The sequence below is a fragment of the Hydrogenophaga sp. RAC07 genome, from assembly GCF_001713375.1.
Classification (GTDB): Bacteria; Pseudomonadota; Gammaproteobacteria; order Burkholderiales; family Burkholderiaceae_C; genus Hydrogenophaga.
The window spans coordinates 4,111,730-4,167,012 of the sequence record NZ_CP016449.1 but is presented as its reverse complement, the minus strand read 5'-3'; the positions used below and the strand labels follow the sequence as shown (position 1 = coordinate 4,167,012).

Here is a 55,283-nt window from a genome sequence, read left to right as displayed (position 1 = left end):
TGCCGGTGTGAGCACCAGCACGTGCAAGGCGCCCTGCACCTGCGCCAGCGGCTCGGCCTCGATGCGCGAGAAGGACGACTCGGCCTGGCGCGCCACCAGGGTCACCCGGGCCACGGGCAGGCCGGGCGGGTACACGCCGTCCACGCCGCTGGTGGTGAGCAGGTCGCCTTCGGCGATGTCGGCGCTGGCCAGCGTGTAGCGCAGCTCCATGCCGTCGCCCTTGGTCGAGGGCTGGCCGTAGGCCACGCTGCGCACGCCGGTCCGCACATTGAGCACCGGGATCGCCATGTCGCGGTCGATCAGCAGGCTCACCTCGGACACCAGCGGGTACACGCGCGTGACCTGACCGAGCACCCCGCTCTCGTCGATCACGGGCGATCCTGCCTGCACACCCTGTGTCTGGCCGCGGTCGATCACGATCTTGCGCGAGTACGGGTCGGCCGCGTCGTACAGCACCTGCGCGCCCATGGCCTGCGTTCCGGTGCGCTCGCGCATGGCCAGCAGGTCGCGCAGGCGCCGGTTTTCCAGTTGCATCTGTTCGAGTTGCAGGGTGCGGTCGGCCTGCGTGGCCAGGCGCTTGAGCGCTTCGCCTTCGCTTTGCTGCGCGCTGTGCAACGAGGCGAAATACCCGCCCACACCCGCCATGGCCTGCACCGGCTGCAATACCAGCCACTGCGCCGGGTAGAGCGCCGCGGCGATGGACGCACGCACCGGGCGCGCCACTTCAAAGCGCAGGTCGGCCACCATGAGGAACAGCGCAAGCGCGCTGAACACCACCAGTTTGGACAGGGCCGACGGGCCCTGCTTGAAGAAGGGGGGCGGGGTGCGGTCCAGGGTGCCCAGTGGCATGACGCTCGGGGTGGCTCTGGTGGTGCGTGTGCGGGTGCGCCGGGGTGCGGCGCGCGCTTATTCGCTGGTGAAGATGGTGCCCAGGCGCTCCATGCGCTCCAGGGCCATGCCGCAACCGCGCACCACGCAGGTCAGCGGCTCTTCGGCCACGAGCACCGGCAGGCCGGTTTCTTCGGCCAGCAGGCGGTCGAGGTCGCGCAGCAGTGCGCCGCCGCCGGTGAGCATCATGCCGCGCTCGGCGATGTCGGCGCCCAGCTCGGGCGGCGTGTGCTCCAGCGCCATCTTCACCGCGGTCACGATGTTGTTGAGCGGGTCGGTCAGGGCTTCGAGGATCTCGTTGCTGGAGATGGTGAAGCTGCGCGGCACGCCCTCGGACAGGTTGCGGCCCTTGACTTCCATCTCCTTGACTTCCGAGCCGGGGAAGGCCGAGCCGATCTGCTTCTTGATCGCCTCTGCGGTGGGCTCGCCGATCAACATGCCGTAGTTGCGGCGGATGTACGCAATGATGGCTTCGTCAAAGCGGTCACCGCCCACGCGCACGCTACCCTTGTAGACCATGCCGCCCAGCGAGATCACGCCCACCTCGGTGGTGCCGCCGCCGATGTCGACCACCATGGAGCCCGACGCGTCGGACACCGGCAGGCCGGCGCCGATGGCCGCGGCCATGGGTTCTTCGATCAGGTAGACCTCGGAGGCGCCGGCGCCCAGGGCCGATTCGCGGATGGCACGGCGCTCGACCTGGGTGGAGCCGCAGGGCACGCAGATGATGATGCGCGGGCTCGGCTTGAACATCGAGCGTGGGTGCACCATCTTGATGAACTGCTTGAGCATCTGCTCGGTCACGGTGAAGTCGGCGATCACGCCGTCCTTCATGGGGCGGATGGCTTCGATGTTGCCGGGCACCTTGCCCAGCATGGCCTTGGCTTCGTGGCCCACCGCCTGGATGGTCTTCTTGCCCTGCGGCCCACCTTCGTGGCGGATCGAAACCACGGAGGGCTCGTCCAGCACGATGCCCTTGTTGCGGACGTAAATGAGGGTGTTGGCGGTGCCGAGGTCGATGGCCAGGTCGGTCGAGAATTGCCGACGGAAAGCTTCAAACATGGTGGATGGATCCTGTGGGGCCGGGGCGTGGCATGGCGCGCTCCAAGCCGGAAGTGAGGCCGAATGCGGGACCTGGGATGGAGCCAGAAGGTAGGCCGGACATCGGTTCTAAGTGTTTGATTCCAAGGCAAAAACCGTGGCGGCACGGGGTCTGCCGTTAAACCTTGGATAATACCGTATCCCCTGTGCACAACTGCACGCAAGCTGGCCCCATTTCTGCGATTTACACGGCGTTTCAGCGCCTTCGACCGCTCTTGGGGGCACCGCAGATCCCAACTTCCGGAACCACCTCGACATGTCCCTGACCCTGTCCGACATCGGCCGCATTGCCAACCTGGCGCGGCTGGAGCTCACCGAGCCGCAAAGCGAACGCATGCTGACCCAGCTCAACGGCTTCTTCGACACCGTGGAGCAGATGAACGCGGTCGAGACCACCGGCGTGGAGCCGCTGGCCCACCCCACGGCCGTGATCGACCATGTGTCGCTGCGCCTGCGCCCCGACGTGGCGAGTGAGCCCAACAACCGCGAAGCCAACCAGAAAAGCGCGCCCGCCGTCGAACGTGGCCTGTTCCTCGTGCCCAAGGTGATCGAATGAAGGCCATCCACGACATGGGCGTGCTGGAGCTCGCCACCGCCATTGCAGAGAAGCAGACCAGCAGCGTTGAAGCTTCGCAGCATTTGCTGGCCCGCGCAAAGCAGTTTGCATCCCTGGGTGCTTACCTCGCCTTCAACGAAGACGCCACGCTGGCCCAGGCCCGGGCGGCCGACGCGCGCGTCGCGGCTGGCGAACGAACGCCACTGCTGGGCGTGCCGCTGGCGCACAAGGACATCTTCGTCACAAAAGACTTCCCCACCACCGCTGGCTCCAAGATGCTTGCTGGCTACCAGAGCCCGTTCGACGCCACCGTCGTGCAACGCCTGGGCGCGCAGGGCGCCGTGTCGCTGGGCAAGCTCAACTGCGACGAATTCGCCATGGGCTCGGGCAACGACAACTCGGCCTTCGGGCCGGTGCACAACCCCTGGGATGCCACGCGCGTGCCTGGCGGTTCTTCGGGCGGTTCGGCCACGGCCGTGGCCGCGCGCCTGATCCCGGCCGCCACCGGCACCGACACCGGCGGCTCCATCCGCCAGCCCGCCAGCTTCACCGGCATCACCGGCATCAAGCCCACCTACGGGCGCTGCTCGCGTTACGGCATGGTGGCGTTTGCCTCCAGCCTCGACCAGGCCGGCCCCATGGCGCGCAGCGCGGCCGACTGCGCGGCTCTGCTGACCGCTATGGCCGGCCCCGACATCGACCGCGACTCCACCAGCCTGGACCACCCGGCCGAGGACTACAGCGCGGCCATCACGCGCCCGCGTGAAGGTGCCACGGCCGCCCAACCACTCAAGGGCCTGCGCATCGGTCTGCCCGCCGAGTTTTTTGGTGCAGGATGTGCGCCCGACGTGCTGGCCGCCGTGCGCGCCGCACTGGCCGAATATGAAAAGCTGGGCGCCACGCTGGTCGACATCTCGCTGCCCCGCACCGAACTTTCCATCCCCGTTTACTACATCATTGCGCCCGCCGAAGCGTCGAGCAACCTGAGCCGTTTCGACGGCGTGAAGTTCGGTCACCGCGCCGCGAAATACGACGACCTGCTCGACATGTACAAAAAGTCGCGCAGCGAGGCTTTTGGCCCCGAGGTGCAGCGCCGCATCATGATCGGTACCTACGTGCTGAGCCACGGCTACTACGACGCCTACTACCTCAAGGCCCAGCAGATCCGCCGCCTGATCGCGCAGGACTTTCAATCCGCCTTCGAGCGCTGCGACCTGATTGCCGGCCCCGTGGCGCCCACCGTCGCCTGGAAGATCGGCGAGAAGAGCGACGACCCGATGGCCAACTACCTGGCCGACATCTACACCCTCTCCACCAGCCTGGCCGGTTTGCCCGGCATGAGCGTGCCGGCGGGTTTTGGCGCCGGTGGCATGCCGGTGGGCCTGCAGCTCGTGGGCAACTATTTCAAGGAGGGCGAGTTGCTGCACGCCGCGCACGCTTTCCAGCAGGCCACCGACTGGCATGCGCGTTCGCCCTCGGGATTCTGATCATGAGCAACACAACAAAATCCCTGCTGGTTCAAGGCTACGAGGTCGTCATCGGCTTCGAGACCCACGCCCAGCTCGCCACACAGTCCAAGATTTTCAGCCGCGCACCCACGGCGTTCGGTGCCGAGCCCAACACGCAGGCTTGCGCGGTGGACCTGGCCTTGCCGGGCACGCTGCCGGTGATGAACCAGGGCGCGGTGGAACTCGCCATCCGCCTGGGGCTGGCGCTGGGTTCACACATCGCCGAACAGAGCGTGTTTGCGCGCAAGAACTACTTCTACCCCGACCTGCCCAAGGGCTACCAGATCAGCCAGTTCGAGATTCCGGTGGTGCAGGGTGGCGAGGTGTCGTTCTTCCTCGGCGATGAAAAGAAGACCGTGCGTCTGGTGCGCGCGCACCTCGAAGAAGACGCTGGCAAGTCGCTGCACGAGGACTTCATCGGCCAGAGCGGCATCGACCTCAACCGCGCCGGCACGCCGCTGCTGGAGATCGTGACCGAGCCCGACATGCGTTCCAGCGCCGAGGCTGTGGCCTACGCGAAAGAGCTGCACAAGATCGTCACCTGGATCGGCATCTGCGACGGCAACATGCAGGAAGGCTCGTTCCGCTGCGACGCCAACGTGTCGGTGCGCAAGCCCGGCGAACTCCTGGGCACGCGCCGCGAGATCAAGAACCTGAACTCGTTCAAGTTCATGCAGCAGGCGATCGACTATGAAGTGCGCTGGCAGATCGAGGAGATCGAGGATGGCCGCACGATCCAGCAGGCCACGGTGCTGTTCGACCCCGACACGGGTGAGACGCGCGCCATGCGCACCAAGGAAGACGCGGCCGACTACCGTTACTTCCCCGACCCGGACCTGCCGCCGCTGGTGGTTGCGCGCGACTGGGTGGAGCAGGTGCGCGCCGCCATGCCCGAGCTGCCGCGCCAGATGGCCGAGCGCTTGGTGCGCGACTACGGCCTGCCCGAGTACGACGCCACCACGCTCACGCAGAGCCCGGCCATGGCGGCCTACTTCGAGATGGCCGCGAAAGCCAGTGGGCAGGCGAAGCTGGTGAGCAACTGGATCATGGGCGAGGTCTCGCGCCGGCTCAACGCCGACGAGGGGGACATGGCTGCGGTGCCCGTGACCGCCGCGCAACTGGCCGCGCTCATCGGGCGCATCGCCGACGGAACCATCAGCAACAACGCCGCCAAGCAGGTGTTCGACGCCCTGTGGACCGGTGATGGCAGCGACGTGGACGCCGTCATCGAAGCCAAAGGCCTCAAGCAGATGAACGACACCGGCGCGCTGGAAAAGATCATCGACGAGGTGATGGCCGCCAACGCCGAGAACGTGGCCCAGTTCCGCGCCGGCAAGGAAAAGGCCTTCAACGCGCTGGTGGGTCAGGTCATGAAGGCCAGCAAGGGCAAGGCCAACCCGCAGCAGGTCAACGACGTGCTGCGCCAGAAACTTCAGTGAGGGAGTCGCCGCGGGAGGCGGCGGGGTTCAACGCTTGAGCGTGGCTGCGTTGTTCGCCGCCGTCGAGGGCGACCACAGCTGCCGCAGCTTGCCCAGCTCTTCGTCAAAGCGCTGGTTGATGCGCAGCTTTTCCTGGGCCTGTTCTTCCAGAAAACGCTTCTGCACCACCATCTGCTTCTCGCTGTCTTCGAGCTTGCGGCGCAGCCAGAACGGCGCCTTGCTCGGGTCTGACTGGTAGAACTCCATCTCCGCGTCGACCTCTTTGCGCTGCTGCACCAGCGCCGTTTCACGCTTGTTCACGGCCGCGATCACATCGTCGATCTGCGCCAGGGCTTCGGCGCGCTCCTTGTCGTGCACCGCCTGGTTGGGGTAGCGGATCAGCAGGGCTCGCTCGCGGCGTTTCTCTTCGGCGGCGCGGGCCTTGATCTCGTTTTCGGCGCGTTGTTTGTTTTCCAGCTTGGCGCGCTCGTCGGCGGTGTAGCTGGGTGGCACCACCTGGCGCACGATGCCGGTGTTGCCCAGTTTGTGCTGCTCGCGGTCCAGGCATTCCACGATCGGGCGGTCGGAGGTGATGCGCCGGCCTTTGCTGTCGACACAGGTGTAGATGCCCTGGGTCTGTGCACCGGCTGTTGCCCCCCAGAGCGCGCTGGCCGCCAGCGCGCAAACGCCCAGCCGCTGGGCGCTCGGCAGAAAAGAGGTCAAGGAGCGGGCAGGGTTCATGGTGTGGGTGTCAGTTCACACCGTAGCGCAGGCGGTAGGCCTGCACCCGCTGGCGGTGCGCATCGAGCTCCCCCCCGGTGTGAACGTTCAGATACTGCAGCAAATCCGCCAAGGTGGCAATTGCACAAACTTGCAGACCGAGCTGTTGCTGCACATATTGCACCGCACTGTGATCCACGTCTCGAACCGAGCCGTCCGGGCCGGTCTCGGTGGCCTTCTCCTGGCGATCGAGTGCGATCGCCACCGCGTGTGGCGTGGCGCCGGCAGCGCGGATCAGGGCGATGGACTCGCGCGCGGCGGTGCCGGCGGACATCACGTCGTCCACGATCAGCACCCGGCCCTGCAAGGGCGCACCCACCAGCGTGCCGCCCTCGCCGTGGTCCTTGGCCTCCTTGCGGTTGTAGGCAAAGGGCACGTTCAGGCCCAGGCGCGAGAGCTCGATGGCGAGCGCGGCGCCCAGCGGGATGCCTTTGTAGGCCGGGCCGAAGATCATGTCGAACTCGACGCCGCTGGCGATCAGGGCCTTTGCATAGAATTGCGCGAGCCGCGCGAGCTTGGCGCCATCGTCGAACAGGCCGGCGTTGAAAAAGTAGGGCGATAGTCGCCCCGCCTTGGTCTTGAATTCGCCGAAGCGCAGCACGCCGGCATCCACACAAAATTGCACGAATTCCTGCGCCAGCGCAGCGTCCGGGGCGCCCGCATGGGCCGCGCCTGTATCCAACACCATCGGGGTTTCCTTGTTCAAACTGACCAGCCTCAACCTCAACGGCATCCGCTCCGCCACCACCAAAGGCCTGGAGACTTGGCTCACCGCGCACCAGCCGGATTGTATTTGTGTGCAGGAGGTCAAGGCGCAGGAGCTGGACGTGGCCGGCCGTTTCGAGCACCTCGCCGGTCTGCGCGGCCACTTCCACTTTGCGCAGAAAAAGGGCTACTCGGGCGTGGGCGTGTACACCCGGCACGAGCCCAGCGACGTGGTCACCGGCTTCCGTTGCGAGGAGTTCGACGCCGAAGGTCGTTACACCGAACTGCGCTTCGACACACCGAGCCGCAAGCTCTCGCTGATCAGCGCCTACTTTCCCAGCGGTTCATCCGGCCCCGAACGCCAGGAGGCCAAATACCGCTTTCTGGCGGCCTTCCACCCGCACCTGATGGCGCTCAAGGGCGAGCGCGAATTCATCCTGTGCGGCGACGTGAACATCGCCCACCAGCAGGCCGACCTGAAGAACTGGCGCAGCAACCAGAAGAACAGCGGCTTCCTGCCCGAAGAGCGCGCCTGGATGACCTCGCTGCTCACCGACGGCGGCCTGGTCGACGTGTACCGCCGTCTGCAGCCCGACACCACCGATGCCTGCTACACGTGGTGGAGCAACCGCGGCCAGGCCTATGCAAACAACGTGGGCTGGCGGCTGGATTACCACCTGGCCACGCCGGCGCTGGCGGCGCTGGCGCGCACGGAACACATCTACAAGGACGTGAAGTTCAGCGACCACGCGCCGATCACGATCGGGTACGACCTGAGCCTGTGACCCTCAGACTGCGCAGACCGGTGCCGTGAACGCTTCGCGCCCCGGCTGATCGACCCGGGCCTTGCCCGCCGCCACGGGCACCACGGTGGCCGCGCCCACGCCGTTCTTTGCCGCCACCACCTCCGCCATGATCGAGAGCGCGATCTCGGCCGGGGTCTTGCTGCCGATGTAGAGGCCGGCCGGTCCGTGCAGCGCATTCAGCGTGTCGTGCGACAAGTCGAAGTGTTCGTGCAGCCGCGTCTTGCGCAGTTCGCTGTGGCGCCGCGAGCCGATGGCGCCCACGTAGAAGGCGTCGGACTGCAGTGCGTCGATCAGCGCCAGGTCGTCGAGCTTGGGGTCGTGCGTCACGGCCACCACGGCGGTGCGTGCATCGGGCTTCAGGCGCAGGATCAGGTCGTCCGGCATTTCGTGGCTGAGCACCACGCCGTCGAGCTGCCAGCTGGCGCGGCTCTCTTCGCGCGGGTCGCACACGATGACCTCGAAGCCCAGGCCCAGCGCCATCTGGCACAGAAAACGCGAGAGGTCGCCCGCGCCGATGACGATCAGCCGCGCCTGCGGCCCGAGGTGGGTGGTGAGGTGCTGCTCGTCGAGACGCGGCAGGCCGTCGCGACTGCCTTCGCTCAACGTCACCTCGCCCGTGGTCAGGTTCAGCACGCGCTCGGTGCTGCGTCGCGCCAGGCAGGCTTTCAGCAATTCGTCCAGGCGGCTGCGCGCCGACACGGGCTCCAGCACCAGCTCCACCGTGCCGCCACACGGCAGGCCGAAGCGGTGTGCCTCGTCCGCCGAGATGCCGAAGCGCAGCACAGCCGGCGTGTCGGTGGCGCAGGCCGCCTGCACACCGCCTTCGCGGATGCGGTGGATCAGGTCGTCTTCGATGCAGCCGCCCGAGACCGAGCCCACCGTCTCACCCCGGCCGTTGATGGCCATGAGCGAGCCCGGCGGTCGGGGCGACGAGCCCCAGGTGCGCGCCACCGTCACCAGCACCACCGGCAGGCCGGCGGTGTGCCAGCCCACCGCAGTGCGCAGCACGCGGGTGTCGAGGTCTTCCACGGCGCGGCCTCAGGCCAGCTTGAACGGCAGCTCGCGCATCGGCTTGCCGGTGAGCTGCGCGATGGCGTTGGCAAACGCGGGCGCCAGCGGTGGCAGACCGGGTTCACCGATGCCGGTGGGCGGATCGGCGCTGGGCACGACGTGCACGTTGATTTCGGGCATGTCGGTGATGCGCGCCACGGTGAAGTCGCCGAAGTTGCTCTGCTCGACCACGCCGTCTTTGAGCGTGATGGCCGAGCCGGGCAGGCACATCGACAGGCCCATGACGGCCGCGCCCTGCACCTGCGTTTCCACGCTCTTCGGGTTCACGGCCAGGTTGCAGTGCACGCCGGCGGTGGCGCGGTGCAGCACCGGGCTGCCGTCTTTCACCGAGGCCTCGACCACGTAGGCCACGACCGAGCTGAACGACTCGTGCACCGCCACGCCCCAGGCGCGCCCGGCGGGCAGCTGTTTCTTGCCGTAGCCGCTCTGGTCCACGGCGAGCTGCAGCGCGGCGCGGTGGCGCGGGTGCTTGTCGCCAAACAGGCGCATGCGGTAGGCCACCGGGTCCTGTTTCGTGGCGCGCGCGATGTCGTCGAGCAGCGTCTCCATGACGAAGGCGGTGTGGGTGGAGCCCACGCTGCGCCACCACAGCACCGGCACGTTGACCTTGGGGTGGTGCACGGTGAGGCGCATGGGCAGGCCGTAGGGTTCGCGCATGCCTTCCACCGCGGTGGCGTCGATGCCGTTCTTCACCATGCCGCCTTCAAAGAAGGTGCCCGAGACGATGGACTGGCCGACCAGCACGTGGTCCCAGGCCAGCACGTTGCCACGCTCGTCGAAGCCGATGCGTGCGGTGTGCAGGTGCATGGGACGGTAGTAGCCGCCCTTGATGTCGTCCTCGCGGCTCCAGACCATGCGCACTGGGGCGTTGATGCCGGCCGCGCGCGCGGCCTTGGCGATCTCGCAGGCTTCCACCACATAGTCGCTGCTGGGCAGGCCGCGCCGGCCGAAGCCGCCACCGGCCATCTGCACATTCATCTTGACCTGCTCGGGCTTGAGCCCCAGCACGCGAGCCGCCGCCGCCGAATCCACGCCCGGGAACTGGGTGCCCACCCACAGCTCGGCGCGGCCCTCAGACAGCTGCACCGTGCAGTTCAATGGCTCCATGGGAGCGTGCGCCAGGTAGGGGAAGACGAACTCGGCCTCGATCGTGCGCGGCGCGTTGGCCAGCGGCGCCATGTCGGCGTCGAACGCGCGCGGGCCGGATTGTTTGGCCAGCTCGCGGTACTGCACCCGCTGCCGCGCGCTGTCGACCTTCTCCACCGCCGAGTCGTCCCAGGTCAGCTGGAGCGCGTCGCGCCCTTGTTTGGCGGGCCAGTAGCCGTCGGCGATCACCACCACGCCCTCGGCGCCGCGGTCCAGCGGCACACGCAGCACCGCCTTCACGCCCTTGACGGCGCGCGCCGCGCTGTCGTCCAGGGTCTTCACTTTCGAGCCAAACACCGGCGGGTGCGCCACCAGCGCGGTGAGCTGGCCGGGGCGGCGCACGTCGATGCCGAAGTCCTGCTGCCCGCTGCTCTTGGCGCGCGCGTCCAAGCGCGAGGTGGGCTTGCCGATGATGCGGAAATCTTTCGGGTCCTTGAGCACGACCTTCTCGGGCACGGGCAACGCCATGGCGGCCTGGGCGAGTTCGCCGTAGCCGGCCTTGCGCCCGCCGGGGCCGATCACGGTGCCGGCTTGCGTGCGCAGAGTGGACACGTCCACGTTCCAGCGCGCGGCCGCCGCCGACAGCAGCATGGCGCGGGCGCGTGCGCCGAGTTCGCGGTACTGCGTGTAGCTGTGCTTGATGGCGGTGGAGCCGCCGGTGAGGTGGATGCCGTACAGCGGGTCCAGGTAGGCCGCGTCGGCGTTGCCGTGCTGGCTGCGCACCTTGGACCAGTCGGCGTCCAGCTCCTCGGCCAGGATCATGGGCAGGCCGGTCTGCACGCCCTGGCCGAACTCGAGCCGGTTGATGGTGACCGTGACCCAGCCGTCGGGCGCGATCTGCACGAAGGCCAGCGGTTGTTCCGTGGGCTTGAGGCCGGCGGCCGCCGGGGCGGTTTGTGCGGACGCCAGGTGCGGGAAGGTGCCGAGCGCAAAGCCGCCGGCGCCCACCACTTTCAGGAAGCTGCGGCGTGGCAGGGTGGCGGGTTCGCGGGCCTGCTCGCGGTCGAGCATGTGTTGCAGGGCGCGCGGCAGTTCGGCGGGATCGATGTGGTTCAGCATGGTGGGTTCCTTCAGGCGATGGCTTTGGCGGCGTCGGTCACGGCGGCGCGGATGCGGGCGTAGGTGCCGCAGCGGCACACGTTGCCGGCCATGGCCGAGTCGATCTCGGCAGGGGTGGGTTGTTTGCCCTTGGGCAGGGATTTGAGGAAGGCCGTGGCGCTCATGATCTGACCGCTCTGGCAGTAGCCGCACTGCGCCACGTCGTGCAGCACCCAGGCCTTGTGCACGGCCGCGCCCACGCGGTCGCTGCCGTTGGTGGCCGCTTCGATGGTGGTGATCTTCTTGCCTTCGGCCGCTGCAATCGGTGTGATGCAGGAGCGGATGGCCTGGCCGTCCAGATGCACGGTGCAGGCGCCACACAGTGCCGCACCACAGCCGAACTTGGTGCCCGTCATGCCCAGCGTGTCGCGCAGGGCCCAGAGGATGGGGGTGCCGGGGTCGACGTCGACCGTGTGGTTTTTGCCGTTGACGTTGAGGGTGTTCATGGGATCGGTTCTCCGTGGGGTGGGCGGGGATCTGCAAGGGATCGGTGACGGGAAGTGTCGGGGCCAGGCGTCGAAAGCGTTTGCCGTTTTTGACGCTTGTTTTGCCTTTTCCGATGTTTTTCCGAATTGAGGGGTTGAGCCCGAATTCACCGGCTTTACAGTCGGGCATGTCCATTGAACGCCTCGCCCACGACATCGGCCGGATTGCCCGAATCGATGGCGACCACAGCACCGCCATCCCGCAGCTCTCGCTGCACCGGCGCAGCGGCAAGACCGATCCCATGCCCTGCATCTACGGCCTGGGCCTGGCCGTGGTGGCGCAGGGCGGCAAACAGGTCACCGTGGGCGAACAGGTGCTGGACTACGGCATGGGCCAGTCGTTGTTGATCACCGCCGACCTGCCCGTGGTGGCGCACGTCACGCGGGCCGACGCGGCACGGCCGTTCATGTGCCTGTTCCTCGCGCTGGACGCGCGCGCCCTGATGCAGCAGGCGGCGGAGATGGAGCTGCCGCCCGTGCCGCGCGAAGAAGCGCCGCGCGCCATATCGCTGACCACACTGGACGCGTCTTTGCTCGACGCCGCCATCCGCCTCGTGCGGCTGCTGGACGAGCCCGCGCTGGTGGCGAGCCTGGCGCCGCTGATCCAGCAGGAGATCATGGTGCGGCTGCTGTCCGGTCCGCACGGGCCCTACCTGCGCCAGCTGGTGTCGGCGGGTTCGCCCAGCCACCAGATCGCCCAGGCCATGGCCTGGCTCACGCAGAACTACGTGCACGACGTGCTGATGGACGAACTCGCCGCGCGTGTGCACATGAGCCCGTCCACCTTCCGGTTGCACTTTCGCCACTTCACCGGCATGAGTCCGCTGCAATACCAGAAACATCTGCGGCTGCAGCAGGCGCGCCACCTCATGCTCCACCAGGCGCTGGACGCGGGCAGCACGGCGGCGCGCGTGGGTTACGAGAGCGCATCGCAGTTCAGCCGCGACTACAGCCGCCTGTTCGGCGCGCCGCCGCAGCGCGACATCAAGCGCATGCGGCACCCGCCCACCGAGAGCGCCGGCACCGCCGCGCACTGAAGGCGCCCGTCGGGGGCGGCCTGGCGGTCATCGACCGGTTCCCCGCAAAGGTCTAACAATCTATTGACAGATAGATTGTTATTCAATAGACTGTGCGGCATTGACGAACTGGAGAAACCCCGCGATGAAAAACGCAACCCTCGACCTTGAAGACATGCAGGCCGCTGCGGCCGATGCCTGTCGGCTCATGAAAGTCCTGTCCAACCCGGACCGCCTGCTCATCCTGTGCCAGCTCTCGCAGGGCGAACACCGCGTGGGCGAGCTGGAGGAGCTGCTCGGCATCGTGCAGCCCACGCTGTCGCAACAGCTGACCGTGCTGCGCGAAGAAGCGCTGGTGAGCACGCGCCGCGACGGCAAGAACATCTATTACCTGCTCGACAGCCCGCGCGCGCTGGCCGTGATGCAGGTTCTGTACGCCCAGTTTTGCGGCACACCAAGGAAAAAATCATGACCATCGACTGGACCCACTTCACCCCCTGGGCTTCGTTGTCCGGCGGCATTCTGCTGGGCGTGGCCTCGGCGTTCTTCATCCTGGTCAACGGCCGGGTGCTGGGCATCAGCGGCATCCTGGGCGGCCTGCTCGCGCCGAAGTCGGGCGACGCCGGTTGGCGCATCGCCTTCCTGCTGGGCATGCTGGCCGCGCCGCTAGTTTATGGCCTGCTCGCACCGGCCGGCTTCGTCAAGGCGCCCACCATCGACGCGGGCTTTGCCACCATCGTGGCCGCCGGTTTGCTGGTCGGGCTGGGCACGCGCTACGGCTCTGGCTGCACCAGTGGCCACGGCGTGTGTGGCCTCTCGCGCCTGTCGCCGCGCTCCCTGGTGGCCACGTTGGCCTTCATGGGCGCGGGCTTTGCCATGGTCTTCGTGGTTCGCCACGTTCTTTGAGGAGCATCCACATGCACCGCATCACCGAATTTTTCGTCGGCCTGCTCTTTGGCCTGGGCCTGTTGCTCTCCGGCATGACCGACCCGGCCAAGGTGCTGGGCTTCCTGGACCTGTTCGGCACCTGGGACCCGTCGCTGGCCTTCGTCATGGGCGGCGCCATCGCCGTGGGCTTCTTCGCCTTTGCCCTGGCCCGCAAGCGCACCACCAACTTCCTGGGGGGCGCCTTGCACTTGCCCAAATCCACCCAGATCGACAAGCGCCTGGTGCTCGGCGGCCTGACCTTTGGCGCCGGCTGGGGCCTGGCGGGTTTCTGCCCGGGCCCGGGCATCGTGTCCATGGCCTCGGGTGAGGTGAAGGCCGCGGTGTTCGTGGCGGCCATGGTCGTGGGCATGGCGCTGTACGAGCTGGCCGAGCGCAGCTTGCACCGCCCGCAAGCCACGCATTGACAACACCCCCATGACTGCCCTCTTGCGTCAATGGCTGCCCTTGCTGCCCGTGCTGCAGTGGGGCCGCCAGTACAACCGCGACACGCTGCTCGGCGACGGCGTGGCCGCACTCATCGTCACCGTCATGCTGATTCCGCAGAGCCTGGCCTACGCCATGCTCGCTGGCCTGCCGCCCGAGGTGGGCCTGTACGCCAGCGTGGCGCCGCTGCTGCTCTACGCCGTGTTCGGCACCAGCCGCGTGCTCGCCGTGGGGCCGGTGGCGGTGGTCTCGCTCATGACGGCCGCCGCGATCGGGCAGCACGCTGTGGCCGGTACGCCCGAATACTGGGCGGTGGCGATCACGCTGGCCTTTCTCTCGGGCGCCTTGTTGCTGCTCATGGGTGTGTTGCGGCTGGGTTTTCTCGCCAACTTCTTGAGCCACCCGGTCATCTCGGGATTCATCTCGGCCTCGGGGTTGCTGATTGCCGCGAGCCAGCTCAAGACCCTGATGGGCGTGAAGGCAGAAGGCCACAACCTGCTCGAACTCGGTCAGTCGCTGATGGCTCAGCTGGGCCGCACCCACCTGCTCACACTGGGCATCGGTGTGGCCACCGTGGCGTTTCTGTTCTGGGTGCGCAGCGGCCTCAAGCCCCTGCTCGTGCGGCTTGGGCTTCAAGCCCGCGCGGCCGACGTGATCGCCAAGACCGGGCCGGTGGCGGCCATCGTGGTGACGGCGGGGCTCACCTGGGCCCTGCAGTGGCAGGGCCAGGGCGTGAAGATCGTGGGCACGGTGCCGCAAGGCCTGCCGCCATTGACCTTGCCCCTGTTCGACCTGGGCTTGTGGCAAGCGCTGCTGGTGCCCGCGCTGCTCATCAGCGTGGTGGGGTTTGTGGAGTCGGTCTCGGTCGGGCAGACGCTCGCGGCCAAGCGCCGCCAGCGCATCGAGCCCGACCAGGAACTGGTGGCGTTGGGCGCCAGCAACCTGGGCGCGGCCTTCACCGGCGGTTTCCCGGTCACCGGGGGGTTTGCACGTTCGGTGGTCAATTTCGACGCCGGCGCCCAGACGCCCGCGGCCGGTGTGTTCACCGCGATCGGCATCACGCTGGCCTCGCTGTTCCTCACGCCCGCGCTGTACTACCTGCCGCAGGCCACGCTGGCCGCCACCATCGTGGTCGCCGTGCTCTCGCTGGTGGACTTCGGCATCTTCCGCAAGACCTGGGCCTATTCCAAGGCCGACTTCGTGGCGGTGCTGGCCACCCTGCTGGTCACGCTGCTGCAGGGCGTGGAGCTCGGTCTGGTGGTGGGGGTGGCGGTGTCGCTGGCGCTGTACCTGCACCGCACCAGCCGACCGCACATCGCCGAAGTCGGGCGGGTGCCGGGCACCGAACACTTCCGCAACGTGCTGCGCCACGCGGTGGCGGTGAGCCCGCAGGTGCTGGGTCTGCGCGTGGACGAGAGCCTGTACTTCGCCAACTCGCGCGCGCTCGAAGACCGCATCAACGACGCCGTGGCCTCGCGCCCCGCGCTCCAACATGTGGTGCTGCAGTGCTCGGCCATCAACGACATCGACGCCAGCGCGCTGGAGAGCCTCGAGACCATCAATCACCGCCTCCGCGATGCCGGTGTGCGCCTGCACCTGAGTGAGGTCAAGGGCCCGGTGATGGACCGCCTGAAGGACACCCACTTCCTGCACGACCTCGGCGGCGAGGTGTTCCTGACGCACCACCAGGCGATGCGTCAGCTCGCGCCAGAGATGGCCTGACAGCGGCTAACCTTGGGCGCTGTTGCCACCCGCCCGAGACCCGTTTCCATGCTGCGCTACCTCACCGTTCCCGTCACCGCCTTTGCCCAGAACTGTTCCATCGTCTGGTGCGATGAAACGAAAGACGCCGCCGTCATCGATCCGGGTGGTGACCTCGATCGCCTGTTGACCGAGGTGCAACGCCTGGGCGTGCAGCTCAAGGCGATCTGGCTCACCCACGCGCACATCGACCACGCGGGCGGCACGGCCGACCTGGCCGAGCAGCTCGGCCTGCCCATCATCGGCCCGCACCCGGGCGACCAGTTCTGGATCACCGGGCTGCCGCAACAGGGCGCCATGTTCGGTTTTCCGCCCGCGCGCGCGTTCACGCCCACGCGCTGGCTGGCCGATGGCGACACGGTGCAGATCGGCAACAGCGTGCTGCAGGTGCGCCACTGCCCGGGCCACACCCCCGGGCACGTGGTGTTTCACTCGGCCGAGGCGAAGCGTGCGTTTGTGGGGGACGTGCTGTTTGCCGGCAGCATCGGCCGCACCGATTTCCCGCAGGGCAACCACGCGCAATTGATCGGCAGCATCAAGGAACGCCTGTGGCCCATGGGCGATGACACGGTGTTCATTCCAGGGCACGGGCCCGAGAGCAGTTTCGGCGCCGAGCGTCGGCACAACCCGCACGTGCGGGACGCCTGAGGTTCAGGCCTGACCCAGGCGCTGGAACAAGCCGCCGGGCAGGCGACCCACCGAGCCGTCCAGCTCCAGTTCGAGCAGGCGGGCCTGCAGGTGGGCGGTGTCCAGGCCGGTGCGGGCTTGCAAGGCATCCAGGCTGACGGGCTCGAAGCCCATGGCTTTCAGCAGCTGGTCTGCCTCTTCGCCTTCAAAGACCGCTTCTCCAGGGGTGTCGGGTGTGCGGGGCTCGACGATGCGCAGGTCTTCCAGAATGTCTTGCGCGGACTCGACCAGCTTGGCGCCCTGGCGGATCAGCGCATGGCAGCCGCGCGACTGCGGTGCGTGGATCGAACCTGGAATCGCGAACACTTCGCGTCCCTGTTCGGCCGCCATCCGCGCCGTGATGAGCGAGCCCGACTGCAGCGTGGCTTCGACCACCAGCGTGCCTTGCGACAGGCCGGCGATCAGGCGGTTGCGTTGCGGAAAATTGGCCGGCAGCGGCGGCGTGCCGAGCGGGTATTCGCTGACGATGGCGCCGTGCGCGACGATGCGGTGCGCCAGCGAGAGGTGGCGCCGGGGGTAGACGCGGTCCAGTCCGGTGCCCACCACCGCGATGGTGGGCGCGCCGCCTTCCAGTGCGCCGGTGTGGGCCGCACCATCGACACCCAGCGCCAGACCCGACACGACACACACGCCCGCTTGGCCGAGCGCTCGGGCGAACTGATGTGCGTTGGCTTCGCCTTGAGGTGTGGGGTTGCGGCTGCCCACCATGGCCAGGCGGCGCGGGTGAGAGAGCACCTCCAGATCGCCCATGACGTACAGCAGCACCGGCGGATCGGCCATCTGCAGCAGGTCGGGCGGAAAGCGCGGGTCGGCCAGGGTCAGCACATGCCGTTGGGTGCCCTCGGCCAACCAGCTGAACACCTGCTCAACCCGGACGTCCAGATCGTCGGGAACCTCTTGCAGGGCCAATGCCGTTGCCTGCCCCACCACGGTTTGCAGGGCGGCCAGTGGCTGCGCAAAGATGGCTTCAGGCAGGCCGAAGGCGGCCAGCAACTTGCGGGCGGTTTCCTTGCCCACGCCCGGCGTGAGCAGCAGCCGCACCCAGGCGGCCAGCTCCTGCCGCTGCATCGCCGTTATGGATTGACGAAGCGGTCGCCGACCTTGACGCCGTCGGTGATCTGCAGCACCAGGGCGTAAGACACCTTGTCGAAGGTGCGGAAGACCATCATGAGACCGTTGCGCTCACCCGGCAGGCGCAGCTGGGGCCGCGCGGTGTCGGTGCTGTCGGTCACCAGGTTGCTCTCGCGCTGCAGTGCCAGCACATGACCACGCTCGATGCCGTGTTCGGTGCCGCGGTTGATCGTGACCACCTGGTTCTGACCGGCGAAGTTCACCGCGTTGCCGTACACCGAGACGATCTGGCCGGTGTGGATGCCTTGCGGCGCACGCGGCACGAAGTTGGTGAGCTCGCGCGGCGGCTCGGGCAGCAGCCGGTCGCCGATGCGCATTTCCTCTTTCGCCGCCACGATGTCGATCGATGCGGGCACCAGCTCGGTCACGGTCTGGCCGTTGGGGCCGACCGCGTTGCGGGTGGATTCGCTCGTGACCACGCTCGCCTTGCCCACGTACTGGGCTTCGTATCCCAGGATCTGGTTGGTGGTGGGGTCGCGCAGGGGTGTGGCGTTGCGGAAGACGCGGTATTGCGTGGACTTGCCGTCGATCACCGAGAGCGGTTCACCTTGTGGCCCGTCGATGTATTGGGCGCGGGCATAGGCGCGGTCGCCGCGGCTGAGCAACACGCGGTTTTCCTGCGTGGCCACGATGCGGGGTGCGCGCGAGAAGGTGGCTTCGTCGACGATCAGCGGCTCGGTCAGGAACGATTCGATCGCTTGCAGGTTGACCGGCGGAATCGCCGTGTCGCCCAGGCTTTCGTAGCGGGTGCGCGGCGAGACACGCACGGTCTCGGTGTCGCCGCTGCCCGGTGCACGTGTGGTCAGGCGGCCGCGGCCGTTGGATTTGTCGAGGTACAGCACCTGCCCCGGGTAGATGCGGTGCGGGTTCTTGATGTCGTCCAGGTTCATGCCCCAGAGCTCGGGCCAGCGCCACGGCGTCTTGAGGAAGATGCCGGAGATCGCCCACAAGGTGTCTCCGCTCTTGATGGTGTAGCTGTCGGGCGCATTGGGCGCCAGCTCGGAGAGCGGCACACCCGTCTGCGCCACCTGGTTGGCGGTGGCGCGCTGGCCGGAGGTGATGGGGAAGTTTTGTGCCGAGACGGTGCCCGCAAAGGCGGCAGCGATCAGGGCGACCGCGCAAACCACCGGCCGAAGCGGGCTCGTGGGGCGCGTGAACTGGACATCGGCAAGCAAGCGTTTTTTCAATGGCATGTGGTGGCCCCTGGGGCGGCGATGGCCGGTTGTCAGCGGGCATTTCCTGGAACATTTCTGGAACGTTTCCGGGAAACGACAGCTGCCCCCCGGGTGGCGCTCGTGTCTTGACAAATCGCATTTGATTTTGCGCCCAAGCCTTTGATTAGGCAATGTTTATGGCAGGGGCCTTTCACGCGCCGTGGCAAAAGTGGCGAAAATGGCGACAGCACATTCCGCTCGTCCCCGGCTTGCCGCCAGCCGTCGCCCGGGTACATTGGACAGTTCTTTCCCAGGCCCCCGATCGCCCGCTTTTTCCATGAATCCGCCGTCACTGCTGACCATCCTTTGTTATCCCGATCCCCGTTTGCACACCGTGGCCCGTCCGGTGAAAGCGGTGGACGAGCGCATCCGCGCGCTGAGCCAGCAGATGCTGGACACCATGTACGACGCACACGGCATCGGTCTGGCCGCCACCCAGGTGGATGTGCACGAGCGCCTGATCGTGATCGACGTGAGCGAGACGCGGGACCAGCCCATGGTGCTGGTCAACCCGGTGATCGAATGGGCCAGCCCCGAGACACGCAAGGGCGAAGAGGGCTGCCTCTCGGTGCCCGGCATTTACGACGGTGTGGAGCGTTCACTGGCGGTGCGCGTGCGCGCACAGGACCTGACCGGCGTCGAGCGCACGATCGAGGCCGAGGGCATGCTGGCCGTGTGCATCCAGCACGAGATGGACCACCTGATGGGCAAGGTGTTCGTGGAATACCTCTCGCCGCTCAAGCGCACGCGCATCAAGTCCAAGATGGTCAAGGCCCAGCGGGAGGCCATGAAGGCTTGAGGCCTTTGTTCGGTCTCGACCTTCGCCCATGAAACTCATCTTTGCCGGCACGCCGGAATTCGCCAGCGTGGCGCTGGCCCGTTTGCTGGCCGCCGGTTTCCAGGTGCCGCTGGTGCTCACCCAGCCCGACCGCCCGGCCGGCCGCGGCATGAAGCTGCAGGCCTCGCCGGTGAAGCAGCTCGCGCTGCAGCACCACATCACCGTGGCGCAACCGCGCAGCCTGCGTCTGGACGGCAAGTACCCCGACGAGGCGGCGGCTGCGCGCGACGCCATTGAAGCGGCGCAGGCCGATGTGATGGTGGTGGCCGCTTACGGGCTGATCCTGCCGCAGTGGGTGTTGGACGTGCCCCGTCTCGGCTGTTTGAACATTCATGCTTCATTGCTCCCGCGCTGGCGCGGCGCCGCGCCCATTCACCGCGCCATCGAAGCGGGTGACACCCAGACTGGTGTCACCATCATGCAGATGGACGCGGGGCTGGACACCGGCGACATGTTGCTCACCGAACGCCTGCCGATCCGTGCAGAGGACACCACCGGCAGCCTGCACGACCGCCTGGCCGTGCTCGGAGGCCGCCTCATCGTCGAAGCGCTGGAGATCGCTGCTTGCGGCGGCCTGACCGCGCAGAAGCAGCCCGACGAGGGCGTGACCTACGCGCACAAGATCGACAAGGCCGAGGCGGCGCTGGACTGGACCGCACCCGCCGGGCTGCTGGCACGGCGGGTGCGCGCATTCAACCCGTTTCCGGGTGCGGCCACCGCGCTGGCGGGCGAGGCCATCAAGGTCTGGGCGGCCCACGCCGAAGACGCCGCGGGCGGTACGCCCGGTGAGGTGTTGGCGGTGGGCGTCGACGGCATCCGCGTGGCCACGGGCGAGGGCGTGCTGGTGCTCACCGAACTGCAACGCGCGGGCGGCAAGCGCCTGCCGGTGGCGGATTTCCTGCGCGGCTTCCCCCTGGTGCCTGGGCAGGTGCTGGAGCCCTCGTCCAAGGCGGGTGCCTGATGTTTTACCGTCGCAAGTACCGGGAGCGCCCCGAATACTGGGAAGGCGTGCGCGACCAGGTGTCGGTGGCCATGGGCATCGGGGCCTGGGGCCTCATGACCGGTGTGGCCATGGTGCAGTCGGGCCTGTCGCCGCTGGAGGCTGTGCTCATGACGCTCATCGTCTATGCCGGCAGCGCCCAGTTGGCCGCCGTGCCCATGATCGCCGCCGGCGCGCCACTGTGGGTGATCCTGGCGGCGGCGTTTTGCGTGAACCTGCGTTTTGTCGTGTTCTCCGCGCACCTGCGGCCCTACCTCGTGCACCTGCCGCGCCACGAGCGGTTGATCAAGGGTTACATCACCGGCGATCTGAGCTATGTGTTTTTCGCGCGTCGCTATCCACACCCCGGTGCCAACCCCGAAGAACTGGCGCAGCAGCAGGCCTACCTCATGGGCAACTGCGCGGTGAACTACGTGGCGTGGATGGGTGCGAGCCTGGCCGGCATTGCCTTGACCAACGTGATTCCCGTGGCCTGGGGCCTGGGCTTTGCCGGCATCCTCGCGCTGCTGGGCGTGTTGTGTTCGCTCGCTTCGTCGAAGCTGCGCATGGTCTCGGCCGGTGTGGCGGGTGCGGCGGCGGTGGCGGCCTGGGCGCTGCCGCTCAAGCTCAACATCCTGGTGGCGATTGCCAGTGCCGTGGCCATCTGCCTGGTGCTGGAAAAACTCAGGCCCGATGTGCCGGGCCAGGGAGCACAACGTGTTTGATGTGGATCCCTGGACGTTGCTGACCATCGTGCTGCTGGGCTGCATCACCGTGATCACGCGCGGCTTCTTCTTCATCTCCAGCAAGCCCTGGAGCCTGCCCCACTGGGCGCAGCGCGGCCTGCAATACGCGCCCATCGCGGCACTGGCTGCGGTGGTGGTGCCCGAGATCGTGATGAGCCAGGGCGCGCTCATCACCACCTTGAAAGACGCACGCCTGTACGCCGCTGCCGCCGGCATGGCCTGGTTCTTCTGGAAGCGCGGCGTGCTGGGCACCATCGTGTGCGGCATGGCGGTGTACTTGCCGCTGCGCCTTGGCCTGGGCTGGTGAAACATTTGCCCCCACGCTCCGCCGTTGCGCGGGTCGCTGCCCCCCGAGGGGGCTGATCCGCCTTGGGGCGGCCCGGCGGCGGATCGTATCCGCCGCATACCAGCCGACCAACGACACACCGCCGCAGATCAGAAGGGTCCACAGCGTGTGGCTCGGAAAATGTGCCCCGCGCACGGTCTGCACCGCACCCGCCAGCAAGCCGATGAACAGCGCGGCGGCCAGCCAGCGCAGGCCGACCACCCGGCGGCGTGCTGCAGCAGGTGGCAGCAGCCACGGCAGGCTCAGCGCCATGAACGCGAAGCCGCTGGACGCATGGCCGCCCGGAAAACACCGCCCGGGGCCGCCGTCGACCAGGCCCCGGGCCCAGTGCGACACGTGTTCGGCGCTGCCGCCGAACGTCCGCAGGTCCCACGGGCAGCTGGTCAGGCTGGCGTTCTTGATCAGGTTGACCGCCAGCAGCGACAGGCCCGCCAGCGCCACCACCAGCCAGCGCTCGCGTCTGGGCAGGCGCAGCCCGGGCCACAGGGACCAGACGATCAACAACAGCCAGGCGACGGTCATCGCGTGGCGCAGGCCGTCGTGCAGCACGGCCGAGAGCAGCCAGGCATCGCGCAGCGCAAAACCCTGGGGCGATCCGATCGCCTGCATCACGGCCGTGTCCAGGCCCGATGCGTCCCAGAGCAGGGTGAAGGCCAGCAGGCCGAGCAGCCAGGCGGTGGGGCGGGAGCGGCGCATGAGGCCACTGTGAGCGGCTCCCGTTAAGTGCGACTTAAGCGGCATCCCCAATAATGAAAGCCTCCCTCCAACAGCGGACCCGGTGTCCGTTCCAACAATGCGCGCACTCGTGGTGGAAGACGACCCCGGCATCGCCAGCGGCCTGCAGGCTTCACTCAAGCAGGCCGGCTACGCGGTGGACGTGTGCGGCACGCTGGAAGCGGCGTGGCATGTGTTGTCGGTGGAGCCGGTGGACGTGTTGATCCTCGACCTCGGACTGCCCGATGGCGACGGGCTCGATCTGCTGGCGCGCCTGCGCCGCCAGGCCCCGCCGGTGGCCGGCCGCACCGCCTTGCCGCACAACGATCTGCCCGTGCTGATCATGACCGCGCGCGACGGCGTGAGCGACCGCGTGAGCGGCCTGGACAGCGGCGCCGACGATTACATCGTCAAACCCTTCGATGCCAACGAACTGCTGGCGCGCCTGCGCGCCATGCTGCGCCGTGCCAGCGGACGCAGCAGCCCGGTGATTGCACACGGCGACCTGGTGGTGGACCCCGCGTCTCACACTGTGCTGCGAGCCGGTGAACTGGTGCCGTTGGGCGGCAAGGAATTTGCCCTGCTGATGGCCCTGCTGCAGGCGCGGCCGCAGGTGCTGTCCAAGTCGCGTCTGGAATCGTCGCTCTACGGTTTCGGCGAAGCGCTGGAGAGCAACGCGATCGAAGTGCACATCCACCACCTGCGGCGCAAGCTGGGTGAGTCGCTCATCAAGACCGTGCGCGGCGTGGGCTACTTCGTGCCGCAACACAACCCTCCCGCATGACGGCATCGGCACCGCACGCGCGCCTGCCCAGCCTGTGGCGCTACCTGTGGAGCTGGGTGGTCGGCGCCTTGCTGGTGGTGTGGACCACCCTGCTGTTGGTGGCCTGGTACACCGGCCACCACGAGGCCGAAGAAATCACCGACGGGCAGCTGGAGTCGGTGGCGCGTCTGTGGCTCTCGGTCGAGCCCGACAAGACCCTGTCCATTCCCGAACCCATCGCATCCAACCGGGCGCGGGCCTACGTGCAGGACGTGGCCGTGCTGCACTGGGTCGATGGCCAGCTGTTCACCGACACGCACAAGCTCGCCGGCAGCCTTGGCATCACCGAGCCGCCCGAGCGCGGTTTCTCCAACCGGGTGCAGACAACCGGCAGTGGCGAGGTGCGCTGGCGCATGTATGCCGCCCCGGGGCAAGACGAACACGCGGCCGACTTTGTGGCCGTGTTGATGGACATGGACCACCGGGTGGACCTGGGCCGAGACATGGCGCTCAAGCTCGCGCGGCCGGCCCTGCTGGTGCTGCCGCTGGTGGCGCTGCTGCTGTGGTGGGCGCTGCGGCACGGCCTGAGTCCGCTGGTGCGGCTCTCGCACGACGTGGCCACGCTCGACGGCCTGGCCGGCCAACGGCTGGACACGGCACACCGCTTCCACGAGTTCTCCAGCACCGTGCACGCCATCAACACCCTGGTGGACTCGCTGCAGACGCAGGCGCGGCGCGAGCGCGAATTTGCGTCGGACGTGGCGCACGAGTTGCGCACGCCGTTGGCCGCGCTCTCCTTGCAGGCCAGCGCCGCGCAGCACGAACCCACGCCAGAGCGCCTGGCCCAGCTGGAGGCCTCCGCGCTGCGGGCCGGCCACATCCTGTCGCAATTGCTGGAGCTCGCGCGCGCGCAGCGCGACGGCTCGGGCCGCGAGGCCTGGAGGGATGTGTCGTTGGGCGATGTGGCCGCAGAACTGATCGCCTCCCATGCGCAAGAGGGCTACGAGCGCAGCCACAAACTCTCGCTGGAGCAGCCCGAGGCGCCGGTGGTCCTGCACCTGCAGCCCATGCTGCTGGAGCTGGCCTTGCGCAACCTGATCGAAAACGCCCTGCGCCACACGCCGGCGGGCACGCAGGTGTTGGTGTCGGTCTGGCAGACCGGCCGCGAGTCCGGCGTGTCGGTCAGCGACGATGGCCAGCGTGCCGATGCGCCTGCGCCCGAGCCGGCGCACGGCCCATCGGGCCTGGGGCTGGGCCTGCGCCTGGTTCAGCGCATTGCCGAGCAGCTGGGCGCCACGCTGCAACGCGACACCGGCGAAGCGCCCATGACGACACGCTTCACGCTGCGCTGGCCGCGTCCGGCGCCATAAGGATCACTTAACGCGCGAGCGTGAAGCTGGGTGGGTCGGCATGTGCCGGCTCCTGAAGCTTTGCCCATGTCTTCGCATCTTTCCCTGGCACCGCCGTTTGCCAATCAGCCTGGACGCCCGACCTGGCGGCCCGCTCACGCCGTGTGGCTGCTGTCGTTGTGGTTGGCCGTGGCTGGCAACCTGCCGTTGTGGCAACGCGTGAACGGGCTGGCCAACTCGCCCATGCAGGGCTTGGCCCTCTTTGCCGGCTTTGGCGTGGTGGTGCTGGGCATCACCGCCGCGCTGCTCTCGCTGCTGGCCTGGCCACGCGTGTTCCGCCCGGTGGCCACCGTGCTGGTGCTGGTGAGCGCGTTCAACACCCACTTCATGCTGCAGTACGGCGCGGTGATCGATCCGACCATGCTGGCCAACGTGGTGCAGACCGATGTGCGCGAGGTGCGCGATCTGATGTCGTGGGCGTTGCCGCTGACCGTGCTGCTGGTCGCGGGCCTGCCGCTGTGGGTGATCTGGCGCCGGCCGCTGGCCATGCGCAGCTGGCTGCCGCAAACCGGGCGCAACGCGCTGGGCGCGCTCATCGGGGTGGTCGCGGTGGTGGGCGCCACCCTGCTCACCTACCAGGACCTGGCCTCGCTCATGCGCAACCACAAGGAACTGCGCTACATGGTCAACCCCGTCAACACCGTGTACGCAGCCAGCCGCCTGGCGGTGGACCAGCTGCCCCGCCAGGTGCAGACCCTCAAGCCGGTGGGCGAAGACGCCCAGCTCGGTGCGAGCTACAGCGGACAGAGCCAACCACCGCTGTTGATGCTGGTGGTGGGCGAGACCGCGCGCGCGCAGAACTTCGGTCTCAACGGCTACGGGCGAAACACCACGCCGGCGCTCGCGCGCTGGCAGGCCAACGAAGGCCTGGTCAACTTCAGCCAGGTGCAATCGTGCGGCACCAACACCAAGGTCTCGGTGCCCTGCCTGTTTTCACCACTCACCCGCCAGCAGGGCGGCGACCAGATGCCCGAGCACGAGAACCTGCTCGATGTGTTGCAACGCGCGGGCCTGGCCGTGCTGTGGATCGACAACCAGGCCGGCTGCAAGGGCGTGTGCGCCCGCGTGCCCAACGCCAGCACGCTGGAGCTGAAACTGCCCGGCCTGTGTGACGGTGGCGAGTGCCTGGACTCCGCCATGCTGGTGGGCCTGGACGAACGCATCGCCGCGCTCGACCCGGTGCGCCGCGCGCGCGGTGTGGTGCTGGTGATGCACCAGATGGGCAGCCACGGCCCGGCCTACTTCAAGCGCTCGGCCCCCGACCGAAAACCCTTCATGCCCGAGTGCACCAGCATCACGCTCTCCGACTGCCCGCCCGAACAGCTGGTGAACGCCTATGACAACTCGATCGCCACCACCGACCATTTCCTCGATCGGTCGCTGCAGTGGCTCAAGGCGACAGAGAAGGCCGGTGCGTTCCAGACCGGGCTGATCTACCTGTCCGACCACGGCGAGTCGCTGGGTGAAAGTGGTCTGTACCTGCACGGCCTGCCGTACGCCATGGCACCGCAGCAGCAGACCCATGTGCCCATGGTGGCCTGGCTCTCGCCCAGCCTGCAGCAGCGCAGCGGTGTGGGACAAGCGTGCCTGCGGGCCCAGGCCGACAAGGCGATCTCGCACGACCACCTGTTCCATTCGGTGCTGGGATTGATGGATGTGCAAACCAAGGCGCACGATCTGTCGCTCGACATCCTCGCGCCCTGCGTGGCCGCGTACGCCCGCACCGGTGAGCAAGCCCGCCGACCTGCCAGCTGAAGCGCCCGCCTCCCGAGGGTTTGTGGCAGGGCTTCGCGCGAGAGGGCTTTCTACAATGCATGGGTTTGTCACCCACCCACCTGCACCGCACCATGTCCTTCATCCGCTTCTCCGATCTTTGCTCCAGTGGCCGCGTCAAGGGCCAGCGTGTCTTCATCCGGGCCGACCTCAACGTGCCGCAGGACGACACGGGCCGCATCACCGAAGACACCCGCATCCGCGCGAGCATCCCGGCGATCCAGATGGCGCTGGACGCGGGCGCCGCGGTCATGGTCACCAGCCACCTCGGCCGACCCACCGAAGGCGCGTTCAAGCCCGAAGACTCGCTGCAGCCGGTGGCCGCACGCCTGTCGGCGCTGATGGACCGCCCGGTGCGCCTGGTGGCGAACTGGGTCGACGGCGATTTTTCGGTGGCGCCCGGTGAGGTGGTGCTGCTGGAGAACTGCCGCCTGAACGTGGGTGAGAAGAAGAACAGCCCCGAACTCGCCAAGAAGCTCGGCGCCCTGTGCGACATCTTTGTGCACGACGCCTTCGGCACCTCGCACCGCGCCGAAGGCACGACCTACGGCATCGCCGAGACCGCCCCCATCGCCTGCGCCGGCCCGCTGCTGGCCGCCGAGATGGACGCCATCGCTGCCGCGCTGCTTGCGCCCAAGCGCCCCCTGGTGGCCATCGTGGCGGGCAGCAAGGTCAGCACCAAGCTCACCATCCTGAAAAGCCTGGCCAGCAAGGTCGACCAGCTCATCGTGGGCGGCGGCATCGCCAACACCTTCATGCTCGCGGCGGGCCTGAAGATCGGCAAGAGCCTGGCCGAAGCCGACCTGGTGAACGAGGCCAAGGCCGTGATCGACGCCATGAAGACGCGCGGCGCCGAGGTGCCGATCCCCACCGACGTGGTGACCGCCAAGGCCTTCAGCGCCGACGCCGTGGCCACCGTGAAAGCCGCCACCGATGTGGCCGACGACGACCTGATCCTGGACATCGGACCCCAGACCGCGGCCCGGTTGGCCGAGCAGCTGATGAAGGCCGGCACGATCGTGTGGAACGGCCCGGTCGGTGTGTTCGAGTTCGCGGCCTTCGAGAACGGCACCAAAGTCATTGCGGAGGCCATCGCGAAGAGCAGCGCTTTCAGCATCGCCGGCGGGGGCGACACGCTGGCGGCCATTGCCAAGTACGGCATCGAGAAGGACGTGGGCTACATCTCCACCGGCGGTGGCGCGTTTCTGGAGGTGCTGGAAGGCAAGACGCTGCCGGCGTTTGAGGTGCTGGCGCGCAGAGCGCAGGGCTGATTCAGACAGAGGGCTTGCGTGTCGGGATGCGCGCCACAACGAGCACCCCGATGAGTGCAGCGATCAGCACGATCACCAGCACCACCGGCCGGTCGCGCAATCCCCACGCCGACAGGCCCACCATCAACACCATGCTCACCTGCGCCACGGTCTTGCTGCGGCGCGTGAGGCTGCGGTGCGTCTCCCAGTCGCGCACCATGGGACCGAGAAACCGGTGGTTGAGCAGCCAGCCGTGCAGCCGGGGCGAGGCCTTGGCGTAGCAGGCGGCGGCCAGCAGGATGAACGGCGTGGTCGGCAGGCCGGGCAGCACCACGCCGATGAGACCCAGCGCGAGCGACACGCTGCCGGCCAGCCACAGCAGCCAGCGCACCACGCGCGAGCGGTGCAGGCTCATGGGGCCCACCAGCCCAGCGGATGGCGCGCGAGTGCGATCGAGGCCATGAAGGCCACACACAGCAAGGCCGCCAGCAGGCACAGCGCACGCACCGGGGTGGACGCGGCGTTGCGCATGGCCACCGTTCCCAGCCCGATGTAGACCACCAACAGGCCGAGCTTGAGGCCGAGCCAGGGCGTTTGCAGCGGGTTGAGCTGCAGCAGCCACCACAGGCCGGCGCCGGCCGTGAGCAACGCGGTGTCGACCCCCTCGCTCACGCGGCGCCAGCCTGGGCGCAACGGCCAGCCCTGGCCCTGCAGCGCGGCGAGTGCGCGCACGGAGAACAAGCCCACGCTGGCCACGACCAGGCCGAGGTGCGTCTTGAGCAGCAGCGGGTAGGCCCAGGCGATGTCCGGTGTCGGCATGGAGGTTTGGGTGCGGTCGGTCGGGTGGAGGTCGCCTCCAGCATAGCCGCTCCCACCCTCGGAACGCCTCAGCAGCAGGCCGCGCGCGTAGGTTCGAACTGCGGGAACAGCTGGTTGTTTTCCAGGTGGATGTGCGCGATCAGGTCGTCGGCAAACTGGTGAATGCCGGTGTACAGCGCGCGCCAGGTGTTGCAGGCTCCTTGGGGAGGCGTGGCGTCGTGGGTCAGCGCCATCAGGCGATCGAGCTGTTCGCCGTGGCTTGTGTGTTCCTCCCTCATCACGCCGATGGGGTGCACGGCCATGCCGCGCCCGCCCGCCTTGAGCATGGGGAACAGGATGGTCTCTTCCTTGGCCATGTGCTCCAGCATCTCGGTCTCGATGGCCTCCAGGTGCTCCGCCAGACCCGTGGGCACATCGGGGTGCTCGCGGTGCACCGCCTCCACACGGCGCGCCATGCGGATCAGCTCGGGCAACTGCTCGCGGTGCACCGCGTGGTAGCGCGTGAGGATGTGGTCGATCATCTCGGCCGGGGCCTGCGGAACGGTCGGGCCGTCGGGTCGGTCCAGCCGCGCGAGTTCGGCCAGCACCGCGTCCACGTCGATGCCCTTGTTGTCGCAGGCCAGCTGGAGGGGGATCTGACCGCCGCAGCAGAAGTCGAGCTTGAGGCGGCGGAAGACGGCGGTGGAGCCCGGCAGTTCGACGGCGATCTGTCCGATGGGCTGAAGGGCGCGGTCCAGGGTGTCGGCGGGGGCGAAGGTGGTGTTCATAGTCGAGGTCCTTGAATGTTCATGTGGTATGAATATATTAAGGCATAAAATGCAGGCAACATGAATATTCAGACCATCCACACGGACATCGGTCATGAGGAGGATGCGCGATGCGACTGACCCAATGGACCGACTACAGCCTGCGCGTGCTGATGTACTGCGCTGCCAGCGAACAGCGTGAGCAGCGTGCCACCGTGGGTGAAATCGCCGAGGCGCACGGCATCTCGCGCAGCCACCTCACCAAGATCGTGATGACGCTCTCCGGCCTGGGCCTGCTGGAGACCACGCGCGGGCGCGGCGGTGGCCTGCGCCTGCTCCAGCCGGCGCACACCATCGTGGTGGGCGAGGTGGTGCGCCAGACCGAGAGCGACTTCACGCTGGTGGAATGCTTCGACGCCGAGCACAACAGCTGCCGCCTTGACGGCCACTGCCGCCTCAAGACCGCGCTGCGCGAGGCCATGGAACGCTACCTGGAGGTGCTCGACGGTGTGACCCTGGCCGACCTGATCGCACCGGCGCCGGGCGCGCGCGGCCAACGGGTGCACTTTCTGCCCGGCCTGCCACGCCCGCCCGAGGTTGCAGCCCGTCGCACGCGGGTATCTGCCGGCGGCGAAAGCCGCTAACCTCGCCCGATGGTGTCCACCGCTTCCCTGTCGACCAAGCTGGTGCGCATCGGCGCCGGCTTGCTGCTGGTCGCGCTCGCGTCCATCGGCCTCACGCTGTGGGTGACCTGGCAGCTCGAAGGCGGCGCGGCGGCGGTGAACGAAGCCGGACGCATGCGCATGCAGACCTGGCGGCTCACCAGCGTGGCGCAGGCCGATCCTCCGCCGGGGGAGGTTGCGGCGCTGGTGCAGCAGTTCGACCAGAGCCTGGACTTGTTGCGCCGGGGGGATGCCAGCCGTCCCCTCTTCGTGCCTTGGGACGACGCGGTGGGCCGCGAGTTCGCCACCGTGGAGGCGCTGTGGCAGAACCAGCGCCCGCTCTGGCTGCAGGACACGCCGCCCGATCCGGCGCAAGCCCTGGCCGCGGCCGGCACCTTTGTGGAAGCCATCGATGCCTTGGTGCTCGCCATCGAGCACCAGCTCGCGGGCTTCACCGCCATCCTCAACCTGTTCCAGTTCCTCATGATGGCACTGGCGATCGGCGGAGCGGTGGTGATGCTCTACACCGGCTACATGTACGTCATCAACCCGCTGGCCCGTTTGCAACAGGGTCTGCGCCGTCTGGAGTCTGGCGACTTCAAGGCGCGTGTGGAGGTCGAAACACTCGACGAATTCGGTCAGGTGGCCGGAGGCTTCAACCGCATGGCCTCCACGCTGCAGTCGATGTATGCCGGGCTGGAGAGCCAGGTGGAGACCAAGACGCGCCACATCGAGGCGCAGCGATCGCGGCTGGAGACGCTGTACGAGGTCAGTGCGTTCATGGCGCAGGCTGGCAGCATCGAAGAGCTCTCGCGCGGTTTTTCCCAGCGCGTTCGTGCGGTGGTGAGGGCCGACGCGGTGGCGGTGCGCTGGAGCGACGAAGCCAGCCAGCGTTACCTGATGCTGGCCTCCGACTGCTTTCCGCAGGAGATGGTGGAAGAGGAGCGAAGCCTGCTGGCCGGAGCCTGCGCCTGCGGCAACCTCCAGCCCGATGCGCGCACCCGGGTGATTCCCATTCGCAGCCACGACGAGGTGGAGGTGCGCCACTGCGTGCGTGCCGGCTTCGAGACGCTGGTGAGCGTGCCGGTGCGCCTGCAGCAGCGCCTCATCGGCGAGATCAACCTGTTCTACCGCTCGCAGACCAGCCTGAGTGCTGGCGAAACCGAGCTGCTCGACGCACTGGCCAGCCACCTGGCCAATGCGCTGGAAAGCCTGCGCGCCGCGGCGCTGGAGCGCGAGGCGGCGGTGGGCGAGGAGCGGGCGTTGATCGCGCGCGAACTGCACGACTCCATCGCGCAGTCGCTGGCCTTCCTGAAGATCCAGGTGCAGCTGCTGCGCAACGCGGCGAGCAAGGGCCAGGACACGCGGGTCATGAGCACGCTGGACGAGCTCGACGAAGGCCTGCGCGAGAGCATCAACGACGTGCGCGAACTGCTGGTGCACTTCCGCACCCGCACCAACACCGACGACATCGAGCGCGCGCTGCAGGAGACACTTCAGAAGTTCCAGCACCAGACCGGCTTGAGCGCGAAGCTGCACGTCGAAGGCCACGGCCTTCCGCTGCCGGCCGATGTGCAGGTGCAGGTGCTGCATGTGTTGCAGGAAGCGCTGTCCAACGTGCGCAAGCACGCCGGGGCCAGCCACGTCCAGCTCGACGTTGTGAAGGGTTCGCACTGGCTGTTTCGCGTGCGCGACGACGGCACGGGCTTTGATGCGCTGGATGCACCCGATGCCTCCCACGTGGGGCTGAAGATCATGAGCGAGCGCGCCGCCCTCATTGGTGCGAGGGTCGACGTGGTCTCCGAGCCCGGACAGGGCACCACCGTCTCCCTGACCTTGCCGCCCCATCCGATCGCGGCCAGTCCGATCACCGCACCCGCCACCGAGCAAATGGTTCCATGACCGACACCCGACAACGCCCCATCCAGCTGCTGGTGGTCGACGACCACTCCCTGTTCCGCCGCGGGCTCATGGCCCTGCTCTCGCAAGACCCACGCTTCGAGGTGACCTGCGAGGCGGGTGACGTGGGCGAGGCGCTGCGCTGCGTGGCGCGCCAGCGGCCCGACGTGATCCTGCTCGACAACCACCTGCCAGGCGTGCTGGGCGTGGACGCGATCCCCGCGCTGCGCCAGGCCGCACCGGGCAGCCGCGTGCTCATGCTCACCGTGAGCGAGAACGAGGCCGACCTGGTGGCCGCGCTCAAGGCCGGTGCCGACGGCTATTTGCTCAAGACGGTGGAATCGCACCACCTGTGCGAGGCCATCGTCAAGGTGATGGACGGCGAATCGGTGGTGAGCCCCGAGATGACGACCAAGCTGGTGTCGGCCCTGCGCGCGCAGCCAGACGCCAACGGCCAGGGCGCTACCACCGCCGCACCCCCGTCCTCCTCGGACGCCGAACTCGCTTCGCTGTCGACCCGGGAACTCGAGATCCTGCACCTGATCGCACGCGGCGACAGCAACAAACACATCGCCCGCCAGCTCGACATCGCCGAGACCACGGTCAAGATCCACGTGCAGCACATCCTGCGCAAACTCCACCTCACCTCGCGCGTGCAGGCAGCGGTGTTCGCCGCCCGTCACGCCACCTAGGAGATTTCCATGGCCCTGCACCACCTCGACTCCGGCGAAATCGCCAATCTCATGAACCAGGGCGGCGATGCGCTCAGCACGCAGTCGGTGGCGCTGTTCAAGTCCGAGCAGCTCGAGGTCATCCGGCTGCGGTTGCCGCTGGGCAAGGGCATGCCGATGCACCAGGTGCCGGGTGAGATCACCGTGCAGTGCCTCGAAGGCGTGATCGACTTCGAAACGCCCGAAGGCGTGCAGCGGCTGCAGGCCGGGCAACTGCTCTTCTTGCGCGGCGGTGTACCGCATGGCCTGCTCGCGGTGGAAGACGCCAGCGTGCTGGTCACCATCGTCCTCGTGCATTGATGCTGGTCAACTGACGGCCACAAAAGCGCCGCCCTAGTTCTTCCGGACGCCCGGCGTCCTTCCACCATCGTTCTTCAGAGTCCCGCAGCCCACCCGGGAGGCGGATAGCCACCGGCGCGCCCAGCGCCGACAGTCTTGCCATGCCCCGCGTGGAGAAAGACATCATGGCCTCTGAACTGAACAACGACAAAAAAGCCTGGTCGGTGCTGATCGTCAGCACACTGGCCTTCACCGTGTGCTTCATGGTGTGGATGATGTTCGGCGTCATCGGCATCCCGATCAAGAAGGCGCTCGACCTCAACTCCACCCAATTCGGCCTGCTCATGGCCACGCCGGTGCTCACCGGTTCGCTGGTGCGCGTGCCGCTGGGCATCTGGACCGACCGCTACGGTGGCCGCATCGTGATGACCATCCTCATGGCCATCACCGTGCCTGCGATCTGGCTCATGAGTTACGCCACCGCCTACTGGCACTTCCTCACCATCGGCCTGTTTGTCGGTCTCGCGGGCGGCTCGTTCTCGGTCGGCACACCCTATGTGGCGCGCTGGTTCCCCAAGCACCGCCAGGGCATGGCCATGGGCGTGTACGGTGCAGGCAACTCGGGCGCGGCGGTCAACAAGTTCGTGGCCCCCGTGCTGCTGGTGGCCTTCGGCTGGACCATGGTGCCGCAGGTGTACGCGGCCATCATGCTGGGCACGGTCGTGCTGTTCTGGCTGTTCACCTACAGCAACCCCGACCACCTGGTGCCGAGCAATGTGTCCTTCATGGACCAGCTCAAGGCACTCAAGGACCCCAAGGTGCTCAAGTACTGCCAGTACTACAGCATCGTCTTCGGCGGCTACGTGGCGCTCTCGCTGTGGATGGTGCAGTACTACGTGGGCGAGTTCGGTCTGGACATCCGCGTGGCCGCGCTGCTGGCGGCCTGCTTCTCGCTGCCCGGTGGCGTGTTGCGGGCGGTGGGTGGCGTGATGTCGGACAAGTTCGGCGCGCACAAGGTCACCTGGTGGGTGCTGTGGGTGAGCTGGATCTGCCTGTTCCTGCTGTCGTACCCGCAGACCGATTTCACCGTGGCCACCGTGGACGGCCCCAAGACCTTCCACATCGGCCTCAACGTCTACCTCTTCACCGCGCTGATGTTCATCCTGGGCATCGCCTGGGCCTTCGGCAAGGCCAGCGTCTTCAAGTACATCAGCGACGACTACCCGAAGAACATCGGCGCCATCAGCGGCATCGTCGGCCTGGCCGGTGGCCTGGGGGGCTTCGTGCTGCCCATCCTGTTCGGCGTGTTGATGGACCTCACCGGCATCCGCTCGAGCGCCTTCATGTTGATGTACGGCGTGGTCTGGGTGTCGCTGATCTGGATGTACTGGACCGAGGTGCGCAAGACCGAGGTCATGGGCGCCAACGCCAAACCCTTTTCTCTTCAAAGCTGACCCCACGCGTCGGTTCACAACACCATGAAAAACACACACAAGATCGGTCCCGACGTTGTCGACTGGCGCCCGGAGGACGACACCTTCTGGAACACGACCGGCAAGCGCATCGCCTACCGCAACCTCTGGATTTCCGTGCCCGCGCTGCTCTGCGGCTTTGCGGTGTGGGGCATGTGGGGAATCATCACGGTGCAGATGCTCAACCTGGGCTTCCCCTTCACCCAGGCCGAGCTGTTCACGCTCACCGCCATCTCCGGCATCTCGGGCGCCACCATGCGCATCCCGGCGTCGTTCCTGGTGCGCCTCGCCGGCGGGCGCAACACCATCTTCCTCACCACCGCGATGCTGCTGGCCCCGGCCATCGGCACCGGCTTTGCGCTGCAGCACCCCGAGTGGCCGCTGTGGGTGTTCCAGTTGCTCGCTTTGTGGTCGGGGGTGGGCGGCGGCAACTTCGCCAGCTCGATGTCCAACATCAGTACCTTTTTCCCCAAGCGCCTGCAGGGCACGGCGCTGGGCCTCAACGCCGGCCTGGGCAACTTCGGCGTGACGACGATGCAGATCGTCATCCCGCTGGTGATGACCCTGCCCCTGCTCGGCGCTTTCGGCGGTGAGGCGATGACGCTGGTGAAGGACAGCGGCTGGATTTTCGGCAAGATCGCCGCCGGCACGCCCACCTGGATCCAGAACGCCGGCTTCGCCTGGGTGATCTCGCTGGTGCCCCTGTCGATCCTGGCCTGGTTCGGCATGAACAACCTCAAGACCGTGTCGCCCGACACCGGAAACCCGCTGGTCGCGTTCGCCAAGGTCACCTACCTCTACACCCTGGCCTTCATCCCGGCCATCTTCATGCTCTGGCTGTACCTGCCGGCCCCCACCGGGCTGGGCATCCTGAACATGTGGGTCGCCATCCCGCTGGACATCATTCTTGCGCTGCTCATGATGCGCGTGGCCGCCTTCGGTGCCATGAAAGAAAACGTCGCCAAGCAGTTCGCGATCTTCCGCAACAAGCACACCTGGTCGCTCACCGCGCTCTACATCGTCACCTTCGGCTCTTTCATCGGTTTCTCGATGGTGCTGCCGCTGGCCATCACGGTGATCTTCGGCTTCCAGCACGTGGCCGATGCGGCCGGCGTGATGACGCACACGCTGAAAAACCCGAACGCCCCCTCGGCCCTGACCTACGCCTGGATCGGTCCCTTCGTCGGTGCCGCGGTGCGACCCATCGGCGGCTGGATCTCCGACAAGGTGGGTGGCTCCATCGTCACCCAGGTCATCTCGGCCGTGATGGTGCTGGCCTCCGCCGCGGTGGGCTACGTGATGATGCAGGCCTACGGTTCGGCCACACCCGAGCAGTACTTCCCCGCCTTCATCGGCCTGTTCATCGTGCTGTTCTTTGCCAGCGGCATCGGCAACGGCTCGACCTTCCGCACCATCGGCGTCATCTTCGACCGCCAGCAGGCCGGCCCCGTGCTGGGCTGGACCTCGGCCGTGGCCGCCTACGGCGCCTTCATCGCGCCGGTGGTGATCGGCGCGCAGATCAAGGCCGGCACACCGCAATACGCCATGTACGGCTTCGCCATCTTTTACGCCGTCTGCCTGGTGCTGAACTGGTGGTTCTACCTGCGCAAGGGCGCGGAGATCAAGAACCCTTGACCGGCCCGGTTCCACCCATACCCGCATCCCCTGCATCGCTGTCACACGGAGCATTTCCATGAGCCATTTCCTCGACCGCCTTTCCCACTTCTCGCTGCCGCGCGAAAACTTCTCGGGCAACCACGGCCAGACCACCGGCGAAGACCGCACCTGGGAAGACGCCTACCGCAACCGCTGGGCGCACGACAAGATCGTGCGCAGCACCCACGGCGTGAACTGCACCGGCTCGTGCTCGTGGAAGATCTACGTCAAGGGCGGCATCGTCACCTGGGAAACCCAGCAGACCGACTACCCGCGCACGCGCTGGGACATGCCCAACCACGAACCGCGCGGCTGCGCACGCGGAGCCTCGTACAGCTGGTACCTCTACAGCGCCAACCGCGTGAAGTACCCCATGGTGCGCGGGCGCCTGCTGGAGCGCTGGCGTGCGGCGTTGAATGTGGCCAAAACCCCGGTGGACGCCTGGGCCAGCATCGTCGAGAACCCCGAGGCGCGCCGCGACTACCAGCAGGTGCGCGGCATGGGCGGCTTCGTGCGCAGCACCTGGGACGAGGTCAACCAGCTGATCGCCGCGGCCAACGTCTACACCATCAAGCAGCACGGGCCCGACCGCATCATCGGCTTCTCGCCCATCCCCGCGATGAGCATGGTGAGTTATGCCGCCGGCTCGCGCTACCTCTCGCTGATTGGCGGCGTGTGCATGAGCTTCTACGACTGGTACTGCGACCTGCCGCCGGCCAGCCCGCAGGTGTGGGGCGAGCAGACCGACGTGCCCGAATCGGCCGACTGGTACAACAGCTCGTTCATCATCGCCTGGGGCTCCAACGTGCCGCAGACGCGCACGCCCGACGCCCACTTCTTCACCGAGGCGCGCTACAAGGGCGCCAAGACGGTGGCGGTGACCCCCGACTATTCCGAGGTCGCCAAACTCTCCGACCTCTGGCTGCACCCCAAGCAGGGAACCGACGCCGCGCTGGCGATGGCAATGGGCCATGTGGTGCTGAAGAACTTCTATTTTCCCGACGGCGGCAAGCCACGCAGCAGTTACTTCGACGACTACGCGCGCCGCTACACCGACCTGCCGCTGCTGGTGATGCTCAAGGAGCACACGCTCGCCGACGGAACGAAAACCCTGGTGCCCGATCGCTACCTGCGCGCCAGCGACTTCAACGGCCAGCTCGGCCAGAAGAACAACCCCGAGTGGAAGACCGTGGCCTTTGACACGGGAGGACGCGCCGTGCTGCCCAACGGCTCCATCGGCTTCCGCTGGGGTGAGGCCGGGCGCACCGACGAAGGCAAGTGGAACCTGCAGCCCAAGGAAGCCCGCAGCGACACCGATGTGAAGCTCAAGCTCTCGGTGATCGAGGACGGTGAGCAGGACACCCAGGTGGTGGACGTGGCCTTCCCCTACTTTGGTGGCAACGCCGCGCCGCACTTCACCGCCAATGCGCAGAACGGCAGCATCAACCACGCCCGTGTGCCGGCCGTGCGCCTGCGCCTGGGCAAGGCCGGTGAAGAGCGCCATGCCCTGGTGGCCACCGTGTTCGACCTGCAAGTGGCGCAGTACGGCATCGACCGCGGTCTGGGCAGTGGGGCGAAGAACTTCGACGACAACGCCGCGTACACCCCGGCCTGGCAGGAGAGCATCACCGGCGTGCCGCGCGACCAGGTCATCACCGTGGCGCAGCAGTTCGCCGACAACGCCGACAAGACACACGGCAAGTCGATGGTGATCATCGGCGCGGCCATGAACCACTGGTACCACGCCGACATGAACTACCGCGGCGTGATCAACCTGCTGATGATGTGCGGCTGCATCGGCCAGAGCGGTGGCGGCTGGGCGCACTACGTGGGCCAGGAAAAGCTGCGTCCACAAACCGGCTGGGTGCCGCTGGCCTTTGCCACCGACTGGTCGCGCCCGCCGCGCCAGATGAACAGCACCAGCTTCTTCTACGCGCACACCGACCAGTGGCGCTACGAGAAGCTCGGCATGGAAGAGATCGTGAGCCCGCTGGCCGACAAGACCGCGTTCGGCGGCAGCATGATCGACTTCAACGTGCGCGCCGAGCGCATGGGCTGGCTGCCGAGCGCCCCCCAGCTAAAGACCAACCCGCTGCAGGTGGTGAAAGACGCCACCGCCGCCGGGCTCGACGCCAAGGACTACGTGGTGCGCGCGCTGAAAGACGGCACGCTGGCCATGAGTTGTGAAGACCCGGACGCGCCGCAGAACTGGCCGCGCAACATGTTCGTGTGGCGCAGCAACCTGCTGGGCTCCAGCGGCAAGGGCCACGAGTATTTCTGCAAGCACCTGCTGGGCACCGAAAACGGCGTGCAGGGCAAGGACCTCGGCCGCGACGAAGCCAAACCCGACGAAGTGGTGTGGCACGAACACGCGCCCCAAGGCAAGCTGGACCTGCTGGTCACGCTCGATTTCCGCATGAGCACCACCTGCCTGTATTCCGACGTGGTGCTGCCCACCGCCAGCTGGTACGAGAAGAACGACCTCAACACCAGCGACATGCACCCCTTCATCCACCCGTTGTCGGCGGCGGTGGACCCGGTGTGGCAGAGCCGCAGCGACTGGGAGATCTACAAGGGGTTTGCGCAGGCCTTCAGCGAGGTCTGCGTCGGCCACCTCGGGGTGGAAAAAGAGGTGGTGCTCACGCCCATCATGCACGACACCCCCGGCGAACTGGCCCAGCCTTTTGACGTGAAGGAGTGGCGCAAGGGCCACTGCGACCTGATCCCCGGCAAGACCGCGCCGCAGATCACCGTGGTGGAACGCGACTACCCCAACACCTTCAAACGCTTCACGGCGCTTGGCCCCTTGCTCGACAAGCTGGGCAACGGTGGCAAGGGCATCGGCTGGAAGACTGGCACCGAGGTGGAACAACTCGGCCAGCTCAACGGCACCACGCTCGACGAGGGCGTGACCCAGGGCATGCCGAAGATCGTGACCGACATCGACGCCTGCGAGGTGATCCTGCAACTCGCCCCCGAGACCAACGGCCATGTGGCGGTGAAGGCCTGGGAGGCACTCGGCAAACAGACCGGCATCGACCACACCCACCTGGCGATTCACCGCGAAGACGAGAAGATCCGCTTCCGCGACATCCAGGCGCAGCCGCGCAAGATCATCAGCAGCCCGACCTGGAGCGGCATCGAGAGCGAGACGGTGAGCTACAACGCCGGCTACACCAACGTGCACGAACTGATTCCATGGCGCACCCTCACCGGCCGCCAGCAGTTCTACCAGGACCACCCCTGGATGATTGCCTTCGGCGAAGGCCTGGGCAGCTACCGTCCGCCGGTGGACCTCAAGGCGACTTCGGGCATCCACAACATCAAGTCCAACGGCAACGCGGAGATCGTGCTGAACTTCATCACGCCGCACCAGAAGTGGGGCATCCACTCGACCTACAGTGACAACCTGATGATGCTCACCCTCAACCGGGGTGGCACCGTGGTCTGGCTGAGCGAAGACGACGCCAAGAGTGCCGGCATCGAGGACAACGACTGGGTCGAGCTGTTCAACATCAACGGCGCGGTGGCCGCGCGGGCAGTGGTCAGCCAGCGTGTGAACCCGGGCATGGTGATGATGTACCACTCGCAGGAAAAGATCATCAACACCCCGGGCTCGGAGATCACCGGTGTGCGCGGTGGCATCCACAACTCGGTCACGCGCATCGTGCTCAAGCCGACCCACATGATCGGCGGCTACGCGCAGCTCAGCTACGGCTTCAACTACTACGGAACGATCGGCACCAACCGCGACGAATTCGTCGTGGTGCGCAAGATGGACAAGGTGGACTGGCTCGACACACCGGCCGACGACCACCTGATCCGCGCCTACCAATCGCAAGGCGAAAACCCTTGAACACCCGTCGATCCGAAGGAGCCTGAATCATGAAAATACGCGCACAAATCGGCATGGTGCTCAACCTGGACAAGTGCATCGGTTGCCACACCTGTTCGGTCACCTGCAAGAACGTCTGGACCAACCGCCCCGGGGTGGAATACGCCTGGTTCAACAACGTGGAGAGCAAGCCCGGCATCGGCTACCCGAAAGAGTGGGAGAACCAGGAAAAGTGGCAAGGCGGCTGGACGCGCCGCGCCGACGGCTCGATCGTGCCCAAGCAGGGTGGCAAGTGGCAACTGCTGATGAAGATCTTCGCCAACCCGCACCTGCCGGAGATCGACGACTACTACGAGCCCTTCACCTTCGACTACGACCACCTGCAGTCGGCTCCGGAGATGAAGCACACGCCCACCGCGCGCCCGCGCAGCCTGATCACCGGCAAGCGCATGGAGAAGATCGAGTGGGGCCCGAACTGGGAAGAGATCCTGGGCGGCGAGTTCGCCAAACGCAGCAAGGACGCCAACTTCAACGGCTTCGAGGCGGCGCAGAAGGCCATGGTGGGGGAGTTCGAGAACACCTTCATGATGTACCTGCCGCGCCTGTGCGAGCACTGCCTCAACCCGGCGTGTGTGGCCTCGTGCCCCTCGGGCTCGATCTACAAGCGCGAGGAAGACGGCATCGTGCTGATCGACCAGGACAAGTGCCGCGGCTGGCGCATGTGCGTGAGCGGCTGCCCCTACAAGAAGATCTACTACAACTGGAAAAGCGGCAAGGCCGAGAAGTGCATCTTCTGCTACCCGCGCATCGAAGCAGGTCAGCCCACGGTCTGCAGCGAAACCTGCGTGGGCCGCATCCGCTACCTCGGCGTGCTGCTGTACGACGCGGACCGCATCCAGGAAGCCGCCAGCGTGCCCAACGAGATGGACCTCTACAAGGCCCAAATCGACCTGTTCCTGGACCCGCACGACCCGGCCGTGATCGCACAGGCGCGCGCCGACGGCATCCCCGACAACTGGCTGGAGGCCGCGCGCCACAGCCCGGTCTACAAGATGGCGGTGGACTGGAAGGTGGCGCTGCCGCTGCACCCCGAGTACCGCACGCTGCCCATGGTCTGGTACGTGCCACCGCTCTCGCCCATCACCGCCGCGGCCAACGCCGGGCACCTGGGTGGCAACGGTGAAATCCCCGACGTGAGCCAGCTGCGCATCCCGGTGAAGTACCTCGCCAACCTGCTGACCGCCGGTGACACCGTGCCGGTGGTGCGCGCACTCGAACGCATGCTGGCCATGCGCAGCTACCAGCGCGCCAAACACGTGGACGGCGTCATCAACCAGGACGTGCTTGACCAGGTGGGCATGAGCGTGCGCGAGGTCGAGGACATGTACCAGACCATGGCGATTGCCAACTACGAGGACCGTTTCGTGATTCCCACCACCCACCGCGAATACGCCGAGAACACCTTCAACATCAAAGGTGGCTGCGGCTTCACCTTCGGCAACGGCTGCTCGGAAGGGCAGACGGAAACGAGTCTCTTTGGTAGCGAGAAGAAGCGCACGATTCCGATCAAGGCGGGGGTCTGACATGGGACTTTTCTCCACCACACCCAAGCCCGCCGTGCACACGCTGCGTGTGCTCGCCCACCTGCTGCGTTACCCCACCGCCGAGCTGCGCGAGCACGCTGGCGAACTGCGCGACGCGCTGCGCGCCGAGGCCGCCTTGCCGCCCGCGCGCCTGACCGAGCTCGATGCCCTGCTGGTGCACCTGAGCCAGCAGCCGGCGCTCGACGTCGAGGCCGACTACGTGGAGCTGTTCGACCGCGGTCGCAGCACCGCGCTGCACCTCTTCGAACACGTGCTCGGCGATTCGCGCGACCGGGGTCCGGCCATGATCGACCTGATCCAGACCTACGAGAAAGCCGGCCTCTTTTTCGGCCCGGCCGAGCTGCCGGACCACCTGAGCGTGCTGCTCGAATTCGCCTCCACCCAGCCCGCTGCGGTGGCGCGTGAGTTCCTCGGCGAGAGCGCACACATCGTGCGGGTGATCTTCAGTGCACTGCTCAAGCGCGAGAGTCCGTACGCCAGCGTGCTGGCCGCCGTGCTCGAGATCGCGGGTGAGAAAGCCGAGCCGGTGCCGGTGGCGGCCGACCCCGGCATCGACGAGAGCTGGGCCGAGCCCGCGGTGTTCGGCGGTTGCTCCACCGAAGGCCAGGCCAAGCCCGGCCAGCCCCAACCGATCCGCATCGTGAAGGCGGCCACCGGCCGTCACCCCTCATCCCCATCAGGAGCACAGGCATGACCTCACTGCACCACTTCCTCTTCGGCGTGTATCCCTACATCTGCCTGGCCGTGTTTTTCATGGGCAGCCTGGCCCGCTTCGACCGCGACCAGTACACCTGGAAAAGCGATTCCTCGCAGCTGCTGCGCAAAGGCCAGCTGCGCTGGGGCAGCAACCTGTTCCACATCGGCATCCTGTTCCTGTTCTTCGGGCACGCCGTGGGCCTGCTCACGCCGCACTTCTTCTACGAAGGCTTCATGGAGGCTGCGACCAAGCAGCGGCTGGCGATCTACGCGGGTGGCACCGCCGGCGTCATCTGCTTCGTGGGCCTGACCGTGCTGCTGCACCGGCGCATTTTTGACCCGCGCATCCGCCTGACCAGCCACCGCACCGACCTCGCCATCCTGATCATCCTGTGGGTGCAGCTGGTGCTGGGACTGATCACGCTGCCGTACTCGTATTCGCACTCGGACGGCAGCGCCATGCTGGTGCTGGCCGAGTGGGCGCAACGCATCGTCACCTTCCGCCCCGAGGCGTCCGCCCTGGTCGCGCTGGACTGGCCCTTCAAGGTGCACATGGTGCTGGGCATGACCATCTTCCTGCTATTCCCGTTCTCGCGACTCGTGCATGTGTGGAGCGGCTTCGCCAGCGTGGCCTACCTGGTGCGGCCTTACCAGGTGGTACGCAGCCGCCGCCTGGGCGTGCCGGCCAACCCGACGAACCCGGCCCACCCTTCCCAGCCCCGCTGATCCACCCCACCCACGGGAGCACCCCATGAACCAAGACCTTTCCACCTCTTCGGGTTGCGGCAGCAGCGCCTGCGCCTGCAAGAGTCCCGAGGCCGCTGCGGCGGCCCCGGCCGGGATCGCCAGCATCAACGGCATCGCCCTGCACGAAGCCGGCGAGACGCTGGACGAGCAGACCTTGCGCGAACGTGCCTGCACCGAGCTGCTGCGCCAACAGGCGGTGAGCGTCGGCCTGTTGCCGCGTTTCACCGGTCTCGCCGCACCCGAGCCCGACGACGCCACGCGCCGCGCGATCGAGGCCTTGCTCGAAGCCGAAGTGCACTCGCCCGAGCCCGGCGTCGAGGAATGCCGGCGCCACTACGAGGCGCACAAGCCGCGCTTTGTGGTGGGACAGGCGCTGCACGTGCGGCACATCTTGTTCGCGGTTACACCGGGTGTGCCGGTGAACGCGCTGGCCCAGCGCGCCGAAGCCGCGCTGCTGGAACTCCCGCGCCAGGGCGTGGCCATCGATCGTTTCGCGCAGCTCGCGGCCGAACTTTCCAACTGCCCGTCGAGCGCGCAGGGCGGCGACCTCGGCTGGATCACGCCCCAGGAGTGCGCGCCCGAGCTGGCCAAGGCACTGTTCCTGCAGAACGACGCCATCCAGGCCCTGGGCCTGCACCCGCGCCTGGTGCACAGCCGCTTCGGCCTGCACATCGTCGAGGTGCTGGAGCGCGAGCCCGGGCGTCTGCCCGAGTTCGCCGAGCTGCAGGCGCAGATCGGCGCGCGGCTGGCCCTGCAGTCACAGGCCACGGCGTTGCGCCAGTACATTCAGCTGCTGGTGGGTCAGGCGGACGTTGAAGGCGTGGAACTGGAAGGGGCCGACACCCCACTCGTGCAATGAACGTTCCCGCCACAGGTGCTTCAGCGGACGAGCTGCTGTTGCGCCTGCGGCATTTCCGCTCCGACTACTTCCCGCTCCACCAGCAGCGCTTTCAGGATCTGGTGGCCGAGGGCCAGCACCCCAAGACGCTGTTCATCGGCTGCTCCGATTCACGCCTCGTGCCCTACCTGCTCACGGGGGCCGGCCCGGGTGAACTCTTCATCGTGCGCAACGTGGGCGCCCTCGTCCCACCGCATGACCAGTCGCACGGATTGCACGGAACGATGGCCGCGATCGAGTTCGCCGTGCTCAGCCTGCACGTGGAGCGCATCGTGATCTGTGGCCACAGCCATTGCGGCGCCATACGCGCCGCCTACGAAGGTGCGCCCGCCGAGGCCGTGGCCCTCACCGCGTGGCTCAAGCTGATCGACGAGGCTTTGCTGCCGGTGCAGCCCTGCGCCGAGTCGATGCGCCGTACCGAGCAGCGCGCCGTGGTGCTGCAGCTCGAACGCCTCATGGGCTACCCCATGGTGCGGCGCGAGGTCGAGGCCGGCCGGCTCACCCTGCACGGCTGGCACTACGTGATCGAAGACGGTGAAGTGCATGTGTTTGATGCACAGCAAGGTGACTTCGTCGCGGCCTCGGTAGCCTCCAACAGCGGCACCGGGCCGTACCAACCTTATGTGGAACACGATGGACAAGTCATCAGCTACTGAAGCTCGCGACACGCTGGCGGCCGAACTGCAGACCCTGGCCCGCACGGGCGGTTTGCGCACCTGGCACCTGCGCGGGCGCGAGCTGCTGCCGGTGGTGCAGGGCGGCATGGGCGTGGGTGTGTCGGCCGCTTCGCTGGCGGGCACCGTGGCCGGGCTCGGTGGTGTGGGCACGGTCTCGGCGGTGGACTTGCGCCGGCGCCACCCCGACCTGATGGTCGCCACCGCCCACCTGGACAAGGAGCCCGACGCGCGCGAACGCATCGACACCGCCAACCTCGTGGCGCTGGACCGCGAGATCCGTGGTGCCAAAGCCCTGGCGCAAGGCCGTGGCCTGGTCGCGGTCAACGTGATGAAGGCACTCAGCGCCTACGAGCAGTACGTGCGCCAGGCGCTGGACAGCGGCGCCGACGCGGTGGTGGTGGGCGCGGGCCTGCCGCTGGATCTGCCCGAGCTCGCGCGCGACCACCCCGACACCGCGCTCATCCCCATCCTGTCGGACGCGCGCGGCGTGCAGCTGGTGGTGCGCAAGTGGGAGAAAAAGGGACGCCTGCCCGACGCCATCGTGATCGAACACCCCCGGCTGGCTGGTGGCCACCTCGGTGCGGCCAAGGTGGCCGACCTGCAGGACACGCGGTTCGATTTCGAGGTGGTGATCCCGCAGGTGCTGGAGTTCTTCAAGAGCGCCGGCATCGAGCGCGAGATACCGCTCATCGCCGCCGGTGGCATCGGCAGCCGCGACGACATCCTGCGCCTGCAGGCCCTGGGCGCCAGCGCGGTGCAGCTGGGCACGGCTTTCGCCGTCACCACCGAGTGCGACGCCGATGCGGCCTTCAAACGCGTGCTGGCAGAGGCCCGGCCCGAAGACCTGGTGGAGTTCATCAGCGTGGCCGGCCTGCCCGCCCGCGCCGTGCGCACGCCCTGGCTGGACAAATACCTGCGCCTGGAGCCGCGACTGAAGGCGGTTGCGCATGTGAAGAAAAAGTGCAACATGGCGTTTGACTGCCTGGCCCATTGCGGCCTGCGCGACGGCAAGGGCGAGATGGGGCAGTTCTGCATCGACCAACAGCTCGGTCACGCGCTCGACGGCGACGCGCAGAAGGGCCTGTTTTTCCGGGGCGCGGGTGTGCTGCCGTTCGGCCAGCAGATCCGTCCGGTGCAGGACCTCATGCGATGGCTGCTGGGCGGTGTCCGTCCTTCGTTGGCTTAATCTGGAACACCCGAACATGAAACGCGACGCTCTGAAATCGGCCAGCACCGCCATCGGCCAGCAACCCATCACGCTGGACGTGCTGAAGGAGAAGTACCTCAAGGACGGCGAGACCAGCGAGCAGGACATCTACCGCCGCGTGGCGCGTGCACTGGCTTGGGTGGAACCCGAGGCCGATCGCGCGCTGTGGGAGCAGCGCTTTTTCGACAACCTGCAGGCCGGCGCCATCGGTGCCGGTCGCATCATGAGCGCGGCCGGCACCGCCATCCAGGCCACGCTGATCAACTGTTTCGTGCAGCCCGTGGGCGACTGCATCCAGGGCCTGGACGACGGCGGTTACCCCGGCATCTACGAAGCCCTGCGCGAAGCCGCCGAGACCATGCGCCGGGGCGGTGGCGTGGGCTACGACTTCTCGCGCATCCGCCCGCGCGGCGCCGAGGTGAAAACCATGGCGTCGCTGGCCTCGGGGCCGTGCAGCTACATCAACGTGTTCGACCAGTCGTGCGCCACGGTGGAGAGCGCGGGCGCGCGGCGCGGTGCGCAGATGGGTGTGCTGCGCATCGACCACCCCGACGTGCTGGAGTTCATCACCGCCAAGCGCACACCGGGGCGCTGGAACAACTTCAACGTGTCGGTCGGCGTGAGCGACGCCTTCATGCGCGCCCTGGCCGACGACCAGCCCTGGGAGCTGGTGCACCGCGCCCGCCCCGGCGCAGCGCTCCTGGCCCAGGGCGCCCACCAACGCGCCGACGGCCTGTGGGTCTACCGCAGCCTGCCGGCGCGCGAGCTGTGGGACACGGTGATGCGCTCCACCTACGATTTCGCCGAACCCGGCATCCTGTTCCTCGACCACATCCAGCAGGACAACAACCTGCGCTACTGCGAATCGATCGAGGCGACCAACCCTTGCGTGACGGCCGACACCCGACTGGCGACACAACACGGGCTGGTGCGGATTGGCGACCTCTACAACAGCGGACTGCCCCTGGAAACCACCGTGGATCGCCGGGCGCTGGGCCGGGAGGGGCGGGGCGTCGACATCCGCCCGGCCAAGCCCGCGTTCATGACCGCCCACCTGGCCGATGTGTTCAAGCTCACCACCGAAGACGGCCACGAGATCAAGGCCACGGCCTGGCACGATTTCTACACCGCACGCGGCAAGCTCAAGCTGTCGGATCTGAAGGTCGGCGACGAGTTGTGGGTGCAGTCCGGTAAGGGCCAGTTTGGTCAGCAGGGCAGCGAAGAACTGGGCCTGCTGCTCGGCCTGATCACGGGCGACGGCCATTTCACCCACCGCGGGAAAGGGCAGGAGGTGGTGTGCATCAATCTCTGGAACCAGGAGCGCGAACTCGCCGAGCGGGTGACCACCACGGTCAACGCCATGATCGCGAGTTTGTCGCGAACGCAGCGGACCTATTGCGTCACGCCCGTGGCTGTTGCAGAGCGCAACCACGTGTTCATTCGTTCTGTGCTGCTGGCGCGCGCCCTGGAAGCACTGGGTTTCACGCGCGACACCAAGCTCCGGGTACCCGAGGTGGTCTGGCAAGGCAACGAGGCCTGCGTCAAGGCTTATCTGAGGGCCCTCTACCAGACCGACGGCACGGTCAATATCTCCAGCGCCAGCGAGAGTTGCTCCATCCGTTTGAGCTCCAGCTACCCACAACTGCTGAAAGACGTGCAGGTGCTGCTGGCCAACTTCGGGGTGTTCAGCCGGGTGCGTTTGCGCAGGGAAGCGACCGTCAAGGCCATGCCCAACGGCAAGGGTGGACAGGCCGACTACGCGTGCAAGACCCAATACGAACTCATTCTGGACGGCGAGTCGCGCGAGCAGTTCATGAGCGAGATCGGTTTCCTGCTTGACTACAAGACAGCCCGGTACCGCGAATGGGTGGCCGACAAGGTGCTGCGCAAAACCCAACGGTTCGCGAGCCGGATTGCCGCCATCGTGCCCGCCGGCCAGGAAGCTGTCTTCGACACCACCCAGGCCGATCACAACACCGTGATTTTCAATGGCCTGGTGACAGGGCAATGCGGTGAGCAGCCCTTGCCGCCTTACGGCTGCTGCGACCTCGGCCCGGTGATCCTGCCGCGCTTTGTGCGCCACCCCTTCGGCTTCGGCGGCCTGCCCAGCTTCGACTTCGAGGCCTTCGAGGCGGCTGTGGCGCTGCAGGTGCGTGCACTGGACAACGTGCTTGATGTGACCTTCTGGCCACTGCCGCAGCAGCGCGAGGAGTCGGCGGCCAAGCGGCGCATCGGCGTGGGTTTCACCGGCATGGGCAATGCGTTGGCCATGCTGTGCGTGCGCTACGACCGCGCAGAAGGCCGCGCGCTGGCCGCGCAGATCGCCGAGCGCATGCGCGACGCGGCCTACACGGCTTCGGTGGCGCTGGCGCAGGAGAAGGGCGCCTTCCCGAAGTTCGATGCCGACGGGTATCTCGCTGAAGGCACGTTCGCCAGCCGGCTGCCGAAGGCGTTGCAGGACGCCATCCGCACCCATGGCATTCGCAACAGCCACCTGCTCTCCATCGCGCCCACCGGCACGGTCAGCCTGGCTTTTGCCGACAACGCGTCCAACGGCATCGAGCCGCCGTTTTCCTGGATGTACCGGCGCAAGAAGCGCGAGGCCGACGGCACCACTACCGACTACGCGGTGGAGGACCACGCCTGGCGCCTCTACCGCGAACTCGGCGGCGACATGGCGCAACTGCCCGAGTACTTCGTGAACGCGCTGGCCATGCCGGCCACCGACCACCTGGCCATGATGGAGGCGGTGCAGCCCTTTGTGGACACCGCGATTTCCAAGACGGTCAACGTGCCGGCCGACTATCCGTACGACGATTTCAAGGGGCTGTACCAGCAGGCCTGGCGCGCGCAGCTCAAGGGTTTGGCGACCTACCGACCCAACGCCATCCTGGGTTCGGTGCTCGACACCGGGCCCACGCCGGAAACCACCGCCAGCGTGGCCACGGTGGACCCTATGCGCACGGTCATCGAGAGCCGGCCGCCCGGTGCCTTGCCGGCGGTGGCCGACAAGATCGAGTACTGGACGCAGGAGGGCCATCAAACCTTGTACCTGCTGGTGTCGTTCCTGCCGGTGCCCACGGCCGACGGTGCGGGCACGGTGGAGCGCGCGATCGAATTTTTCATGCCGGTGGGCCAGAGCGGCGAGTCGCAACAGTGGGTGTCGTCCAGCATGCGCCTGCTCTCGCTGGCGGCGCGCGGTGGTTTCCTGGAGCGTGCCCTGCGCGACATGCGCAAGGTGGTGTGGGACCGCGGCCCCGTGCGCATGGGCACCCACCAGAAGGCCGACGGCACCCATGTGCCGATGTGGCACGACTCGGTAGTGGCGGCCATCGCCTACGCGGTGCAGACGCTGATCGCGCAGCGCGCGGGCGTCACGCCCTCGTCGGGACAACCCTCACCGGTGGTGGTGCAGGCCACGCCCGGGATGATGCCGGGCAAGAAATGCGGCGAGTGCGGCGCGCACGCGGTGATCCGCAAGGACGGGTGTGACTACTGCACGCAGTGCGGCCACCTCGGGGTGTGCGGATGAACACCGTGTTGCTCACGCGAATGCCGCAGCTGGTTGGCGAGGCCGAGACGGTGGAACGCGAGTGCGCCCGCGCCGCGGCCGACCTGATCCACGCGCGCCAGACCGTGCTGCCCAAACGCCTGCTGGCCCCCGGCCCCGACGCGAACCAGTTGCAGGCGCTTCTGGGTGCGGCTGCCGCCGCGCCCGATCATGGCCAGCTGCTGCCCTGGCGTTTTGTGATCGTGCCGCGCAGCGAGCGCGCGTCGCTGGCCGAGGTGTTCGCGCAGGCGCTGCGCGAGCGCGACGCCAGCGCCACGCCCGAACAACTGGACCAGGCGCGCGAGAAGGCGCACCGCGCGCCCCTGCTGCTGCTGGTCGTGGTGGATGGCGTTCGTGGTGATGCGGCGGTGGACCTGGCCGAGCGCATCCTCTCGGCCGGCTGCGCGGTGCAGAACATGCTGCTCATGGCCACCGCCATGGGTTATGGCTCCGCGCTCACGAGTGGCAAGGCGCTGGGCTCGCAGGCCCTGCGCCAGCGCTTTCACCTGCACTCGGGCGAACAGGCCCTGTGCTTCCTGAGCGTGGGCACGGTGGCGGCGCGCCGGCCCGCGCGCACGCGTCCCACCGTGGCCGACTACTGCAGCACGCTCGGCCCCGCGCCGATCCCCACCCAATGAATCTGGAGACTCCGTGAACATTCAAACCTTCGACGACTTGCTGAGCGCTGCGCGCAGCCAATCCCTGCCGCAGCGCCTGCTGTTCGTGTTCGCCGGTGTCGAGTTGCCCGAGGACGCGACGCCGGCCCAGCGCCTCGAATTCGAGCGCGGCGAGGGCGGCGCGCTGGTGCCGCAGATGTGCGTGGACAAAGGGCTGGACGAGCTCCACTCGTTCGACCAGCTGGTGCAGGAGGCCAAAGCCTTCGGTCAGCCCTGGGGCATGGTGTTCGCCGCCGCACTCGCCGGCACACCCGGGCGTCAGCCCGGGAGCGCCGAAGCCGAACAACCACTGCAGGACATGGTGGAGGCGATCCGCCAGGGCCAGCTGCACGCCTTCATTCCGTTCAACCCGCGAGGTGAGGCTGTGGCCCTGGGCTGACATGGCCAGCTCGATCCCGCTGTCGTCCGTCACCCTGCCGGGGCACCGCGCGCCCGCGGCCGGGTTCGAGGCACCGTTCGAGATGCTGGGCGTCTGCCACGAACGCGTTGAACGCATGTTGGCCCTGCTGGCGAGGCTGCAGCACCACGTGCTGGTGCGCGGCTGGGACGAGAGTGTGGCCGACGCCGCGCGCGACGTGATGCGCTATTTCGACGAGGCCGCGCCGCTGCACCACGAAGACGAGGAACGGCATGTGTTCCCGCCCCTGCTGGCGGGCAGTGATGCCGTGCTGCGGCAGGTGGTGCAGCGCCTGCAGCAGGACCACCGCGACATGGAAGCGGCCTGGGTGGCGGCGCGGGCCGCTCTCGCCTCGGTGACGCAGGCGCCACCGGCTGGCTGGGCCCACTTCAGCGCACCGGAAGAGGCCGCACTGACCGGCTTCACGCGCCTGTACGACCGCCACTTGCTCGACGAAGACGGCCTGGTCTACCCGGCTGCGAAGGCTGGCCTGTCGCCGGAGGCGCTGGAGGCCATGAGCGCCGACATGATGCGCCGCCGGGGCCTGGACCCGGGTTGAACCGGGAGCGTGTTCAGGCCTTCGGGCCGACCGTCAGCGCGACACGGCCCACACCCTCCACCGAGCCGGAGATCTGGTCGCCCGGCAACACGGCGCCCACGCCTTCGGGCGTGCCGGTGTAGATCAGGTCGCCGGGTTGCAGGTGGTAGAAGAGCGAGAGGTCGGCAATGATTTCGCGGATGTTCCAGATCAGCTTGTCCACGTCGGACTTCTGCTTCACCGCACCGTTGACCGAGAGCTCGATGCCACCACGCTCGATCACCACACCGGGCATGGGCACGATCTCGCTGCACACCGACGAGTGCTCCACGTCCTTGCCCAGGTCCCAGGGGCGGCCCTTGTCGCGCGCCACCAGTTGCAGGTCGCGCCGCGTCATGTCCAGGCCGGCGGCGTAGCCGTAAATGATCTCGTGGGCGTCGTCGGCCCTCACGCGAAAGCCGGGCTTGCCGATCGCCAGCACCAGTTCCATCTCGAAGTGGTAGTTGGCGGTCTCGCTCGGGTAGGGCGTGGTGGCGCCCGAGATCGCCAGCGTCTGCGGCGCCTTGGTGAAGTAGAACGGCCGCTCGACCGACTTGTCCACTGGCTTGCCCATTTCCACCGCGTGCGCGTGGTAGTTGCGGCCGACGAAGAACAGGCGGTTGACGGGGAACAGCCCGGTGTGGCCACGCACGGGCACGGCGGCAACGGGAGGCGGTGGGAAGAGGTAGGTGGTCATGGAATCAGGGCATGGAGGGTTGGTTGTCGGGGCGCACTTCGTACACGCCGAGCTTGCGGTGCAGCGGCGACTCGTCGGCGATGAACAGAAACGCCGGCGCGCTGGCCGAGGCGTTGGTGAGGGTGGTGGCGGTGTAGCCGGGGATGCAGCAGGTGTCGGCTTCCACGAGGTCGAAACCTTTCGCCTCGGTGGCCACGCGCGCCGCGCCTTCGATCACGTGGTAGACCACGGCCGGCGAGCGTGCAGGCAGCTTCAACGTCTGGCCTGGGCGCAGCATCAGCGCGTGGAAGCCGAGGATGTTCTCCACGTCTTCGCCGGTTTCGGGATTCACATAGGTCACCTGCACCGCGTCCACGTCGGGCCGGTCGGCCGCGAGCGAAACGAGTGCGGCCTTGGCGTCGGCCCAGGGGTAACGCAGCATGGGGTAACGCTTGCCGCTGCGGCCGAACACGGGCGTGGGCACCACGCCGGCGCGGGCGTAGGCGCGGTCGCCCTGGCCGGGTTTGGTGTCCTGACGCGCGCCGTTGAGGTGGTAGCTCACCTCCAGGTAATAGGCCAGCGGCAGGTCGAGCACGTCGAGCCAGATCACCGGCTCGGTGCCGTCGTGGCCGTGTTCGTGCCACAGGCCGGTGGGCGTGAGGATCAGGTCGCCGCGGCTCATGGGGCAGCGTTCACCGTCCACCGTGGTCCAGGCGCCTTCGCCCTCGACCACCATGCGCACCGCGTTGGGCGTGTGGCGGTGGCTGGGCGCCCACTCGCCGGGCATCAGCAACTGCATGCCGAGGTACATGGCGGCGCTGGCCTGCATCTTCTCCAGCGTGTGGCCCGGGTTGGCCAGCACCAGCACGCGGCGCTCGGCCTTTTCGATCGGAGTGAGCTCGCCGGCCTTGAGCAGCAGCGGCTTGATGGTTTTGTAGGGCCAGTGCGTGGCCTGCGTCTGCCGCGTGGGAATGGTCGGCGGCAGCACGCCGCGCAGGCTGGGCCACAGCGGCACCAGGTTGAGCGCGCGCAGCTCGGCCACGTAGTCGGCGGGCAGGTCTTCGAGTCGTCCGAGGTCGTTCATGGTGTCTCCTGTGGTCAGTGCGGGGCGAGGCAGGTCTGGACGTTCCAGCCGTACAGCCACTCCATGGCATCGTAGAAGCGTTCGGGGCTGCGACCACGCCACAGGTCGTTGCGCACCAGCCGCTCCACGCCCTTGGCGTGGTAGATGCGGCCCATCTCGCGCGAGCTCAACACGATGCGCGCGGTGCGCGCCACGCGCGATCGCTGGTAGAGGTCGAAGGCTTTCTCAATGTCGTTGCCGTGCACGCGCAAGGCTTCGCCCAGCGTCACCGCGTCTTCGATCGCCATGCACGCGCCCTGCGCCATGTACTGCGTGGTCGGATGGGCCGCATCGCCCAGCAGCGTGACGCGGCCAAAGCTCCACTGGCCGATCGGTTCACGGTCGGCCGTGGCCCAGCGCTTCCAGCTCTTGGGCAGGTCGATCAGCTGGCGCGCCTTGGGGCACAGCCCTTGAAAGTAACCCTGCACTTCGGCCTGGCTGCCTTCGGTCACGCCCCAAACCTCCTGCTCGCGGCTGTGGAAGGTCACGACCACGTTGTACTGCTCGCCGCCGCGCAGCGGGTAGTGCACCAGGTGGCAGTTGGGCCCGACCCAGATGCTGGCGGCGTTCCAGCGCAGGTCTTCGGGAAAGTCGGCCTTGTCGACCACCGCGCGGTAGACCACGTGGCCGGTCACGCGCGCCTCGTCGCCCACGAACTGCTGGCGCACGACCGACTTCACGCCGTCGGCACCGATGAGCGCGAGGCCGCGGTGGGTGTTGCCGTGCTGGTCGTGCACGGTCACGCCGTCGGCGTCCTGCTCGACGCGCGTCACGCGGGTGGAGGTGAGGAACTCGATCTGCCCGCTGGCCTGCACGCCTTCGAGCAGGGACATGTGTGCATCGGCCCGGTGAATGACCGCGTAGGGGTTGCCGAAGCGCTGACGGAAGGCCTCGCCGGTGGGGATCTTGCCGACCTGGTATTCATCGATGGCGTCGTGCATCACCATGAAGTCGGTGACCACGGCCCGTTTGCGCGCCTGCTCGCCCACGCCCAGCGCATCGAAGGCATGAAAGGCGTTGGGGCCGAGCTGCATGCCGGCGCCGATCTCGCCGAGTTCGGCCGCCTGCTCCAGCACCTTCACACGAAAGCCCTGGCGCACCAGGGCGAGGGCGGTGGCCAGGCCGCCGATGCCGCCGCCGGCGACCAGCACAGGAAGCCTGGAAGGTGTTGCTGTCATGGGTGTCTCCTCTAGATGGGCCGCATGCTGATGATCAGTGTACTTATTGTATGGGCGGTGCTAGGATTCCCGCAACACCTTCCATCGCCATGAAACGCAGCCCACCCGCCGTCGACATCGACCACCAGCCTGGCCACTACATCCGCCGGTTGCACCAGATTTCGGTGGGCATCTTCCTGCAGGAGCTGGGTGACATCGGCATCACACCGGTGCAATACGCCGCCCTGCAGACCGTGGCCAACCACCCCGGCATCGACCAGCGCACGCTGGCGCGCACCATCGCGCTCGACGCCTCCACCACCGGTGGCGTGGTCGACCGATTGGAAGCCCGCGGCTGGCTGGAACGCAAGACCGCACCCGAAGACCGCCGTGCTCGCCAGCTCGCGCTCACCGACGCCGGCGTGCAACTGCTGGCCGAAGCCGTGCCGGCCATGCTGGGCGCACAAGACCTGATCCTCGGGCCCTTGAGCGAACGCCAGCGCGCCGAGTTCATGAAGCTGCTGCGCCTGCTGGTGGACACCAACAACGAGCACAGCCGCGCGCCCAGCGAAGCGATGAAATAGCCGCGCTTCGGCCCTTGGCTGCACACAGTGGCGTGGCTATCATCCAGAGCGATCCCAGCCCGCCCCGACATGCCCTCCGCCCCCGCGCCGACCCTGTTGTCAACCGAGCACCTGGCCATGATGGACGGGGGGGTGTCCGTGATCGTGAGCAGTTGCGGCGCCGACCTGACACCCAGCGTGATGCGCGCGGTGGGCAGCCACATCGGCGATGGTGGACGGCACATCACCGTGTTTGTGTGCCGCAGCCAGTCAACCCGGCTGCTGCGCGACGTGGCCCGCAGCGCCCGGCTGGCCGCCGTGTTCAGCCAGCCCAGCACGCACCGCACGGTGCAGCTCAAGTCCCGCTCGGCCCGCCTGCGCGAAGCCACCGACGCCGATGTGCCCGCGCTGCAGCGATACCTGCGCGGCATGGAGGGCGAGCTCACCCGCATCGGCTTTGGCGCGGTGTATGCACGCGCCATGCTGGCGCACCGCCTCGACGACCTGGTGGCCATCGAATTCGAACCCGAGCTGGCGTTTGACCAGACACCCGGCCCCAAGGCCGGCCAGCCGATCACGGGTGCTGCATGACGGCCGCGCTGCCCCTGCCCGCCGTGGACCTGGGCGAAGTGCGGCCCTGCCTGGAAGGCGCCATCCCCGCCATCATGGCCACCTGCGCGGCCGACGGCACGCCCAACGTGGCCTACATCTCTCAGGTCCATTACGTGGACGAGGGCCATGTCGCGCTGTCGTTCCAGTTCTTCAACAAGACGCGCCAGAACCTGCTGGCCAACCCGCGCTCCACGCTGCTGGTGCTCAATCCTTTGAACGCGGTGTTCTACCGGCTGCACTTGCGTTACCTGCGCACCGAAGAGACTGGCCCGGTGTTCGAGAGCATGAAAGCGCAACTGGCGGGCATTGCCTCGCACACCGGCATGGCCGATGTGTTCCGCTTGCGGGGGTCCGACATCCACGCGGTGATCGAGGTCGAGCGCCTGCCGCAGGAACCCCTGGCCGAAGCCTTGCCACCGCCACCGCCGAGGCCCAACCATCTCGCGGTGATGCGCCGCGGCAG

At 67.4% G+C, this 55,283-nt stretch carries 53 protein-coding genes and 1 pseudogene (2 of these 54 running past the window's edge); 38 read left to right on the top strand and 16 right to left on the bottom strand.

What is annotated here, in order from left to right; genetic code table 11:
• Positions 1 to 849, bottom strand: the 5' portion of a protein-coding gene (gene mreC / locus BSY239_RS19425) for a rod shape-determining protein MreC (RefSeq protein WP_069048254.1). It extends 90 nt beyond the left edge of the window; 849 of the gene's 939 nt are visible here — the first part of the coding sequence; its start codon is at positions 847 to 849; its stop codon lies beyond the left edge, outside the window.
• A gap of 57 nt (positions 850 to 906) precedes the next feature.
• Positions 907 to 1,950, bottom strand: a complete 1,044-nt coding sequence (locus BSY239_RS19420; RefSeq protein ID WP_056264671.1) for a rod shape-determining protein — start codon at positions 1,948 to 1,950, stop codon at positions 907 to 909.
• A 295-nt stretch (positions 1,951 to 2,245) separates the two neighbouring features.
• Here BSY239_RS19420 and gatC point away from each other — a divergent pair, with 295 nt between their 5' ends.
• From gatC to gatB, 3 genes are read left to right on the top strand one after another with little or no spacing between them, the layout of a single operon-like run.
• Positions 2,246 to 2,545, top strand: coding sequence for an Asp-tRNA(Asn)/Glu-tRNA(Gln) amidotransferase subunit GatC (gene gatC, locus BSY239_RS19415; protein WP_069048253.1), 300 nt, complete (start codon positions 2,246 to 2,248; stop codon positions 2,543 to 2,545).
• Entirely contained in the window at positions 2,542 to 4,032 is a 1,491-nt protein-coding gene (gene gatA / locus BSY239_RS19410; RefSeq protein WP_069048252.1) for an Asp-tRNA(Asn)/Glu-tRNA(Gln) amidotransferase subunit GatA, read from the top strand. Before gatC ends, gatA begins: the two co-directional genes overlap by 4 nt.
• Before the next feature lie 2 nt (positions 4,033 to 4,034).
• A complete protein-coding gene (gene gatB / locus BSY239_RS19405; RefSeq protein WP_069048251.1) occupies positions 4,035 to 5,492 on the top strand; it encodes an Asp-tRNA(Asn)/Glu-tRNA(Gln) amidotransferase subunit GatB in 1,458 nt (485 codons plus the stop codon).
• Between the two features lie 27 nt (positions 5,493 to 5,519).
• Here gatB and BSY239_RS19400 read toward each other — a convergent pair whose 3' ends face one another.
• Together BSY239_RS19400 and pyrE are read right to left on the bottom strand one after the other, a co-directional pair.
• Positions 5,520 to 6,212, bottom strand: a complete 693-nt coding sequence (locus BSY239_RS19400; protein ID WP_069048250.1) for a DUF4124 domain-containing protein — start codon at positions 6,210 to 6,212, stop codon at positions 5,520 to 5,522.
• A gap of 10 nt (positions 6,213 to 6,222) precedes the next feature.
• Entirely contained in the window at positions 6,223 to 6,939 is a 717-nt protein-coding gene (gene pyrE / locus BSY239_RS19395; protein WP_069048249.1) for an orotate phosphoribosyltransferase, read from the bottom strand.
• A 10-nt stretch (positions 6,940 to 6,949) separates the two neighbouring features.
• Between pyrE and BSY239_RS19390 the strand changes: the two genes are divergently transcribed.
• Positions 6,950 to 7,741: an exodeoxyribonuclease III gene (locus BSY239_RS19390; protein ID WP_069048248.1), complete on the top strand. Its 792-nt coding sequence runs from the start codon at positions 6,950 to 6,952 to the stop codon at positions 7,739 to 7,741.
• A gap of 3 nt (positions 7,742 to 7,744) precedes the next feature.
• On the opposite strand, the gene BSY239_RS19385 is transcribed toward BSY239_RS19390, so the two are convergent.
• Genes BSY239_RS19385 through BSY239_RS19375 form a run of 3 tightly spaced genes read right to left on the bottom strand, consistent with a single transcriptional unit; the run spans position 7,745 to position 11,523 of the window.
• Positions 7,745 to 8,791, bottom strand: a complete 1,047-nt coding sequence (locus BSY239_RS19385; RefSeq protein WP_069048247.1) for an XdhC family protein — start codon at positions 8,789 to 8,791, stop codon at positions 7,745 to 7,747.
• A gap of 9 nt (positions 8,792 to 8,800) precedes the next feature.
• Positions 8,801 to 11,038 (bottom strand): xanthine dehydrogenase family protein molybdopterin-binding subunit, encoded by a 2,238-nt coding sequence (locus BSY239_RS19380; protein ID WP_069048246.1) that lies wholly within the window; start codon positions 11,036 to 11,038, stop codon positions 8,801 to 8,803.
• Between the two features lie 11 nt (positions 11,039 to 11,049).
• Positions 11,050 to 11,523 (bottom strand): (2Fe-2S)-binding protein, encoded by a 474-nt coding sequence (locus BSY239_RS19375; RefSeq protein ID WP_069048245.1) that lies wholly within the window; start codon positions 11,521 to 11,523, stop codon positions 11,050 to 11,052.
• A gap of 167 nt (positions 11,524 to 11,690) precedes the next feature.
• Here BSY239_RS19375 and BSY239_RS19370 point away from each other — a divergent pair, with 167 nt between their 5' ends.
• The 6 genes from BSY239_RS19370 to BSY239_RS19345 all read left to right on the top strand — a co-directional run bounded on the left by BSY239_RS19370 (position 11,691) and on the right by BSY239_RS19345 (position 16,358).
• On the top strand, positions 11,691 to 12,599 hold the full coding sequence (locus tag BSY239_RS19370) for an AraC family transcriptional regulator (protein WP_069048244.1): 909 nt from the start codon (positions 11,691 to 11,693) through the stop codon (positions 12,597 to 12,599).
• A gap of 124 nt (positions 12,600 to 12,723) precedes the next feature.
• Positions 12,724 to 13,050, top strand: coding sequence for an ArsR/SmtB family transcription factor (locus BSY239_RS19365; protein ID WP_069048243.1), 327 nt, complete (start codon positions 12,724 to 12,726; stop codon positions 13,048 to 13,050).
• Complete coding sequence (locus BSY239_RS19360) at positions 13,047 to 13,484, top strand: YeeE/YedE family protein (RefSeq protein ID WP_069048242.1); 438 nt, start codon at positions 13,047 to 13,049, stop codon at positions 13,482 to 13,484. Before BSY239_RS19365 ends, BSY239_RS19360 begins: the two co-directional genes overlap by 4 nt.
• A gap of 11 nt (positions 13,485 to 13,495) precedes the next feature.
• Positions 13,496 to 13,930: a YeeE/YedE family protein gene (locus BSY239_RS19355; protein WP_069048241.1), complete on the top strand. Its 435-nt coding sequence runs from the start codon at positions 13,496 to 13,498 to the stop codon at positions 13,928 to 13,930.
• Between the two features lie 10 nt (positions 13,931 to 13,940).
• A complete protein-coding gene (locus BSY239_RS19350) occupies positions 13,941 to 15,671 on the top strand; it encodes a SulP family inorganic anion transporter (protein ID WP_069048240.1) in 1,731 nt (576 codons plus the stop codon).
• Positions 15,672 to 15,719: 48 nt separating this feature from the next.
• Positions 15,720 to 16,358 carry an MBL fold metallo-hydrolase gene (locus tag BSY239_RS19345; RefSeq protein ID WP_069048239.1) on the top strand — a complete coding sequence of 213 codons (639 nt, stop codon included), beginning with the start codon at positions 15,720 to 15,722 and terminating at the stop codon, positions 16,356 to 16,358.
• A gap of 3 nt (positions 16,359 to 16,361) precedes the next feature.
• Here BSY239_RS19345 and dprA read toward each other — a convergent pair whose 3' ends face one another.
• Both dprA and BSY239_RS19335 read right to left on the bottom strand, forming a co-directional pair.
• The gene (gene dprA, locus BSY239_RS19340) at positions 16,362 to 17,465 is read right to left on the bottom strand and encodes a DNA-processing protein DprA (protein WP_069048238.1); all 1,104 of its coding nucleotides are present in this window, start codon (positions 17,463 to 17,465) and stop codon (positions 16,362 to 16,364) included.
• Positions 17,466 to 17,470: 5 nt separating this feature from the next.
• Positions 17,471 to 18,721, bottom strand: a complete 1,251-nt coding sequence (locus BSY239_RS19335; protein ID WP_083240076.1) for a LysM peptidoglycan-binding domain-containing protein — start codon at positions 18,719 to 18,721, stop codon at positions 17,471 to 17,473.
• A 298-nt stretch (positions 18,722 to 19,019) separates the two neighbouring features.
• Between BSY239_RS19335 and def the strand changes: the two genes are divergently transcribed.
• The 4 genes from def to BSY239_RS19315 are packed head-to-tail and all read left to right on the top strand — an operon-like array spanning position 19,020 to position 21,612.
• Positions 19,020 to 19,541 (top strand): peptide deformylase, encoded by a 522-nt coding sequence (def, locus tag BSY239_RS19330; RefSeq protein WP_069048236.1) that lies wholly within the window; start codon positions 19,020 to 19,022, stop codon positions 19,539 to 19,541.
• 28 nt (positions 19,542 to 19,569) lie between these two features.
• Positions 19,570 to 20,541 carry a methionyl-tRNA formyltransferase gene (gene fmt, locus BSY239_RS19325; RefSeq protein ID WP_069048235.1) on the top strand — a complete coding sequence of 324 codons (972 nt, stop codon included), beginning with the start codon at positions 19,570 to 19,572 and terminating at the stop codon, positions 20,539 to 20,541.
• The gene (locus BSY239_RS19320) at positions 20,541 to 21,284 is read left to right on the top strand and encodes an AzlC family ABC transporter permease (RefSeq protein WP_069048234.1); all 744 of its coding nucleotides are present in this window, start codon (positions 20,541 to 20,543) and stop codon (positions 21,282 to 21,284) included. The genes fmt and BSY239_RS19320 overlap by 1 nt, the downstream gene beginning before the upstream one ends.
• Positions 21,253 to 21,612 carry an AzlD domain-containing protein gene (locus BSY239_RS19315; RefSeq protein WP_069048233.1) on the top strand — a complete coding sequence of 120 codons (360 nt, stop codon included), beginning with the start codon at positions 21,253 to 21,255 and terminating at the stop codon, positions 21,610 to 21,612. The genes BSY239_RS19320 and BSY239_RS19315 overlap by 32 nt, the downstream gene beginning before the upstream one ends.
• A gap of 144 nt (positions 21,613 to 21,756) precedes the next feature.
• Here BSY239_RS19315 and BSY239_RS22910 read toward each other — a convergent pair.
• Positions 21,757 to 22,173: pseudogene (locus tag BSY239_RS22910) on the bottom strand (phosphatase PAP2 family protein); the annotation flags it as partial.
• Positions 22,174 to 22,444: 271 nt separating this feature from the next.
• Here BSY239_RS22910 and BSY239_RS19305 point away from each other — a divergent pair.
• From BSY239_RS19305 to BSY239_RS19290, 4 genes are all read left to right on the top strand, one after another.
• Positions 22,445 to 23,149 (top strand): response regulator, encoded by a 705-nt coding sequence (locus tag BSY239_RS19305; protein ID WP_069048231.1) that lies wholly within the window; start codon positions 22,445 to 22,447, stop codon positions 23,147 to 23,149.
• A complete protein-coding gene (locus BSY239_RS19300) occupies positions 23,146 to 24,498 on the top strand; it encodes a sensor histidine kinase (RefSeq protein ID WP_069048230.1) in 1,353 nt (450 codons plus the stop codon). Before BSY239_RS19305 ends, BSY239_RS19300 begins: the two co-directional genes overlap by 4 nt.
• Before the next feature lie 66 nt (positions 24,499 to 24,564).
• Complete coding sequence (locus BSY239_RS19295; RefSeq protein WP_069048229.1) at positions 24,565 to 26,292, top strand: phosphoethanolamine transferase; 1,728 nt, start codon at positions 24,565 to 24,567, stop codon at positions 26,290 to 26,292.
• Positions 26,293 to 26,384: 92 nt separating this feature from the next.
• The gene (locus BSY239_RS19290) at positions 26,385 to 27,581 is read left to right on the top strand and encodes a phosphoglycerate kinase (RefSeq protein ID WP_069049097.1); all 1,197 of its coding nucleotides are present in this window, start codon (positions 26,385 to 26,387) and stop codon (positions 27,579 to 27,581) included.
• A gap of 1 nt (position 27,582) precedes the next feature.
• Here the strand turns inward: BSY239_RS19290 and BSY239_RS19285 are convergent, their stop codons facing one another.
• The 3 genes from BSY239_RS19285 to ytfE all read right to left on the bottom strand — a co-directional run bounded on the left by BSY239_RS19285 (position 27,583) and on the right by ytfE (position 29,146).
• Complete coding sequence (locus tag BSY239_RS19285; RefSeq protein WP_069048228.1) at positions 27,583 to 27,975, bottom strand: YbaN family protein; 393 nt, start codon at positions 27,973 to 27,975, stop codon at positions 27,583 to 27,585.
• Positions 27,972 to 28,379, bottom strand: coding sequence for a SirB2 family protein (locus BSY239_RS19280; protein WP_083240075.1), 408 nt, complete (start codon positions 28,377 to 28,379; stop codon positions 27,972 to 27,974). The genes BSY239_RS19285 and BSY239_RS19280 overlap by 4 nt, the downstream gene beginning before the upstream one ends.
• A gap of 68 nt (positions 28,380 to 28,447) precedes the next feature.
• On the bottom strand, positions 28,448 to 29,146 hold the full coding sequence (ytfE, locus tag BSY239_RS19275; protein WP_069048227.1) for an iron-sulfur cluster repair protein YtfE: 699 nt from the start codon (positions 29,144 to 29,146) through the stop codon (positions 28,448 to 28,450).
• Between the two features lie 110 nt (positions 29,147 to 29,256).
• Here ytfE and BSY239_RS19270 point away from each other — a divergent pair, with 110 nt between their 5' ends.
• The 17 genes from BSY239_RS19270 to BSY239_RS19190 all read left to right on the top strand — a co-directional run bounded on the left by BSY239_RS19270 (position 29,257) and on the right by BSY239_RS19190 (position 50,671).
• Entirely contained in the window at positions 29,257 to 29,769 is a 513-nt protein-coding gene (locus BSY239_RS19270) for an Rrf2 family transcriptional regulator (RefSeq protein WP_069048226.1), read from the top strand.
• Between the two features lie 9 nt (positions 29,770 to 29,778).
• On the top strand, positions 29,779 to 31,689 hold the full coding sequence (locus BSY239_RS19265) for a type IV pili methyl-accepting chemotaxis transducer N-terminal domain-containing protein (protein ID WP_069048225.1): 1,911 nt from the start codon (positions 29,779 to 29,781) through the stop codon (positions 31,687 to 31,689).
• Positions 31,686 to 32,378 carry a response regulator gene (locus BSY239_RS19260; protein ID WP_069048224.1) on the top strand — a complete coding sequence of 231 codons (693 nt, stop codon included), beginning with the start codon at positions 31,686 to 31,688 and terminating at the stop codon, positions 32,376 to 32,378. The genes BSY239_RS19265 and BSY239_RS19260 overlap by 4 nt, the downstream gene beginning before the upstream one ends.
• 9 nt (positions 32,379 to 32,387) lie before the next feature.
• The gene (locus tag BSY239_RS19255; protein ID WP_069048223.1) at positions 32,388 to 32,717 is read left to right on the top strand and encodes a cupin domain-containing protein; all 330 of its coding nucleotides are present in this window, start codon (positions 32,388 to 32,390) and stop codon (positions 32,715 to 32,717) included.
• Between the two features lie 164 nt (positions 32,718 to 32,881).
• A complete protein-coding gene (locus BSY239_RS19250; RefSeq protein ID WP_069049095.1) occupies positions 32,882 to 34,150 on the top strand; it encodes an MFS transporter in 1,269 nt (422 codons plus the stop codon).
• 24 nt (positions 34,151 to 34,174) lie between these two features.
• Positions 34,175 to 35,803 carry an MFS transporter gene (locus tag BSY239_RS19245; RefSeq protein WP_069048222.1) on the top strand — a complete coding sequence of 543 codons (1,629 nt, stop codon included), beginning with the start codon at positions 34,175 to 34,177 and terminating at the stop codon, positions 35,801 to 35,803.
• A gap of 58 nt (positions 35,804 to 35,861) precedes the next feature.
• A complete protein-coding gene (locus BSY239_RS19240; RefSeq protein ID WP_069048221.1) occupies positions 35,862 to 39,680 on the top strand; it encodes a nitrate reductase subunit alpha in 3,819 nt (1,272 codons plus the stop codon).
• A 29-nt stretch (positions 39,681 to 39,709) separates the two neighbouring features.
• Entirely contained in the window at positions 39,710 to 41,242 is a 1,533-nt protein-coding gene (gene narH, locus BSY239_RS19235) for a nitrate reductase subunit beta (protein WP_069048220.1), read from the top strand.
• A gap of 1 nt (position 41,243) precedes the next feature.
• On the top strand, positions 41,244 to 41,957 hold the full coding sequence (narJ, locus tag BSY239_RS19230) for a nitrate reductase molybdenum cofactor assembly chaperone (RefSeq protein ID WP_069048219.1): 714 nt from the start codon (positions 41,244 to 41,246) through the stop codon (positions 41,955 to 41,957).
• Positions 41,954 to 42,685 (top strand): respiratory nitrate reductase subunit gamma, encoded by a 732-nt coding sequence (gene narI / locus BSY239_RS19225; protein WP_069048218.1) that lies wholly within the window; start codon positions 41,954 to 41,956, stop codon positions 42,683 to 42,685. The genes narJ and narI overlap by 4 nt, the downstream gene beginning before the upstream one ends.
• A 25-nt stretch (positions 42,686 to 42,710) precedes the next feature.
• The gene (locus BSY239_RS19220; RefSeq protein WP_069048217.1) at positions 42,711 to 43,565 is read left to right on the top strand and encodes a peptidylprolyl isomerase; all 855 of its coding nucleotides are present in this window, start codon (positions 42,711 to 42,713) and stop codon (positions 43,563 to 43,565) included.
• Positions 43,562 to 44,260 (top strand): carbonic anhydrase, encoded by a 699-nt coding sequence (locus tag BSY239_RS19215; protein ID WP_069048216.1) that lies wholly within the window; start codon positions 43,562 to 43,564, stop codon positions 44,258 to 44,260. Before BSY239_RS19220 ends, BSY239_RS19215 begins: the two co-directional genes overlap by 4 nt.
• A complete protein-coding gene (locus BSY239_RS19210) occupies positions 44,238 to 45,467 on the top strand; it encodes an NAD(P)H-dependent flavin oxidoreductase (protein WP_083240074.1) in 1,230 nt (409 codons plus the stop codon). Before BSY239_RS19215 ends, BSY239_RS19210 begins: the two co-directional genes overlap by 23 nt.
• A 16-nt stretch (positions 45,468 to 45,483) precedes the next feature.
• The gene (locus BSY239_RS19205; RefSeq protein ID WP_069048214.1) at positions 45,484 to 49,020 is read left to right on the top strand and encodes an LAGLIDADG family homing endonuclease; all 3,537 of its coding nucleotides are present in this window, start codon (positions 45,484 to 45,486) and stop codon (positions 49,018 to 49,020) included.
• 20 nt (positions 49,021 to 49,040) lie between these two features.
• Positions 49,041 to 49,676, top strand: a complete 636-nt coding sequence (locus BSY239_RS19200; RefSeq protein WP_156775624.1) for a nitroreductase family protein — start codon at positions 49,041 to 49,043, stop codon at positions 49,674 to 49,676.
• A gap of 13 nt (positions 49,677 to 49,689) precedes the next feature.
• Positions 49,690 to 50,094 carry a ribonucleotide reductase subunit alpha gene (locus BSY239_RS19195; RefSeq protein WP_069048213.1) on the top strand — a complete coding sequence of 135 codons (405 nt, stop codon included), beginning with the start codon at positions 49,690 to 49,692 and terminating at the stop codon, positions 50,092 to 50,094.
• Between the two features lies 1 nt (position 50,095).
• A complete protein-coding gene (locus BSY239_RS19190) occupies positions 50,096 to 50,671 on the top strand; it encodes a hemerythrin domain-containing protein (protein ID WP_069048212.1) in 576 nt (191 codons plus the stop codon).
• Positions 50,672 to 50,684: 13 nt separating this feature from the next.
• Here BSY239_RS19190 and BSY239_RS19185 read toward each other — a convergent pair whose 3' ends face one another.
• Genes BSY239_RS19185 through BSY239_RS19175 form a run of 3 tightly spaced genes read right to left on the bottom strand, consistent with a single transcriptional unit; the run spans position 50,685 to position 53,666 of the window.
• Entirely contained in the window at positions 50,685 to 51,386 is a 702-nt protein-coding gene (locus BSY239_RS19185; protein WP_069048211.1) for a fumarylacetoacetate hydrolase family protein, read from the bottom strand.
• A gap of 4 nt (positions 51,387 to 51,390) precedes the next feature.
• Entirely contained in the window at positions 51,391 to 52,449 is a 1,059-nt protein-coding gene (locus tag BSY239_RS19180; protein ID WP_069048210.1) for a cupin domain-containing protein, read from the bottom strand.
• A 14-nt stretch (positions 52,450 to 52,463) separates the two neighbouring features.
• Positions 52,464 to 53,666, bottom strand: a complete 1,203-nt coding sequence (locus BSY239_RS19175; RefSeq protein WP_069048209.1) for a 3-hydroxybenzoate 6-monooxygenase — start codon at positions 53,664 to 53,666, stop codon at positions 52,464 to 52,466.
• Positions 53,667 to 53,755: 89 nt separating this feature from the next.
• On the opposite strand from BSY239_RS19175, the gene BSY239_RS19170 reads away from it, so the two are divergent.
• From BSY239_RS19170 to BSY239_RS19160, 3 genes are all read left to right on the top strand, one after another.
• Entirely contained in the window at positions 53,756 to 54,229 is a 474-nt protein-coding gene (locus BSY239_RS19170; RefSeq protein ID WP_069048208.1) for a MarR family winged helix-turn-helix transcriptional regulator, read from the top strand.
• Positions 54,230 to 54,298: 69 nt separating this feature from the next.
• Entirely contained in the window at positions 54,299 to 54,799 is a 501-nt protein-coding gene (locus BSY239_RS19165; RefSeq protein WP_069048207.1) for a hypothetical protein, read from the top strand.
• Positions 54,796 to 55,283, top strand: the 5' end (the start) of a protein-coding gene (locus BSY239_RS19160) for a GAF domain-containing protein (protein ID WP_069048206.1). 889 nt of this gene lie beyond the right edge of the window; 488 of the gene's 1,377 nt are visible here — the first part of the coding sequence; its start codon is at positions 54,796 to 54,798; the stop codon falls past the right edge of the window. Before BSY239_RS19165 ends, BSY239_RS19160 begins: the two co-directional genes overlap by 4 nt.

Bases quoted from the DNA above. Each gene is read 5' to 3' on its own strand.
- BSY239_RS19420 (WP_056264671.1), bottom strand. From the start codon at position 1,950: ATGTTTGAAGCTTTCCGTCGGCAATTCTCGACCGACCTGGCCATCGAC.
- gatC (WP_069048253.1), top strand. From the start codon at position 2,246: ATGTCCCTGACCCTGTCCGACATCGGCCGCATTGCCAACCTGGCGCGG.
- gatA (WP_069048252.1), top strand. From the start codon at position 2,542: ATGAAGGCCATCCACGACATGGGCGTGCTGGAGCTCGCCACCGCCATT.
- gatB (WP_069048251.1), top strand. From the start codon at position 4,035: ATGAGCAACACAACAAAATCCCTGCTGGTTCAAGGCTACGAGGTCGTC.
- BSY239_RS19400 (WP_069048250.1), bottom strand. From the start codon at position 6,212: ATGAACCCTGCCCGCTCCTTGACCTCTTTTCTGCCGAGCGCCCAGCGG.
- pyrE (WP_069048249.1), bottom strand. From the start codon at position 6,939: ATGGTGTTGGATACAGGCGCGGCCCATGCGGGCGCCCCGGACGCTGCG.
- BSY239_RS19380 (WP_069048246.1), bottom strand. From the start codon at position 11,038: ATGCTGAACCACATCGATCCCGCCGAACTGCCGCGCGCCCTGCAACAC.
- BSY239_RS19375 (WP_069048245.1), bottom strand. From the start codon at position 11,523: ATGAACACCCTCAACGTCAACGGCAAAAACCACACGGTCGACGTCGAC.
- BSY239_RS19370 (WP_069048244.1), top strand. From the start codon at position 11,691: ATGTCCATTGAACGCCTCGCCCACGACATCGGCCGGATTGCCCGAATC.
- BSY239_RS19365 (WP_069048243.1), top strand. From the start codon at position 12,724: ATGAAAAACGCAACCCTCGACCTTGAAGACATGCAGGCCGCTGCGGCC.
- BSY239_RS19360 (WP_069048242.1), top strand. From the start codon at position 13,047: ATGACCATCGACTGGACCCACTTCACCCCCTGGGCTTCGTTGTCCGGC.
- BSY239_RS19355 (WP_069048241.1), top strand. From the start codon at position 13,496: ATGCACCGCATCACCGAATTTTTCGTCGGCCTGCTCTTTGGCCTGGGC.
- BSY239_RS19350 (WP_069048240.1), top strand. From the start codon at position 13,941: ATGACTGCCCTCTTGCGTCAATGGCTGCCCTTGCTGCCCGTGCTGCAG.
- BSY239_RS19345 (WP_069048239.1), top strand. From the start codon at position 15,720: ATGCTGCGCTACCTCACCGTTCCCGTCACCGCCTTTGCCCAGAACTGT.
- dprA (WP_069048238.1), bottom strand. From the start codon at position 17,465: ATGCAGCGGCAGGAGCTGGCCGCCTGGGTGCGGCTGCTGCTCACGCCG.
- BSY239_RS19335 (WP_083240076.1), bottom strand. From the start codon at position 18,721: ATGCCATTGAAAAAACGCTTGCTTGCCGATGTCCAGTTCACGCGCCCC.
- def (WP_069048236.1), top strand. From the start codon at position 19,020: ATGAATCCGCCGTCACTGCTGACCATCCTTTGTTATCCCGATCCCCGT.
- fmt (WP_069048235.1), top strand. From the start codon at position 19,570: ATGAAACTCATCTTTGCCGGCACGCCGGAATTCGCCAGCGTGGCGCTG.
- BSY239_RS19320 (WP_069048234.1), top strand. From the start codon at position 20,541: ATGTTTTACCGTCGCAAGTACCGGGAGCGCCCCGAATACTGGGAAGGC.
- BSY239_RS19315 (WP_069048233.1), top strand. From the start codon at position 21,253: ATGTGCCGGGCCAGGGAGCACAACGTGTTTGATGTGGATCCCTGGACG.
- BSY239_RS19305 (WP_069048231.1), top strand. From the start codon at position 22,445: ATGCGCGCACTCGTGGTGGAAGACGACCCCGGCATCGCCAGCGGCCTG.
- BSY239_RS19300 (WP_069048230.1), top strand. From the start codon at position 23,146: ATGACGGCATCGGCACCGCACGCGCGCCTGCCCAGCCTGTGGCGCTAC.
- BSY239_RS19295 (WP_069048229.1), top strand. From the start codon at position 24,565: ATGTCTTCGCATCTTTCCCTGGCACCGCCGTTTGCCAATCAGCCTGGA.
- BSY239_RS19290 (WP_069049097.1), top strand. From the start codon at position 26,385: ATGTCCTTCATCCGCTTCTCCGATCTTTGCTCCAGTGGCCGCGTCAAG.
- BSY239_RS19285 (WP_069048228.1), bottom strand. From the start codon at position 27,975: ATGAGCCTGCACCGCTCGCGCGTGGTGCGCTGGCTGCTGTGGCTGGCC.
- BSY239_RS19280 (WP_083240075.1), bottom strand. From the start codon at position 28,379: ATGCCGACACCGGACATCGCCTGGGCCTACCCGCTGCTGCTCAAGACG.
- ytfE (WP_069048227.1), bottom strand. From the start codon at position 29,146: ATGAACACCACCTTCGCCCCCGCCGACACCCTGGACCGCGCCCTTCAG.
- BSY239_RS19270 (WP_069048226.1), top strand. From the start codon at position 29,257: ATGCGACTGACCCAATGGACCGACTACAGCCTGCGCGTGCTGATGTAC.
- BSY239_RS19265 (WP_069048225.1), top strand. From the start codon at position 29,779: ATGGTGTCCACCGCTTCCCTGTCGACCAAGCTGGTGCGCATCGGCGCC.
- BSY239_RS19260 (WP_069048224.1), top strand. From the start codon at position 31,686: ATGACCGACACCCGACAACGCCCCATCCAGCTGCTGGTGGTCGACGAC.
- BSY239_RS19255 (WP_069048223.1), top strand. From the start codon at position 32,388: ATGGCCCTGCACCACCTCGACTCCGGCGAAATCGCCAATCTCATGAAC.
- BSY239_RS19250 (WP_069049095.1), top strand. From the start codon at position 32,882: ATGGCCTCTGAACTGAACAACGACAAAAAAGCCTGGTCGGTGCTGATC.
- BSY239_RS19245 (WP_069048222.1), top strand. From the start codon at position 34,175: ATGAAAAACACACACAAGATCGGTCCCGACGTTGTCGACTGGCGCCCG.
- BSY239_RS19240 (WP_069048221.1), top strand. From the start codon at position 35,862: ATGAGCCATTTCCTCGACCGCCTTTCCCACTTCTCGCTGCCGCGCGAA.
- narH (WP_069048220.1), top strand. From the start codon at position 39,710: ATGAAAATACGCGCACAAATCGGCATGGTGCTCAACCTGGACAAGTGC.
- narJ (WP_069048219.1), top strand. From the start codon at position 41,244: ATGGGACTTTTCTCCACCACACCCAAGCCCGCCGTGCACACGCTGCGT.
- narI (WP_069048218.1), top strand. From the start codon at position 41,954: ATGACCTCACTGCACCACTTCCTCTTCGGCGTGTATCCCTACATCTGC.
- BSY239_RS19220 (WP_069048217.1), top strand. From the start codon at position 42,711: ATGAACCAAGACCTTTCCACCTCTTCGGGTTGCGGCAGCAGCGCCTGC.
- BSY239_RS19215 (WP_069048216.1), top strand. From the start codon at position 43,562: ATGAACGTTCCCGCCACAGGTGCTTCAGCGGACGAGCTGCTGTTGCGC.
- BSY239_RS19210 (WP_083240074.1), top strand. From the start codon at position 44,238: ATGGACAAGTCATCAGCTACTGAAGCTCGCGACACGCTGGCGGCCGAA.
- BSY239_RS19205 (WP_069048214.1), top strand. From the start codon at position 45,484: ATGAAACGCGACGCTCTGAAATCGGCCAGCACCGCCATCGGCCAGCAA.
- BSY239_RS19200 (WP_156775624.1), top strand. From the start codon at position 49,041: ATGCCGCAGCTGGTTGGCGAGGCCGAGACGGTGGAACGCGAGTGCGCC.
- BSY239_RS19190 (WP_069048212.1), top strand. From the start codon at position 50,096: ATGGCCAGCTCGATCCCGCTGTCGTCCGTCACCCTGCCGGGGCACCGC.
- BSY239_RS19185 (WP_069048211.1), bottom strand. From the start codon at position 51,386: ATGACCACCTACCTCTTCCCACCGCCTCCCGTTGCCGCCGTGCCCGTG.
- BSY239_RS19180 (WP_069048210.1), bottom strand. From the start codon at position 52,449: ATGAACGACCTCGGACGACTCGAAGACCTGCCCGCCGACTACGTGGCC.
- BSY239_RS19175 (WP_069048209.1), bottom strand. From the start codon at position 53,666: ATGACAGCAACACCTTCCAGGCTTCCTGTGCTGGTCGCCGGCGGCGGC.
- BSY239_RS19170 (WP_069048208.1), top strand. From the start codon at position 53,756: ATGAAACGCAGCCCACCCGCCGTCGACATCGACCACCAGCCTGGCCAC.
- BSY239_RS19165 (WP_069048207.1), top strand. From the start codon at position 54,299: ATGCCCTCCGCCCCCGCGCCGACCCTGTTGTCAACCGAGCACCTGGCC.